The organism is Streptomyces sp. GESEQ-4, assembly GCF_017948455.1.
Lineage (GTDB): Bacteria > Actinomycetota > Actinomycetes > Streptomycetales > Streptomycetaceae > Streptomyces.
Window position 1 is genome coordinate 1 of record NZ_JAFFSU010000036.1, and the last position, 56592, is coordinate 56592.

Annotated in this window: 54 protein-coding genes and 1 pseudogene (1 of these 55 only partly in view); 35 read left to right on the forward strand and 20 right to left on the reverse strand. The window is 70.3% G+C overall.

What is annotated here, in order from left to right; translation table 11 throughout:
* The 4 genes from KCH48_RS38455 to KCH48_RS38470 form a co-directional block, all read right to left on the reverse strand.
* Positions 1-834: 1,4-dihydroxy-6-naphthoate synthase (locus KCH48_RS38455; protein WP_210582127.1), on the reverse strand; the 834-nt coding region annotated here is incomplete at its 3' end.
* Complete coding sequence (locus KCH48_RS38460; protein ID WP_210582129.1) at positions 824-1522, reverse strand: futalosine hydrolase; 699 nt, start codon at positions 1520-1522, stop codon at positions 824-826. The genes KCH48_RS38460 and KCH48_RS38455, both read right to left, overlap by 11 nt.
* Positions 1492-1971, reverse strand: a complete 480-nt coding sequence (locus KCH48_RS38465) for a DUF2771 domain-containing protein (protein ID WP_246886547.1) — start codon at positions 1969-1971, stop codon at positions 1492-1494. The genes KCH48_RS38460 and KCH48_RS38465 overlap by 31 nt, the downstream gene beginning before the upstream one ends.
* Before the next feature lie 116 nt (positions 1972-2087).
* Positions 2088-3491 carry an MFS transporter gene (locus KCH48_RS38470; RefSeq protein ID WP_210582131.1) on the reverse strand — a complete coding sequence of 468 codons (1404 nt, stop codon included), beginning with the start codon at positions 3489-3491 and terminating at the stop codon, positions 2088-2090.
* Positions 3492-3954: 463 nt separating this feature from the next.
* Between KCH48_RS38470 and KCH48_RS38475 the strand changes: the two genes are divergently transcribed.
* Positions 3955-4881, forward strand: coding sequence for a DUF3027 domain-containing protein (locus KCH48_RS38475; protein WP_210582133.1), 927 nt, complete (start codon positions 3955-3957; stop codon positions 4879-4881).
* Positions 4882-4915: 34 nt separating this feature from the next.
* Here the strand turns inward: KCH48_RS38475 and KCH48_RS38480 are convergent, their stop codons facing one another.
* Positions 4916-5185, reverse strand: coding sequence for a hypothetical protein (locus KCH48_RS38480; RefSeq protein WP_210582135.1), 270 nt, complete (start codon positions 5183-5185; stop codon positions 4916-4918).
* Positions 5186-5364: 179 nt separating this feature from the next.
* Between KCH48_RS38480 and KCH48_RS38485 the strand changes: the two genes are divergently transcribed.
* The 3 genes from KCH48_RS38485 (at position 5365) to KCH48_RS38495 (ending at position 7459) form a co-directional block, all read left to right on the forward strand.
* Positions 5365-6102 (forward strand): helix-turn-helix transcriptional regulator, encoded by a 738-nt coding sequence (locus tag KCH48_RS38485; protein WP_210582137.1) that lies wholly within the window; start codon positions 5365-5367, stop codon positions 6100-6102.
* Between the two features lie 62 nt (positions 6103-6164).
* Entirely contained in the window at positions 6165-7007 is an 843-nt protein-coding gene (locus KCH48_RS38490) for a helix-turn-helix domain-containing protein (protein ID WP_210582139.1), read from the forward strand.
* A gap of 56 nt (positions 7008-7063) precedes the next feature.
* Positions 7064-7459, forward strand: coding sequence for a nuclear transport factor 2 family protein (locus KCH48_RS38495; RefSeq protein ID WP_210582141.1), 396 nt, complete (start codon positions 7064-7066; stop codon positions 7457-7459).
* 1 nt (position 7460) lies between these two features.
* Here the strand turns inward: KCH48_RS38495 and KCH48_RS38500 are convergent, their stop codons facing one another.
* Positions 7461-7907: a DUF6086 family protein gene (locus tag KCH48_RS38500; protein ID WP_246886540.1), complete on the reverse strand. Its 447-nt coding sequence runs from the start codon at positions 7905-7907 to the stop codon at positions 7461-7463.
* 166 nt (positions 7908-8073) lie between these two features.
* Here KCH48_RS38500 and KCH48_RS38505 point away from each other — a divergent pair, with 166 nt between their 5' ends.
* The 4 genes from KCH48_RS38505 to KCH48_RS38520 all read left to right on the forward strand — a co-directional run bounded on the left by KCH48_RS38505 (position 8074) and on the right by KCH48_RS38520 (position 14287).
* A complete protein-coding gene (locus KCH48_RS38505; RefSeq protein WP_210582146.1) occupies positions 8074-11196 on the forward strand; it encodes a sacsin N-terminal ATP-binding-like domain-containing protein in 3123 nt (1040 codons plus the stop codon).
* A 213-nt stretch (positions 11197-11409) separates the two neighbouring features.
* A complete protein-coding gene (locus KCH48_RS38510) occupies positions 11410-12261 on the forward strand; it encodes a calcium-binding protein (RefSeq protein ID WP_307841066.1) in 852 nt (283 codons plus the stop codon).
* 191 nt (positions 12262-12452) lie between these two features.
* Positions 12453-13349, forward strand: coding sequence for a hypothetical protein (locus KCH48_RS38515; protein WP_210582149.1), 897 nt, complete (start codon positions 12453-12455; stop codon positions 13347-13349).
* 92 nt (positions 13350-13441) lie between these two features.
* Entirely contained in the window at positions 13442-14287 is an 846-nt protein-coding gene (locus KCH48_RS38520) for a hypothetical protein (protein ID WP_210582151.1), read from the forward strand.
* A gap of 119 nt (positions 14288-14406) precedes the next feature.
* Here the strand turns inward: KCH48_RS38520 and KCH48_RS38525 are convergent, their stop codons facing one another.
* Together KCH48_RS38525 and KCH48_RS38530 are read right to left on the reverse strand one after the other, a co-directional pair.
* Positions 14407-16800 (reverse strand): HAD-IC family P-type ATPase, encoded by a 2394-nt coding sequence (locus KCH48_RS38525; RefSeq protein WP_210582153.1) that lies wholly within the window; start codon positions 16798-16800, stop codon positions 14407-14409.
* A 104-nt stretch (positions 16801-16904) separates the two neighbouring features.
* The gene (locus tag KCH48_RS38530; RefSeq protein ID WP_210582155.1) at positions 16905-17201 is read right to left on the reverse strand and encodes a DUF2530 domain-containing protein; all 297 of its coding nucleotides are present in this window, start codon (positions 17199-17201) and stop codon (positions 16905-16907) included.
* 148 nt (positions 17202-17349) lie between these two features.
* On the opposite strand from KCH48_RS38530, the gene KCH48_RS38535 reads away from it, so the two are divergent.
* On the forward strand, positions 17350-18759 hold the full coding sequence (locus KCH48_RS38535; protein ID WP_210582156.1) for an NCS2 family permease: 1410 nt from the start codon (positions 17350-17352) through the stop codon (positions 18757-18759).
* Between the two features lies 1 nt (position 18760).
* On the opposite strand, the gene KCH48_RS38540 is transcribed toward KCH48_RS38535, so the two are convergent.
* Positions 18761-18943, reverse strand: coding sequence for a ribbon-helix-helix protein, CopG family (locus KCH48_RS38540; RefSeq protein ID WP_210582158.1), 183 nt, complete (start codon positions 18941-18943; stop codon positions 18761-18763).
* Positions 18944-19096: 153 nt separating this feature from the next.
* On the opposite strand from KCH48_RS38540, the gene KCH48_RS38545 reads away from it, so the two are divergent.
* The 4 genes from KCH48_RS38545 to thpR all read left to right on the forward strand — a co-directional run bounded on the left by KCH48_RS38545 (position 19097) and on the right by thpR (position 22377).
* On the forward strand, positions 19097-19534 hold the full coding sequence (locus KCH48_RS38545; RefSeq protein WP_210582160.1) for a MarR family winged helix-turn-helix transcriptional regulator: 438 nt from the start codon (positions 19097-19099) through the stop codon (positions 19532-19534).
* Between the two features lie 27 nt (positions 19535-19561).
* Positions 19562-20923, forward strand: a complete 1362-nt coding sequence (locus tag KCH48_RS38550; protein ID WP_210582162.1) for an MFS transporter — start codon at positions 19562-19564, stop codon at positions 20921-20923.
* A gap of 70 nt (positions 20924-20993) precedes the next feature.
* Complete coding sequence (locus tag KCH48_RS38555) at positions 20994-21746, forward strand: hypothetical protein (protein ID WP_210582164.1); 753 nt, start codon at positions 20994-20996, stop codon at positions 21744-21746.
* A gap of 58 nt (positions 21747-21804) precedes the next feature.
* On the forward strand, positions 21805-22377 hold the full coding sequence (gene thpR, locus KCH48_RS38560; RefSeq protein ID WP_210582166.1) for an RNA 2',3'-cyclic phosphodiesterase: 573 nt from the start codon (positions 21805-21807) through the stop codon (positions 22375-22377).
* 121 nt (positions 22378-22498) lie between these two features.
* Here thpR and KCH48_RS38565 read toward each other — a convergent pair whose 3' ends face one another.
* Entirely contained in the window at positions 22499-23494 is a 996-nt protein-coding gene (locus KCH48_RS38565) for an aldo/keto reductase (RefSeq protein ID WP_210582168.1), read from the reverse strand.
* Positions 23495-23620: 126 nt separating this feature from the next.
* Between KCH48_RS38565 and KCH48_RS38570 the strand changes: the two genes are divergently transcribed.
* Positions 23621-24550: a nuclear transport factor 2 family protein gene (locus KCH48_RS38570; protein WP_210582170.1), complete on the forward strand. Its 930-nt coding sequence runs from the start codon at positions 23621-23623 to the stop codon at positions 24548-24550.
* On the opposite strand, the gene KCH48_RS38575 is transcribed toward KCH48_RS38570, so the two are convergent.
* Both KCH48_RS38575 and KCH48_RS38580 read right to left on the reverse strand, forming a co-directional pair.
* A complete protein-coding gene (locus KCH48_RS38575; RefSeq protein WP_210582172.1) occupies positions 24547-24792 on the reverse strand; it encodes a DUF397 domain-containing protein in 246 nt (81 codons plus the stop codon). The genes KCH48_RS38570 and KCH48_RS38575 overlap by 4 nt on opposite strands.
* Entirely contained in the window at positions 24789-25601 is an 813-nt protein-coding gene (locus tag KCH48_RS38580; RefSeq protein ID WP_307841067.1) for a helix-turn-helix transcriptional regulator, read from the reverse strand. The genes KCH48_RS38575 and KCH48_RS38580 overlap by 4 nt, the downstream gene beginning before the upstream one ends.
* Before the next feature lie 83 nt (positions 25602-25684).
* Here KCH48_RS38580 and KCH48_RS38585 point away from each other — a divergent pair, with 83 nt between their 5' ends.
* The 3 genes from KCH48_RS38585 to KCH48_RS38595 all read left to right on the forward strand — a co-directional run bounded on the left by KCH48_RS38585 (position 25685) and on the right by KCH48_RS38595 (position 28395).
* Complete coding sequence (locus tag KCH48_RS38585; protein WP_210582174.1) at positions 25685-26086, forward strand: hypothetical protein; 402 nt, start codon at positions 25685-25687, stop codon at positions 26084-26086.
* Between the two features lie 286 nt (positions 26087-26372).
* Entirely contained in the window at positions 26373-27911 is a 1539-nt protein-coding gene (locus tag KCH48_RS38590) for an MFS transporter (RefSeq protein ID WP_210582176.1), read from the forward strand.
* Positions 27912-28011: 100 nt separating this feature from the next.
* Complete coding sequence (locus tag KCH48_RS38595) at positions 28012-28395, forward strand: helix-turn-helix domain-containing protein (protein ID WP_210582178.1); 384 nt, start codon at positions 28012-28014, stop codon at positions 28393-28395.
* Positions 28396-28401: 6 nt separating this feature from the next.
* Here the strand turns inward: KCH48_RS38595 and KCH48_RS38600 are convergent, their stop codons facing one another.
* Both KCH48_RS38600 and KCH48_RS38605 read right to left on the reverse strand, forming a co-directional pair.
* Entirely contained in the window at positions 28402-29028 is a 627-nt protein-coding gene (locus tag KCH48_RS38600; RefSeq protein WP_210582180.1) for a 1,4-alpha-glucan branching protein, read from the reverse strand.
* A 12-nt stretch (positions 29029-29040) separates the two neighbouring features.
* Complete coding sequence (locus KCH48_RS38605) at positions 29041-30972, reverse strand: AfsR/SARP family transcriptional regulator (protein ID WP_210582182.1); 1932 nt, start codon at positions 30970-30972, stop codon at positions 29041-29043.
* A gap of 111 nt (positions 30973-31083) precedes the next feature.
* On the opposite strand from KCH48_RS38605, the gene KCH48_RS38610 reads away from it, so the two are divergent.
* From KCH48_RS38610 to KCH48_RS38620, 3 genes and pseudogenes are all read left to right on the forward strand, one after another.
* The gene (locus KCH48_RS38610) at positions 31084-31962 is read left to right on the forward strand and encodes an alpha/beta fold hydrolase (protein WP_210582184.1); all 879 of its coding nucleotides are present in this window, start codon (positions 31084-31086) and stop codon (positions 31960-31962) included.
* Between the two features lie 34 nt (positions 31963-31996).
* Positions 31997-32233: pseudogene (locus KCH48_RS38615) on the forward strand (winged helix-turn-helix transcriptional regulator); the annotation flags it as partial.
* A 26-nt stretch (positions 32234-32259) separates the two neighbouring features.
* Complete coding sequence (locus KCH48_RS38620) at positions 32260-33003, forward strand: aminoglycoside adenylyltransferase family protein (protein WP_210582186.1); 744 nt, start codon at positions 32260-32262, stop codon at positions 33001-33003.
* Here the strand turns inward: KCH48_RS38620 and KCH48_RS38625 are convergent.
* A complete protein-coding gene (locus KCH48_RS38625; RefSeq protein WP_210582187.1) occupies positions 32991-33665 on the reverse strand; it encodes a GDSL-type esterase/lipase family protein in 675 nt (224 codons plus the stop codon). The two genes, KCH48_RS38620 and KCH48_RS38625, sit on opposite strands and share 13 nt — an antisense overlap.
* Positions 33666-33754: 89 nt before the next feature.
* Here KCH48_RS38625 and KCH48_RS38630 point away from each other — a divergent pair, with 89 nt between their 5' ends.
* The gene (locus KCH48_RS38630) at positions 33755-34723 is read left to right on the forward strand and encodes a WD40 repeat domain-containing protein (RefSeq protein WP_210582189.1); all 969 of its coding nucleotides are present in this window, start codon (positions 33755-33757) and stop codon (positions 34721-34723) included.
* An 11-nt stretch (positions 34724-34734) separates the two neighbouring features.
* Here KCH48_RS38630 and KCH48_RS38635 read toward each other — a convergent pair whose 3' ends face one another.
* Positions 34735-35154, reverse strand: a complete 420-nt coding sequence (locus KCH48_RS38635) for a PPOX class F420-dependent oxidoreductase (protein ID WP_210582191.1) — start codon at positions 35152-35154, stop codon at positions 34735-34737.
* A 32-nt stretch (positions 35155-35186) separates the two neighbouring features.
* On the reverse strand, positions 35187-35963 hold the full coding sequence (locus tag KCH48_RS38640) for a TetR/AcrR family transcriptional regulator (protein ID WP_210582193.1): 777 nt from the start codon (positions 35961-35963) through the stop codon (positions 35187-35189).
* Positions 35964-36064: 101 nt separating this feature from the next.
* Between KCH48_RS38640 and KCH48_RS38645 the strand changes: the two genes are divergently transcribed.
* Genes KCH48_RS38645 through KCH48_RS38655 form a run of 3 tightly spaced genes read left to right on the forward strand, consistent with a single transcriptional unit; the run spans position 36065 to position 38282 of the window.
* On the forward strand, positions 36065-37036 hold the full coding sequence (locus tag KCH48_RS38645; protein ID WP_210582195.1) for an ATP-binding cassette domain-containing protein: 972 nt from the start codon (positions 36065-36067) through the stop codon (positions 37034-37036).
* A complete protein-coding gene (locus KCH48_RS38650; protein ID WP_210582197.1) occupies positions 37033-37860 on the forward strand; it encodes an ABC transporter permease in 828 nt (275 codons plus the stop codon). Before KCH48_RS38645 ends, KCH48_RS38650 begins: the two co-directional genes overlap by 4 nt.
* A 56-nt stretch (positions 37861-37916) precedes the next feature.
* Complete coding sequence (locus KCH48_RS38655; RefSeq protein WP_210582199.1) at positions 37917-38282, forward strand: hypothetical protein; 366 nt, start codon at positions 37917-37919, stop codon at positions 38280-38282.
* Positions 38283-38351: 69 nt separating this feature from the next.
* Here the strand turns inward: KCH48_RS38655 and serC are convergent, their stop codons facing one another.
* Positions 38352-39470 (reverse strand): phosphoserine transaminase, encoded by a 1119-nt coding sequence (gene serC / locus KCH48_RS38660; RefSeq protein ID WP_210582201.1) that lies wholly within the window; start codon positions 39468-39470, stop codon positions 38352-38354.
* A gap of 158 nt (positions 39471-39628) precedes the next feature.
* Between serC and KCH48_RS38665 the strand changes: the two genes are divergently transcribed.
* The 10 genes from KCH48_RS38665 to KCH48_RS38710 all read left to right on the forward strand — a co-directional run bounded on the left by KCH48_RS38665 (position 39629) and on the right by KCH48_RS38710 (position 53765).
* Entirely contained in the window at positions 39629-42484 is a 2856-nt protein-coding gene (locus tag KCH48_RS38665) for an FAD-binding and (Fe-S)-binding domain-containing protein (protein WP_210582203.1), read from the forward strand.
* A gap of 191 nt (positions 42485-42675) precedes the next feature.
* The gene (locus tag KCH48_RS38670; RefSeq protein ID WP_307841068.1) at positions 42676-43635 is read left to right on the forward strand and encodes an EamA family transporter; all 960 of its coding nucleotides are present in this window, start codon (positions 42676-42678) and stop codon (positions 43633-43635) included.
* Between the two features lie 122 nt (positions 43636-43757).
* Entirely contained in the window at positions 43758-44552 is a 795-nt protein-coding gene (locus tag KCH48_RS38675) for a TIGR03084 family metal-binding protein (RefSeq protein ID WP_210582207.1), read from the forward strand.
* Positions 44549-46219, forward strand: a complete 1671-nt coding sequence (locus KCH48_RS38680) for an acyclic terpene utilization AtuA family protein (RefSeq protein ID WP_210582208.1) — start codon at positions 44549-44551, stop codon at positions 46217-46219. The genes KCH48_RS38675 and KCH48_RS38680 overlap by 4 nt, the downstream gene beginning before the upstream one ends.
* On the forward strand, positions 46216-47814 hold the full coding sequence (locus KCH48_RS38685; protein ID WP_210582210.1) for an acyl-CoA carboxylase subunit beta: 1599 nt from the start codon (positions 46216-46218) through the stop codon (positions 47812-47814). Before KCH48_RS38680 ends, KCH48_RS38685 begins: the two co-directional genes overlap by 4 nt.
* Positions 47815-47840: 26 nt before the next feature.
* Entirely contained in the window at positions 47841-49685 is a 1845-nt protein-coding gene (locus tag KCH48_RS38690) for a biotin carboxylase N-terminal domain-containing protein (RefSeq protein ID WP_210582240.1), read from the forward strand.
* 42 nt (positions 49686-49727) lie between these two features.
* Complete coding sequence (locus tag KCH48_RS38695) at positions 49728-50858, forward strand: acyl-CoA dehydrogenase family protein (RefSeq protein WP_210582212.1); 1131 nt, start codon at positions 49728-49730, stop codon at positions 50856-50858.
* Between the two features lie 17 nt (positions 50859-50875).
* Positions 50876-52444 carry a 4-coumarate--CoA ligase family protein gene (locus KCH48_RS38700; protein WP_210582214.1) on the forward strand — a complete coding sequence of 523 codons (1569 nt, stop codon included), beginning with the start codon at positions 50876-50878 and terminating at the stop codon, positions 52442-52444.
* Positions 52441-53175 carry an enoyl-CoA hydratase family protein gene (locus tag KCH48_RS38705; protein WP_210582215.1) on the forward strand — a complete coding sequence of 245 codons (735 nt, stop codon included), beginning with the start codon at positions 52441-52443 and terminating at the stop codon, positions 53173-53175. The genes KCH48_RS38700 and KCH48_RS38705 overlap by 4 nt, the downstream gene beginning before the upstream one ends.
* Positions 53163-53765 (forward strand): TetR/AcrR family transcriptional regulator, encoded by a 603-nt coding sequence (locus KCH48_RS38710; RefSeq protein ID WP_210582217.1) that lies wholly within the window; start codon positions 53163-53165, stop codon positions 53763-53765. Before KCH48_RS38705 ends, KCH48_RS38710 begins: the two co-directional genes overlap by 13 nt.
* Before the next feature lie 4 nt (positions 53766-53769).
* On the opposite strand, the gene pdxH is transcribed toward KCH48_RS38710, so the two are convergent.
* On the reverse strand, positions 53770-54447 hold the full coding sequence (pdxH, locus tag KCH48_RS38715; protein ID WP_210582219.1) for a pyridoxamine 5'-phosphate oxidase: 678 nt from the start codon (positions 54445-54447) through the stop codon (positions 53770-53772).
* 322 nt (positions 54448-54769) lie between these two features.
* On the opposite strand from pdxH, the gene KCH48_RS38720 reads away from it, so the two are divergent.
* The gene (locus tag KCH48_RS38720) at positions 54770-55870 is read left to right on the forward strand and encodes a citrate synthase 2 (protein WP_210582221.1); all 1101 of its coding nucleotides are present in this window, start codon (positions 54770-54772) and stop codon (positions 55868-55870) included.
* A gap of 272 nt (positions 55871-56142) precedes the next feature.
* On the opposite strand, the gene iscB is transcribed toward KCH48_RS38720, so the two are convergent.
* Positions 56143-56592, reverse strand: partial view of an RNA-guided endonuclease IscB gene (gene iscB, locus KCH48_RS38725; RefSeq protein ID WP_246886544.1) — the 3' portion only. The gene runs 927 nt beyond the window's last position; 450 of the gene's 1377 nt are visible here — the last part of the coding sequence; its start codon lies beyond the right edge, outside the window — the gene reads right to left on this strand; the stop codon is at positions 56143-56145.

The following is a 56592-nucleotide window of genomic DNA, read 5'->3' on the forward strand; positions in this document are numbered from 1 at the left end:
AGCTGCGGGCCCGAGCGCAGGCAACAGCCCCTCGGCCGCCGCGCGTGTCAGTAGGCCCCGGACCGCCGCGTAGCCGTCCGGGCCGAGGTCGTGGGTGAACTCGTTGACGTACAGGCCGATGTGCTGGTCGGCGACGGACGGGTCCATTTCCTGGGCGTGTTCCATGACGTACGGGCGGGAGGCCTCGGGGTCGTCCCAGGCGGCCTTCACGGAGGCGCGGATGGACTCGGCGAGCAGCCGCAGCGTGTCCGCGCCCAGCGACTTCTTCGCGATGATCGCGCCCAGCGGGATCGGCAGGCCGGTGGTGTTCTCCCAGTGCTCGCCCATGTCGGCGAGCTTGTGCAGACCGTAGTTCTGGTACGTGAAGCGCGCCTCGTGGATGACGAGTCCCGCGTCGACCTTTCCGTCCCGGACGGCCGGCATGATCTCGTGGAACGGCATCACCATGATCTCGCCGACGCCGTCCTCGACCGTGTCCGCCGCCCAGAGACGGAACAGCAGATACGCCGTCGACCGCTCGCTCGGCACGGCGACCGTGCGGCCGGTGAGGTCGACCCCGGGCTCGCGGGTGAGGACGAGGGGCCCGCAACCCCGGCCCAGCGCACCCCCGCACGGCAGCAGCCGGTACTCGTCGAGGACGTACGGCAGGACGGCGTACGACACCTTCAGCACGTCGAACTCGCCGCGCTCGGCCATGCCGTTGGTGATGTCGATGTCCGCGAAGGTCACGTCGAGCGCGGGGGCGCCGGGGACGCGGCCGTGGGCGAGGGCCTCGAAGACGAAGGTGTCGTTCGGGCAGGGGGAGTAGGCGATCTGCAGCGGCTCAGCGGTCATGCCTGTTCCAACTCTCCAGTACGGGCGCGAGCTTCCCGAAGCCTTCGGTGAGGGCGTCGAGGGCGTCGGCAATGCGCCAGGCGGCACGGTCGCGCGGGCCGACGGGATTCGAGACGGCGCGGATCTCCAGCACGGGAACGCCGTGCGCGGCGGCGGCCTCGGCGACGCCGAAGCCTTCCATCGCCTCGGCGAGGGCGGTGGGGTGTCGTTCCAGCAGGGCGGCGGCGCGGGCGGCGGTGCCGGTCACGGTGGAGACGGTGAGTACCGCGCCGGTACGGGCTCCGGTGGCCGCCGCGAGCTCTCGTACGAGTGAATCCGGCGGGCGATGGGTGACGGCGCCGAAGCCCAGCTCCGTGACCGGCAGAAAGCCGTCGGGCGTCTCGGCGCCCAGGTCGGCGGCGGTGATCTCGTCGGCGACGACGAGGGAGCCGACGGGGGCGGACGGCTGGAAACCGCCGCCGATTCCAGCCGAGATCACCAGGTCGTACGAGGCTCTGGCGAGGGCTGTCGCGGTGTGGGCGGCGGCGCGGGCGGGACCGACTCCGACGGCGAGGACGTCACCGGGGAACGGGACCGTGAACGCCCGTGCCACCGCGTCCCGTTCGGCCGGGACGGCGGTGGCTACGAGGACACGGAGGACACGTACGGCAGGCGTGGTCAGTCGTCCTTCTTCAGCTTGAAGGACCACAGACCGGTGACCGTGTTGCTGTTCTTCTTGCCGTCGGCCGCCTTGATGGAGACCAGGGTCGAGTCGCCCTGGGCGCCGTACTGGGCGTTGAAGAACACGCTGCCCGGGATCGTGCGGTACGTCTTGTCGGTGTCCTCGGTGAGCGGCTGACCGTTCATCAGGATCGTCCAGCGCTTCTCGGCGACCTCGGGGTCGACACCGAAGCGGACGGTTTCGTCCGGGTCCACGGTGATCGACTTGACGCCGGTGTCCCTCAGGCACTTCGTCAGGTCCGCGGACTTCAGGGCCTCGCCCTCACCACCGCAGGTGGCCTCCTCGCTGACCGAGGAGGTGCCGACGGTGATCGTGGACATCGGGGTCGGCTTGTCACAGGCCGACAGGACGAGCAGTCCGGCGGATACGGCGCCGGCGGCGGCGACAGCGCGGCGGCGTCGCACAGCGGATTGCATGGTCATGGGCGAAGGCTATCGGGCGCGTTCCCGCTCCGCTGGAGGTGGGGTGACGAATCTGCGGGTCGGTGGGGGCTGAGCGCGCAGTTCCCCGCGCCCCTTACGGGGCGCTCCAGTCACTCCAAGTGCGTCCGTGCCGAGCCGCCCTGCCTGGCCGATCTGAGTAGGCCGCGGACCGTGGTCAGCCAGCCGGCGGCGACGATCGCGGCGGCCACCGAGAGGCCGAAGCCGCCCTTGAGGGGCAGGACGATGCCGACCGCGCCGCCGAACACCCACGACACCTGGAGCAGCGTCTCGGAGCGGGCGAAGGCGGAGGTGCGGACCGTCTCCGGTACGTCCCGCTGGATCAGCGCGTCCAGGGACAGCTTGGCCAGCGCCTGCGCGAACCCGGCGGAGGCCGCCAGGACCGCCACCATCGCGGCCCCGAAGAAGATCGCCGCGGCGATCGCCGCACCGAGCACGAACGCCACCACCGTCACGATGATGATCTCCGGCGCCCGTGACCTGAGCCACGCCCCGACCGCCGTACCGATCGCGTTGCCCGCGCCCGCCGAGACCGCCACGATGCCCAGCGACACCGCCGCGCTCTCCCCGGTCAGCGGATGCTCGCGCAGCAGGAACGCCAGGAAGAAGATCAGGAAGCCGGAGAGACAGCGCAGGGCGGCGTTGGCGCCGAGGGCGTGGGTGACGGCGATACCGACGGTGCGCAGCCCGGGACGCTTGACGGGCTTGCGGTGCGGGCCGTGCAGATGCTCCTCGTCGGCGGCGAGCAGCGCCGTGTCCTCACCCTTCGCCGAGTCGACCTTCGGCGGCAGGGAGAAGGAGAGGAACGTACCGGCAACGAAGATCACGAAGGCACCGTAGAGCGGCCATCGATCCCCGACGGACTGCAGTCCGGCCCCGATCGGCGCGGCCACACCGGTGGCGAGGAGCCCGCCGAGCGTGACCCGCGAGTTGGCTTTCACCAGCGAGAAGCGGGGTGGCAGGAGCCGCGGCACGACGGCACTTCTGACCACGCCGTACGCCTTGGACGCGACCAGCACGCCCAGCGCCGCCGGGTACAGCTCGATGGAGCCGGTGCTGACCGCACCGGCCAGGATCAGCGCGAGCAGCGCCCGGGCCATCATCGCCATCGCCATCGCGGCGCGGCGGCCGTGCGGGATGCGGTCGAGGAGCGGGCCGATCACGGGGGCCAGCAGCGTGAACGGCGCCATGGTGATACCGAGGTACAGCGCGACCCGGCCGCGGGCCTCGTCGGTGGGGACGGAGAAGAAGACGGTGGAGGCCAGGGCGACGGTGATCATCATGTCCCCGGCGCCGTTCACCCCATGGAGCTCGATCAGCTTGCCGAGCCCGGACTCACCGGCACCCTGCGCATGCGTGGCCTTCCGGATACCGCGGGCGGTGCCCGTCACCGGGAAGTGCAGCGCACGGCCCACCGAACGCAGCGACCCACTCACCCGGCTCCCCTTGATCCCACCGACACGGGTGGCACCGTGGGGCGTCCTTGCACCTGCCATTCCGCCATAGTGCCCCGAGATGCCCGCGGGTAGTGCGGTTACGGCACGGAAGCGCCGCACTTTTGCATAGTTTCGGTCTCTGCAGCGCCCCGAAAGGGGCGCGGGGCTGTATCAATTTGCGGCTCCGCCGCGGGGCGCGACCAGCCCCCACGAAGCCGCACCCGCCAGACGGCAGAACGTCCCACATCAGAAGGCGCACACAAACGCCCCCGAGCCTCAAGAACCCACGGAAACCCAAGTCGGTGTAGGCCCAGCGCCAGCGAACAGGTAGCGTGCGTAGCGCGTCGTGGCGAACGTTCTCGGCCGCGCGCCTCTCGGTCATCCCGCAGAATGGATGGAGCAGGTGCGCCCGAGCACGATCGGGCGCGGACGTCGACGCGGCCCCATGGTCCGCTCCGTTCCGCCCGACCGCCTTCAGGCAAAGGCGCACCCGAGAGACTGGCGTAGGAGAGAAGCGATACCAGTGAGCGCAGCGACCACGCGAAGCCGCACCCCCGACCGCCTGTGTGCCGAGGCCGTCGACCTCGCCCGCTCCGCCGCCGAGGAGGCCGCCGCGCCCGGTGTCGTCGGCGAGCACGCGGGGCTGGTGTCGGAAGGCGACCGTGTCGTCACGCACTTCTTCGAGTGCAAGGAACTCGGCTACCGCGGCTGGCGCTGGGCCGTCACCGTGGCCCGCGCCTCCCGCGCGAAGTTCGTCACGCTGGACGAGGTGGTGCTGCTCCCCGGCCCGGACGCGCTGCTGGCCCCCGAGTGGGTGCCGTGGAGCGAGCGGCTGCGCCCCGGTGACATGGGCCCCGGCGATCTGCTGCCCACCGACGCGGAGGATCTGCGTCTGGAGCCCGGCTACACCGGCGAGGACGAGCCGCCGCCCAACTCCGTCCTGTCGCACGAGATGGCCGAGCTGGTCGAGGCGGAGGACGCGGAGGTGACGGCGGGCCCGCCGTCGAACTTCTCCGTGACGCCCTCGCGCGGCTCGATCGCGTCGGTCGCGGAGGAACTCGGCATGCGCCGGGCCCGCGTCCTGTCCCGCTACGGCCTGCATGTCGCCGCCGACCGCTGGGAGGACGCGTACGGCCCCAAGACCGCGATGGCCCAGGCCGCACCGGCGTCCTGCGTGAGCTGCGGCTTCCTCGCGCCGATCGGCGGCGCGATGGGACAGGCCTTCGGGGTGTGCGCGAACGAGTTCTCACCGGCGGACGGCCACGTCGTGTCCCTCGCCTACGGCTGCGGCGGCCACTCCGAGGCAGCGGTCATGCCGAAGCCGCCCCGGCCGGCCCCGCCGGTCATCGACGAGACCCGAGTGGACCCCTTCCCGCTGCGGCCCTCCCCGGATTCCGGGTCGGTGCCGATCGGGACGGACGAGGAGTCCGTGGAGCTCGGGCACTCGTAGCTTTGGGTGCGGTGGGTGAGAGGCGCCTCGCCTCTCACCTGGACCTGTCGTCGACGCGGTAGGCCATGCACCGATCCCAGCCGTCACGAACGGGCACGACGTCAAAGACACCGTCATGGGCGTACAGCCTGCAGGTCCCCGCCCTGGCCCAGAGAAAGTCCGCGTCGGCGCCACCGACCACGGTGTCCGTCTCGGTGGCTGCCGTGGCTGGCGTGGCCACCGTGGCTGCCAGGGCCAGCACTGCCGCGCCGGCCCCCGCGAGGATCTTCGTTCGGGTGATCCTCGGTCTGGTTGGTGCGTTCATGGACTTCTCCCCGTCCGAGAGCCGATCCCCCCGTTCGGGGGGCGGATGTTCTGTGGTCCACGGTGGCCCCGCCCCCTCGTGGCGACCATTCGGCATTCCGCGAATCCTTCGGGCCCCGCTCTCCGGTGAACGGGCGTACCTTCGAAGCAGGCCGGGGGCCGGGGAAGGGGGGTGCGGTCATGAGCCGTCACTCGATCACCGAGGGCCACATGCGGGCGATGCTCGACGTCATCGACGAGGCGCGGCACGACAAGGGGGACGAGGTCCCGCCGCGGTCGCTGCTGGAGGGGCTGGGGCGACTGGTGCCCTGCGACCTGGCGGAGTTCGGCGAGGTGGATCTGCCCACCCGGTGCTTCTTCGGGGACCAGGAGGTGGAGTACGGCGGCCACTACCCCGTGCCGGACAGCGAACTCTGGTGGCGGTTCAAGCACCAGCATCCCCACTGCGTCGCGGTAGAACGAAGCCACGGTGATCTGGAGGTTTCCCAGCTGACGGACTGGATGGCCACGCGGGAGTTCCGGAACCTGGCCTTGTACACCGACTACTTGCGCCCCTTCCCCAACATGCTCGTGGTGCCCCTGCCCACCGCCCCCGGCCGCATGCGCATGTACTCCTTCAGCCGCGAGAGCACGCGCCCCTTCACCGAACGGGACAGGCTCACACTGGAGTTGTTGCGCCCGCATCTGTACGACATCTACCGCGAGGCCTCCCGGCGACGGCAGACGCCCGTACGGTTGACGCTCCGCGAACTCGACGTCATGCGTGCCGTGGCGAAGGGGCTGAGCAACGACGCCATCGCCCGGCAGATAGTGGTCGAGCAGAGCACGGTCCGCAAACACCTGGAGAACGTCTACCGCAAGCTCGGCGTCTCGAGCCGTACGGCGGCCGTCGCGCGGGTGTTCCCCGAGACACCGTGACACCGGACCGCCAGAGTGCGGGTCCCGGCCCGGCCTACCCGGCCGTGAGCCACACTTGATCCATGAGGCAGCACGATCTTTTCGGCGCCGCACTTCGGGAGCGGCGAGAAAGTACCGACCCTGCCGCGGTTGCCCTCACCGCAAAAGGCCGACGTCGCACTCGCGGACTGCGCAGAGAGGAACTTGCCGACCTGGCCGGCGTCTCGTCGGACTACATCAGGCGGCTCGAGCAGGGCTGGAGCCACCCCTCGGCCAGTGTCGTGAACGCCCTCGCCCGGGCGTTACGCGTGGACCGGGCCGAGTACGAGCACTTCTGTGCGCTGGCGGGGCACGCTCCCGCTGACGGACCGGTCCCTCGTGACATGGGTCCGGGTGCGCGACGGCTGCTTGAGCGTCTTGAGGGCACGCCAGTGTGCGTCTGCGACGCGACGTGGACGGTGGTCGCCTGGAACAGCGCCTGGCAGGCGCTGGCGTGCGGGGAGCAGACGTCACACACCTGGGATCGGAACCTCGCGTGGCGGGCCTTCAATCCGAAGTCCGGTCGCGTCCGCAGGTCTGCCGAACAGGCGGCCAGGTTCGAAGCGATGCTGGCAGCGGAGCTTCGGACCGCGTCACTGCGCTACCCCGCGGACGACACCCTCGCCGCCCTGATCGATGAGCTGCGGAGTACGAGTCGATCGTTCTCCACCTTGTGGAGCAGGGCGAGGGCCGTTACCCACCAGGATGACCGTTCCGTACTCAGCCATCCCGAGGTGGGTGACATCGCCCTGGACTGCGACCTGTTGACGGTTCGGGACAGCGACCTGCGGGCCATGGTCTTCACTGCGCAGCCGGATTCCGACGATGCCGGCCGGCTCAGCGAGCTCGTCGGCGGTTCGGGGCGCGGGCCGACTTCGAAGGTGTGACAGTTTGGCCCAGGCTGACCCCGCAGCCCCGTTGCCATCCTTGATCGACCCCATGGATGGAGACGGAGATCTCGGTGAGCGGTACGGAAATCCTGCAGCGCATGGAAAAGGCAATGAACGCGCACGACTTGGACGAATTCGTCGACTGCTTCACCGAGGACTTCGTCTCGGAGCTTCCGCTCCATCCCCAGCGGAATTTCGTGGGTCGCGAGACCGTCCGGAAGAACTGGGGCGGACTCTTCGCGCACGTTCCGGACCTCGTGGGGACTGTCCTGCGGTCCGTCGAGGACGGTGACCGGATCTGGAGCGAGTGGGAGATTCGCGGGAACACGCAGGCCGGGGTGGAGTACCTGGCGCGTGGTGCGGCCATCCATGGCCTCCGCGACGGGCGGCTGGCGTCGGTGCGGTTCTACCTGGACACCGTCGAGGACGTCACTGAGGCAGAGGGATAGCTCAGCGGGCCATCCAGCGGTCCATCTCCCGCGCCCGCGTGTCCAGTGCGTCGATGGCGGCGGTCGACGCGGCCCGGGGATTGCCGGGAATCTGCACGTCGCACCGGCCGCCACCACGGATATGGCCGGTCCCCGGTTCGGGCATCTCCATCTCGATCCCCGCCCGCCGCGCCAGCGCGACCGCCGTCGCCACGAACCCTTCGGAGAGCGCGACGATCACGGAGTGCCCCGTCCCGCAATGCCAGGCGACCAGGCCGTGCACGAATTCCGCGTACACGGCCGGATCGACCTCGAGTGTGTCCGGGTCGCCCCAGTACCTGCCCTGGCCGATTCCCGAGGGCAGCTTCAGCTCCGCCTCGAAGACCTCGACCTGCCGCAGGAAGAGGCGGCCGGCCCCGTTCGACGGGTTCCACAGCGTCTCGTCGCCCATGTCGAAGTACTTGCTCATCCCGATCCCCCTCTGCGGCCGCCCCGCCGCAGGGTAGAAGATCGGGCGGTTGGCAGGCATCCGAATAGGACGGTGCGAGTGCGGGTGAGTGGACGGCGAACCGCAGCGTCCGCATCGCGCGATACCTTCATCCTCACGCTGATGAGGGCCGATGAGGAGAGACAACGTGAGCAAGTTCGTGCGGCCGGCCCCCGAGGGGGCGGACCCCTTCGGGACGGCTCGTCTGCGGCGCGGAGTGCTGGACGCGTGGGCGACCAGCCCGGCCCGGTTCCGTGAGGACGCCAACGCCGAGGAGGATCTGGTCCTCGGCGGGTATCGGGACCGGCTCGTCGTCGAGCTCGCTCAGAATGCCGCCGATGCGGCAGCGCGGGCAGGCGTACCCGGACGGCTCCGGCTCACCCTCCGCGACGGCGTCCTGTTCGCCGCCAACACCGGCGCTCCCCTCGACGCGGCCGGTGTCGAGTCCCTCGCCACGCTCCGCGCCTCCGCCAAGCGCGAGAGCGCGGAAACGGCGATCGGCCGCTTCGGCGTCGGTTTCGCCGCCGTGCTCGCCGTCACCGACGAGCCCGCGGTCGTCGGCCGGCACGGCGGCGTCCGCTGGTCCCTCGCCGAGGCGCGCGAGCTGTCCGCGGAGACCGCACGGCACAGTCCCGGCCTCGGGGACGAGATCCGCCGGCGCGACGGCCACGTCCCGCTCCTCCGTCTCCCGTTCGCCGCCGAGGGCACCGCCCCCGACCCGTACGACACCGTCGTCATCCTGCCCTTGCGCGACACGGCCGCCGCCGACCTCGCCGAGCGCCTGCTGCACGCCGTCGACGACGCCCTCCTCCTCGCCCTGCCCGGCCTCGAAGAGGTCGTGATCGAGACCGAGGACGACGTCCGCACCCTGAGCCGCCGCACCGAGGGCGCCCTGACGGTCGTAGAAGACTCCAGGGAGGGCACGACCCGGTGGCGTACGGTCTCCGCGCACGGGTCGCTCGCGCCGGAGCTCCTTGCCGACCGGCCCACCGAAGAGCGCCTGCGCCCGCACTGGTCCGTCACCTGGGCCGTCCCGGTCGACAGCGACGGCTCCCCGGCCCGCCCGCGCACCAGCGCCGTCGTCCACGCGCCCACACCCAGCGACGAGCCCCTCGGCGTCCCCGCCCTGCTCATCGCCTCCTTCCCCCTCGACACGACCCGGCGGCACGCGGCCCCAGGCCCGCTGACCGACTACCTCGTGGAGCGGGCGGCGGACGCGTACACCGAGCTGCTCGCCGGCTGGCGCCCCGTGAGCACCGGCATCATCGACCTCGTCCCCGGACCGCTCGGCAAGGGCGAACTGGACGGCGCGCTGCGCCAGGCGATCCTCCAGCGCCTGCCCCGTACGTCCTTCCTGCCCCCCGCGGTCTCCGGTACGGAGGACGACGAGCTGCCCGAGTCGCTCCGCCCCCGGGAGGCCGAGATCGTCGAGGGCGCCGGTGCCGACACCGTGCGGGTGCTGGCCGAGGTGCTGCCCACGCTGCTGCCCGCGGGGCTCGAACGGCGGGTGGAGCTGCGGACGTTGGGCGTCGCGCGGGTTCCGCTGACCGACGCGATCGACCGCCTCGCCGGGCTGGAGAAGGAGCCGGACTGGTGGCGGCGGCTCTACGACAGCCTCGCGGGCGTCGACCCGGATCGCCTCTCCGGCCTGCCCGTACCGCTCGCCGACGGCCGTACGACGATCGGCCCCCGGCAGGTCCTGCTCCCCACGCCGGACGCCTCACGTATCGACCCGGAGATGCTCGCCCGGCTCGGCCTCAAGGTCGCCCACCCGGACGGCGCGCATCCGCTCCTGGAGAAGCTGGGCGCGCTGCCTGCGAGTCCGCGCGCCGTGCTCACCACCCCTCAGGTACGGGCCGCCGTCGCCGCCTCCCTGGACGAGGACGGCGGGATCTCCTGGGAGGAGGACGCCACCCTCGACGCCGAGGAGCTGGCCGACATCGTCCTCGCGCTGGTCCGGGACGCGGGACTGGAGCCCGGCGACGAGCCGTGGCTCGGCGCGCTCGCATTGCCGGACGAGGAGGGCGAGTTGGTGCCCGCCGGTGAACTCGTCTTCCCCGGCAGCCCCTTCCACCAGGTCATGCGGGAGGGCGAACTCGCCGCCGTGGACGCCGAGCTGGCCGAGAAGTGGGGCGAGCCGCCGCTGGCGGCCTGCGGGGTACTGGCCGGGTTCGCGCTCGTACGGGCCACGGACGTGGTGCTGGATCCCGACGAACTGGAGCCGCGCGAGGGCGACTTCGCCGAGCCCGACGACGCGGGGCTGCTGGACGCGGTGGACGTCTGGTGCGAGGACATCCTCGACCGCTTCCCGGACACGCCGGTCCCGCCGGTCGCCACGGAGCTGGTGGCCGTACGGGACCTGGACCTGATCGACGACGACCGCTGGCCCCAGGCGCTGGCGCTGCTCTCCCAGCCCCCCTTGCGTGACGCGATCGTCCAGCCGGTCCGGATCCTCCTCCCGGACGGCACCCATGAGGTCGTACGTCCCTACACCGCCTGGTGGCTGCGCGGACACCCGGTCCTGGACGGCCGCCGCCCGGCCGGTCTGCTGGCGGCGGGCGGCGACCCCCTCCTCCGTGGCCTGTACGAGGAGGCCGACGCGACCGGGTTCGAGGACGAGCAGGTCCTGCGGGCCCTGGGCGTACGGACGTCGGTGTCCGCGCTCCTCGACGAGCCGGGCGGCGCCGCGGAGCTGCTGGACCGCCTCGCCGATCCCGACCGCGAGGTCACCGGCGCCCAACTGCACGCCCTCTACGGCGCGTTGGCCGACCTCGACCCCGAGCAGGTGACCCTGCCGGACGACTTGCGGGCCGTGGTCGACGGGGAGGTGACCGTCGTGGACGCGACCGACGCCATGGTCGTCGACTCCCCCGACCTGCTCCCCTTCACCGACGCCGTCCCCCTCCTCCCCGTCCGCCCCTCCCGCGCCGCCGAACTCGCCGAGCTGTTCCAGGTCCGACGCCTGAGCGAGTCCGTGACGGGCTCGGTGGACTCCGAGGGCACGGAGCACGCCGTACCGGATTCGGTACGGGTCCTGCTGGGCTCGCGAACCCCTGAGTCCTACGTCGAGCACGAGGAACTCGTCGTCGACGGCGTGGAGATCGACTGGCGCCTGACGACCGACGGCGTGCTGCATGCCTCGACGCTGGAGGGGGTTGCGGCGGGGCTGGCCTGGGCGGCCCGGCAGTGGCCTCGGCGGTTCGAGGTGGCGGCGCTGCTGGAGGATCCTTCGCGGACGGAGGAGCTGGCTCGGGATCGGTGGTTCGACTGAGGTTGTCTGTCCCGTCAACCTCCGTTCATTTGCGATGAGTTCGCAAACCTAATTCACCGCATCCGTACAACCTTTCACCACCGCCGCGTATCTCCTCACCGGAGTCAACAGACTCCGCCAACACTTGGGTCCCGCGCCGGCGACGAGCCGTGAGGAACGACTGGCGTCGGGGTCCGCACACGACGTGGGGAATGCATGCGTATTCGAGCCACTGTGGCTGCCCTTTCCGGCGCCCTGGCCCTGTCCGCCCTTGCCGTACCGGCCGCGCAGGCCGACGGCCAGGGTGCTGTGAGCATCGACAAGCCGAGCGCCCAGGAGCGCTTCGGGGTCTCCTCGGCCAGGTCCGGTTTCGCCGCCCAGGCCGCGCCCGAGGTGTCCAATGTGACCGTCAACGCCGGTAAGGCGCTCGTCTTCGGCACCACCACCGTCAGGACCTTCGATGTGTCCCTGACCGCCAGCCACCCCAGCGGTATCGCGGACGCGTACATGGATCTCTGGCACGGCGCGGACCTCGACAACATCGACGGCTACCTGCCGCCGAACGAGGACGTGGCCAACTGCACGGCGACCAGCGAGACGACGTCGACCTGCAAGCTCACCATCACGGCGTCGCCCGGTCTGAACGGCGACGGCATCGGTGAGCTGTACGACAACGCGCTGGCCGGTACCTGGCACGTCACCGCGGCCGTGCTGTCCAACGACGGCGAGGTCTACAACAACGACTTCTTCAAGACCCACAAGGTCCAGCGTCTCGCCAAGCTGACCGCCGACGCCGCCCCGGAGCCGGTGAACGCGGGGCAGACCATCACCGTCTCCGGCAAGCTGACCCGCGCCGACTGGGAGACCGGCACGTACGTCGGCCTCAGCGGCCAGGCGCTGCAGCTGCAGTTCCGTGGCACGGACGCCAGCGCGTACACCACCGTGAAGGGCGTCAACTCCACCGCCGGCGGCGCCGTGAAGACGACCACGACGGCGACCGTCGACGGCCACCACCGCTTCAGCTTCGCGGGCATCTCCAGCACCGGGCAGGTCACCGCGACCGGCGACTACGTCGGCGTGCGCTAGACCTGACCCTGTGGCGGAGGGGATCTTGACGGTGCTCGCACAAATTTCGCACCATCCGCACAACCTTTCCCCTCCGCCACAGGTCTGATCACGTGAGTCAACAGACTCCGTGATCATTTGGGCCCCGTGCCGACGACGAGCCGTCGGGAACGACCAGCGCCGGGGCCCCTTTCTCTCCACTTGGGGAACGCATGCGTATTCGTGCCACCGTGGCCGCCGTCACCGGCGCCCTGGCCCTCTCCGCCGTCGCCGCTCCGGTGGCGACGGCCGCCGAGCCGAAGGTCCCCGCGAACGTGGCCGCCGCCCTCGACGCCGCGTCCGACGACACGTCGGCGTTCGCCACGGCCGCGTCGTACGTCCTGGACGCCTCCTTCTCCAACGTGAAGGTGAACGGCGGCAAGGACATCACCGTCGGCACCACCGCCACCGTCAAGGTGCCGGTGTCCTTCACGCTGACCCATGGTGCGGACGTCGACATCCACGCCGCCGACTTCGTCGCGGCCGTCCAGTTGTACCGCGGCGCGTCGTTCGGTGACTCCGTCTCCGACTTCACGAGCACCGACGCCACCTGCACGGACTCGTCCGCGACCGTCGCCTCCTGCAAGGCCACCGTCGCGATCGACCCGTTCTACCTGTTCAACGACGACGCCGCCTCCTGGAAGGCGGCCGCGTTCGCGGTCGCGTACAACGGCGAGGACCCCGACGAGCCGGAGGACCCGGACAACATCGGCGTCGTGGTGAAGGACCCGACGAATTCCTTCAGGTTCCTGCGTCAGTCCCAACTGACGGTCGACGCCGCCCCGGAGCCGGTGAAGAAGGGCAAGACCATCACCGTCAAGGGCAACCTGACCCACGCCAACTGGGACAACAGCAGGTACGTCGGTATCGGCAACCAGTCGGTGGTGCTGCAGTTCCGTAAGAAGGGCACCACCAACTACACGAACGTCAAGGGCATCAAGACCAGGACGCAGGGCAAGCTGGTGACCACCGTCAAGGCATCCCTCGACGGCTACTACCGCTTCCAGTTCAAGGGCACCCCGAGCACCGCGCCGGTCACCGTCGCGGGCGACTTCGTGGACGTGAAGTAAGCGGCCACGGAGAAGCGTTCGTCACCGACCCGGGGCCCGTGCCCCGGGTCGGGCAGTTCCCCACCTTTTGCTCGGCCCACCTGAGGAAGTTCATGCGCATCCGCACCACCGTGGCCGCCGTCACCGGCGCCCTGGCTCTCTCCGCTCTCGTCGTCCCGGCCGCCCAGGCCGCCGACGCGCCCGTCTCCGGCAAGCTCCCCCTGAGCTCCGCCGGCACCGCGGCCGCCGCCGCCGAGCTGGACGTCACCTTCTCCAACATGAAGGTCAACAAGGGCAAGCCGATCACCGTCGGCACCACCGCCAAGGTCGCCGTGCCGGTCACGTACACCCTGACCCACGCCGCCGACCTCGACACCAGCGCCGACAACTTCGCCAACGGTCCGTTGATCTACCGCGGTTCCTCGGTGGAGTCGGCGACCAACGTCATCATCAGCGATGACCCGGGCACCTGCACCGCCGCCTCGTCGACGGTCCTCAACTGCTCGGCAGTGATCAACATCCGCCCGGCCGACGGCGACCTGTTCAGCTCCGACGCAGGCACCTGGAGGGCGGGCGGTGTCGCCGTCACCGCCGACGAGGACTCCAAGTGGCAGGGCGACCTCGGCACCACCAAGGTCCTCCGCGCCGCCAAGCTCACCGTCAACGCCACCCCCGAGCCCGTGAAGAAGGGCAAGACCCTCACGGTCACCGGCAAGCTGTCCCGCGCCAACTGGGACACCAACACCTACGCCGGCTACAGCACCCAGAAGGTCGTGCTCCAGTTCCGCAAGGCGGGCACCACCAACTACACCAACGTCAAGGGCATCACGTCGACCACGACGGGCGCCCTGAAGACCACGGTCACCGCCTCCACGGACGGCTACTACCGCTTCACCTTCGCGGGCACGGCGACCACGGCGCCGACGACGGTCGCGGGCGACTACGTAGACGTGCAGTAGAGCCGCGCCCCTAAGGGGCGCGGGGCTGTATCGATTTGCGGCTCCGCCGCGTGGGCGCGACCAGCCACGACGGCGCCGCAGTCAAAACTCAGCCGGACCCTCTCAGCCAGAGCCCAGCGCTAAGCGGGAACGCGGCGGTCGACCCACCTCCACAGCACCTCCAGGACGGCCGCCGCCACCACCGCGATCCCCACCGCCATCCACGGCATCGTCACCCCGACCAGCTTCAGCGCGAAGAACTCCTGCAGCCAGGGGACGACCAGCACCACCAGGAAGCCGAAGCCCATGGCGGCGACCAGGAGAATCCGCCACCAAGTGTAGGGGCGCGCGATGATCGCCAGGACCCACATGGAGATCAGGAACAGCGTCAGCGTCGCCGCGCTGGTCTCCGCTGCCAACGAGCCTTCACCCGTGTAGTAGTGACGAGCGATCAGGTATGTCGCGAAGGTCGCCAGTCCTGCCAGGACCCCGCCCGGGATCGAGTACCGCATCACCCGCCGCACGAAATGAGGCCTCGCCCGTTCCTTGTTGGGCGCGAGGGCGAGGAAGAACGCCGGGACGCCGATGGTCAGCGTGGACAGCAACGTCAAGTGGCGCGGCAGGAACGGGTATTCCACCTGCGAGCACACCACCAGAATCGCCAGCAGCACCGAATAGACCGTCTTGACCAGGAACAGGGTCGCGACGCGCGTGATGTTGCCGATGACCCGCCGGCCCTCCGCCACCACCGCCGGCAGCGTGGCGAAGCTGTTGTTCAGCAGCACGATCTGGGCGACGGCCTTCGTGGCCTCCGAGCCCGACCCCATGGACACCCCGATGTCGGCGTCCTTCAGGGCGAGTACGTCGTTGACGCCGTCGCCGGTCATCGCGACCGTGTGCCCCTTGGACTGCAGCGCGCCGACCATGTCCCGCTTCTGCTGCGGGGTGACCCGCCCGAACACGGTGCCCTCGTCGAGGGCGTCCGCCATGCCGTCCTTGTCGGAGGGGAGCCGGCGGGCGTCGACCGTCGTGCCGGACAGGCCCAGCTTGCTCGCGACCGCGCCGACGGAGACCGCGTTGTCGCCGGAGATGACCTTGGGCCGGACGTTCTGCTCCTCGAAGTAGCGCAGGGTGTCGGCGGCGTCCGGGCGCAGCCGCTGCTCCAGGACGACCAGGGCGGTGGGGCGGGCGCCCCGGGCGACCTCGGGGTCGTCGAGGTCGCGGGTGACGCGGGCCAGCAGCAGGACTCGTAGACCCTGCTCGTTGAGCCGGTCCGTCTCGGCGAGCGTGGGGTCGTCGTCGGTGAGGAGGACGTCGGGGGCGCCCAGGAGCCACGTGCTGGACTCGCCGTTGCCCTCGCTGAAGGAGGCGCCGCTGTACTTGCGGGCGGAGGAGAAGGGGACGGACTCGGTGCAGCGCCATTCGTCGGCGTCCGGGTAGGCGTCGATGATGGCCTGGAGCGAGGCGTTCGGGCGGGGGTCGGACTCACCGAGGGCGCCCAGCACCTGTCGTACGTACGTGTCGTCGGCGCCCTGGAGGGGCCTCAGCTCGGAGACGTCCATGCCGCCCTCGGTGAGGGTGCCTGTCTTGTCGAGGCAGACCGTGTCGACGCGGGCGAGGCCCTCGATGGCGGGGAGTTCCTGGACGAGGCACTGTTTCCGGCCAAGACGGATCACGCCGATCGCGAAGGCGACCGACGTGAGCAGGACCAGGCCCTCCGGGACCATCGGGACGATGCCGCCGACCGTGCGGGCGACGGAGTCCTTGAAGTCGTTGTCCTTGACGACCAGCTGCGTGATGATCAGGCCGATCGCGGCCGGGGCCATCATCCACGTCACGTACTTGAGGATCGTGGAGATGCCCGTACGCAGCTCGGAGTGGACCAGCGTGAAGCGGGAGGCCTCCTCGGCGAGCTGGGCGGCGTAGGCCTCGCGGCCCACCTTGGTCGCCTTGAACGCGCCGCCGCCCGCGACCACGAAGCTGCCGGACATCACCTGGTCCCCGGGCTGCTTGACGACGGGATCGGCCTCACCGGTGAGCAGCGACTCGTCGATCTCCAGACTGTCGGCCTCGACGCACACCCCGTCGACGACGGCCTTGTCACCCGGCCCGATCTCGATCAGGTCGTCCAGCACGATGTCCGAGGTGCTGACCTCTACGGCCACCCCGTCCCGCCGTACGGTCGGCCGGGCCTCGCCGATCACCGCCAGGGAGTCGAGGGTCTTCTTCGCCCGCCACTCCTGGATGATGCCGATGCCGGTGTTGGCGAGGATCACGAAGCCGAACAGGCTGTCCTGGATCGGCGCGACGAACAGCATGATCACCCAGAGCACGCCGATGATCGCGTTGAACCGGGTGAAGACGTTGGCGCGGACGATGTCGACGGTGGACCGGCTGCTGCGCACCGGGACGTCGTTGACCTCCCCGCGCGCGACCCGTTCGGCCACCTCGGCGGCGGTGAGCCCGGTCACGGCCACGTCGGTGGGTATCGGGTGCGCGGATTCGAGGTCGGCGCCCGCGTCGATATGCGTCATGCATTCGACGGTACGTGCGGATTTACGCCTTCACCCGCCGAGTGCGCGGAAGTTCCGACTTGGGGAGGAGAGGTGTCGTGCCCTGGTTGTAGGGCGCGGACACATCAGGACGACCGGTGTTCGCCGCTCGTTTCCTCAGTGTGGTCCTCGGTCTGATCGAGGGCCGCTCGCTTGAGTGCGGCGTCGCGCCTGCGGACGTACCAGATACCGATCAGTCCGAGCCCGGCGCCGGCCAGACAGGTCCACACCCACCAGGTGTGTCCGCGGTCGTCGAACCAGCCGTAGAAGGGCAGCTGCACCAGGAAGAGGGCGAACCAGAGGATCGTGCCGCCCGTGACGGTGCCGACCACGGGGCCCTCCAGGGGCTCCGGCGCCTCGTGTGTTGGGGTCCACTTCGCCATGAGGGACAGCTTACGAGGCGATCAGGTGTCTTCGGGTGTCTGAGGGGAGGGGTTTGTCTACGCGCGGAGATGGCTGACCCGAGCCTTATACGTTCATACTGAAACGGTTTGTGTCTGTCCATTTCTCTTCGTAGGAACCACCAAATACATGTCTGCCGGCCCCGCCCACGGCGCACTCAACCGCTACTTCAAGATCTCCGAGCGGGGCAGCACGCTGCCGCGCGAGATCCGCGGCGGTATCGCCACCTTCTTCGCGATGGCCTACATCATCGTGCTGAACCCGATCATCCTCGGCAGCGCGAAGGACATGTACGGCAACCAGCTCGACAACGGCCAGCTCGTGACCGCCACGGCCGTGACGGCGGCGTTCACCACGCTGCTCATGGGCGTCATCGGCAACGTACCGATCGCGCTCGCCGCCGGTCTCGGCGTGAACTCGGTCGTCGCGCTCCAGCTCGCCCCGCGGATGTCGTGGCCGGACGCGATGGGCATGGTGGTGCTGGCCGGTTTCATCGTGATGCTGCTGGTGGCCACGGGCCTGCGCGAGCGGGTCATGAACGCCGTGCCCTACAGCCTACGCAAGGCCATCTCCATCGGTATCGGCCTGTTCATCATGCTGATCGGCCTGGTCGACTCCGGTTTCGTCTCCCGCATCCCGGACGCCGCGCAGACCACCGTCCCGCTCCAGCTGGGCGGCGACGGTCATCTCACCGGCTGGCCGGTGCTGATCTTCATCCTCGGCACGCTGCTCACGCTCGCGCTGATCGTGCGCAAGGTGTCCGGCGCGATCCTGATCTCGATCGTCGCCATGACGGTGCTGGCCGTCGTCATCAACGCGGTCGCGGACATCCCCTCCTGGGGCCTGACCACCCCGACCTGGCCGGGCAACCCGGTGGCCACCCCCGACTTCGGCCTGATCGGCGAGGTCAGCCTGTTCGGCGGGTTCTCCAAGGTCGGCGTGCTGACCGGCACCCTCTTCGTCTTCACGGTCCTGCTGTCGACGTTCTTCGACGCGATGGGCACGATCATGGGCGTCAGCGACGAGGCGAAGCTGACCGATGCCCAGGGCCATATGCCCGGCATCAACAAGGTGCTCTTCGTCGACGGCATCGCGGTCGCCGCGGGCGGCGCCAGTTCCTCCTCGGCCACCACCTGCTTCGTGGAGTCCACGGCCGGCGTCGGCGAGGGCGCCCGCACCGGCCTCGCGAACGTCGTCACCGGCGCGCTGTTCGCCGTAGCCCTGTTCCTGACGCCCGTCGCCACGATGGTCCCGTCGCAGGCGGCCACGCCGGCGCTGCTCACGGTCGGCTTCCTGATCCTGGCCGGTTCGGTCAAGGAGATCGACTGGGCGGACTACACGGTCGCGATCCCGGCCTTCGTGACGATGCTGATGATGCCGTTCACCTACTCGATCACCAACGGCATCGGCATGGGCTTCATCACCTTCGTCGTCCTGCGCCTGGCGGCCGGCCGCGGCAAGGAGATCCCGGTCGCGATGTACGTCGTCTCGGCGGTGTTCGCGTTCTACTACCTGATGCCGGCGCTGGGGCTGACGTGATTCACGTGACCCCGTAGAACCGCTCCGTCTCCTCGACGGCGGCCTGGAACCGTTCGTCGAAGTCGTCCCGGACGAGCGTCCGGATCACATAGTCCTGGACGCTCATTCCCCTCTTCGCCGCATGGTCCCGGAGCCGTTCGAGCAGCTCCCCGTCTATCCGCAGGCTGAGCACGCTGGTCCCCATGCGTACGAGGGTTGCCGGACCGGACCGAGTACCGCGTCACTTTTCGGAACCAACTCACCCGGATGGGTGATCTGAGGGTTCAGTGGCCCGGGTCACGGGCATTCGCGCGCGCTGCAGTGGTCTTTAGGGAGAGTAATGAGTTACGCTAAAGAGATGTCGGACCTTAGCCATGGCGACGACGCTGCCGCCGTGAACTCCCTGCGATCTGCCGTGATGCGGCTGTCCCGTCGGCTCAAGCACCAGCGGGTCGACGAATCGCTGAGCCCCACCGAGATGTCGGTGCTCGGCACCCTCGCTCGCTGCGGCACCGCGACCCCGGGTGAACTCGCCCGTAAGGAGCATGTGCAGCCGCCCTCGATGACCCGCATCGTCGCGCTGCTCGAAGCCAAGGGCCTGGTCCGGCTGGAGCCGCACCCCGAGGACCGGCGCCAGAAGGTCGTCACACAGACCGAGGAGGCCGTGACGATGCTCGAGGAGAGCCGCCGCAAGCGCAACGCGTTCCTGGCCTCCCTGGTCGAGGGCCTCGACGAGGACGAGTGGGCGAAACTGCGCGCCGCCGCCCCCGTGCTGGAGAAGCTCGCACACCTGTAACCCCACCGTCCGAGGAGGCGAACGCTGTTGAGTCCGGGACCCGGAGCAGACTCCGCACCCGCACCGGCCACCCACGACACCACCCCCGACGACCCCGTCGAGCGCAAGTCCTCGATGTTCAGCTCGCTGAAGGTCCGGAACTACCGCCTCTTCTTCATGGGCCAGGTCGTCTCCAACACCGGCACCTGGATGCAGCGCATCGCCCAGGACTGGCTGGTGCTCAGCCTCACCGGCTCCTCCACGGCCGTAGGCATAACGACGGCGCTGCAGTTCCTCCCGATGCTGCTGTTCGGGCTGTACGGCGGCGTCCTCGTCGACCGCCTCCCCAAGCGCCCGACCCTGCTGGTCACCCAGACGGCGATGGGCCTGACGGGCCTGGCGCTCGCGTTCCTCACGATCACCGGCCACGTCGAGGTCTGGCATGTTTACGTAGCCGCCTTCGCGGTCGGTCTCGTCACCGTCCTCGACAACCCGGCCCGCCAGTCCTTCGTCTCCGAGATGGTCGGCCCCGACCAGCTGCAGAACGCGGTCAGCCTGAACTCCGCCAACTTCCAGTCCGCCCGCCTCATCGGCCCCGCCGTCGCGGGCGTCCTGATCACCGGCGTCGGCACCGGCTGGGCGTTCCTCTTCAACGGCCTGTCCTTCGTCGCCCCCATCGTCGGCCTACTGCTGATGCGGGCGCGTGAGCTGTACGCCGTCGAACGCGCCCCGCGCGGCAAGGGACAGCTGCGGGAGGGTCTGCGGTATGTCGCCGGGCGGCCGGAGCTGGTCTGGCCGATCGTGCTGGTCGGCTTCGTCGGCACGTTCGCCTTCAACTTCCCGGTCTATCTGTCGGCCTTCGCCGACGACATCTTCCACGCGGGCGCCGGCTCCTACAGCCTCTTCAACACGCTGATGGCCGTCGGCTCGGTGGCGGGCGCCCTGCTCGCGGCACGCCGGGGCACGGCGAAGATGCGGGTGCTGATCGCGGCGGCGGTGGCCTTCGGCGTACTGGAAGTGGTGGCCGCGATGGCCCCCTCCCTCTGGGTGTTCGCCCTGCTGATGGCCCCCATCGGCATCGCCGCGATGACGGTCAACGTCACCGCCAACACCAGCATCCAGATGGCGACCGACCCCGCCATGCGCGGCCGGGTCCTGTCCCTCTACATGATGGTCTTCCTCGGCGGCTCACCCGTCGGCGCACCCATCGTCGGCTGGATCACGGACACCTACGGCGCACGCGTGGGCTTCGCGGCCGGCGGCACCATCGCCGCGACGGCGGCCACGGTGATCGGCCTGATCCTGGCCCGCGCGGGCGGCCTGCGGCTGTCGGTGCGCTGGAACCACGGGCATCCGGTGGTCCGCTTCGTGCCGAGGGAGCGGCGGGAGGAGATGGCGACGGTGGCGTAGGGATCTCCCGTACGGCGCCGCCCTGTTGAGGCCGGGACCCGTCCCGGGATGACGTGTTTACGGTCGGGGCATGACGTGGTGGCGACGGAAGAAGAAGCAGGCCGGGCAGACGCAGGCGGGGCGGAAGCAGCCGCCTATATCGGTCAGCGTGTTCGATCCCGCAGCGGTGACGGGATCGTTCGAGCGTCCGGGACTGATGGTCGGCGGCCGGCGGCTGCCCCAGATCACCGCCCCGAGCATCATGGACCAGACGTCGGCGCAGACCCGGCGGAACTTTCCCGCCGGCACCGGACCGGTGCACGTCGTGACGAGTCACAGCACGCATGCCGAAGCCGGCTCGGTGGTCTACATGGGGCTCGGCGGCCGGGCGGCCATCGTGGTCAAACTGACACGGGACCAGCGCCGGAACCTCTACGACGTGGGCGAGGCGATCGAGGACGACGGAGCGTCCCTCTACCTCGACGCGCACCCGGGCTTCCTGCGCGCCTCGCTCGCGCTGCCGTCGATGGACATCGACCTGGACACCGCCATGCTGGTCGGCATGGGCGACGTCCAGGAGTTCCTCGCCGCCGCCCACGCCACCGAGACCGTCGAGCTGCACATCTCCCACGCGACGCACGACCGCCTGCTGAACTTCACCTGCGCGGCCCCGGGACTCCGTGAGGTCCTGGAAGCCGGACTGGACCTGATCACGCAGCCGGCCCCGGCCGACCTCCGAGGCGCCTTGATGGCCGTCAACGACTCACTGAACCCGGCGGCGCACATTCCGCTGCGCGTCACCGGCCGCGCCGAGCTGACCATCAAGCTCGAGGTCGACGTCTGAAGGCCCGTGGCAGACAGACAGCTCGCCGGATGATCCGTTCCCTGGAACAGTGGCGTCCGTGAGACTCTTCGCCGCCGTACTGCCCCCCGACGACGTCGTCCGTGAACTCGCCGTCGAGATCGACGAGTTGCGGAAGCTGCCCGGCGCGGACGGGTTGCGATGGACCGGGCGGCCCGGGTGGCACTTCACGATGGCGTTCTACGGGGAGGTCGACGACGACCTCGTACCGGAACTGTCGGCGAGGCTGGAGCGGGCCGCGCACCGCACCGGCCTCTTCCCGCTGGCGCTCCGGGGCGGCGGACAGTTCGGGCACGGGCGGGCGCTGTGGGTGGGGGCGGAGGGGGACGTAGAAGCGCTGCGGCTGCTGGCGGACCGGGCGGAGGCCGCCGCGCGGAAGGCGGGGGTGCCGATGGGGGAACACCGCCGGTACAAGGCCCATCTGACGGTGGCGAGAAGCCGGGACGCGGTGGATGTACGGCCGTATGTCGAGGCCCTCGACCGGTTCACCGGCAGGACGTGGACGGTGGACGAACTGGCGCTGGTCCGCAGCAATCTGCCGAAATCGGGTGTACCGGGCGAGCAGCCGCGCTACGAGGTGGTCGCCCGCTGGCCGCTCGGAGGGGCCGGTTAGTCTCGGTACGTGAAGCCGAAAACCCGGAACCGGATCATGGCCGGTGCGCTTGTGTTGATGTTCGTGATGGTCGCGCTGGCGGCGGCGCTCGGAAAGTAGCGCCGCCGCGTGCCTCCGGCGGCTACCAGGCGAAGGCCTCCGGCGACGGACCCGGGCCCGGGAAGATCTCGTCCAGCCCGGACAGCAGCTCCTCGCTCAGCTCCAGCTCGACCGCCCGCAGCGCGGACTCCAGCTGCTCCGCGGTGCGCGGGCCGACGATCGGGCCGGTCACGCCGGGACGGGTGAGCAGCCAGGCGAGGGCGGCCTCACCCGGCTCGACGCCGTGCTTTTCGAGCAGGTCCTCGTACGACTGGATCTGCGCGCGGGTGGCGGGGTTGGCGAGGTAGTCCGCGGCCCGCCCACTGGCCCGGCGTCCGCCCTCGACCTCCTTCTTGATGACCCCGCCCAGCACACCGCCGTGCAGCGGCGACCAGGGGATGACCCCGAGGCCGTACTCCTGCGCGGCCGGGATGACCTCCATCTCGGCGCGGCGCTCGGCCAGGTTGTAGAGGCACTGCTCGCTGACGAGGCCGATGGTGCCGGCGCGGCGGGCGGCGATTTCGTTCGCCTGGGCGATCTTGTAGCCGGGGAAGTTGGAGGACCCGACGTAGAGGATCTTCCCCTGCTGCACCAGTACGTCGATCGCCTGCCAGATCTCCTCGAAGGGAGTCGAGCGGTCGATGTGGTGGAACTGGTAGACGTCGATGTAGTCCGTCTGCAGCCGCTTGAGCGACGCGTCGACGGCCCGCCGGATGTTGAGGGCCGACAGCTTGTCGTGGTTGGGCCAGGGGGTGGCGCCGTCCGCCGCCATGTTCCCGTACACCTTGGTGGCGAGCACGACCTTGTCGCGCCGCTCGCCGCCCTTCGCGAACCAGTTGCCGATGATCGATTCGGTACGGCCCTTGTTCTCGCCCCAGCCGTACACGTTCGCCGTGTCGAAGAAGTTAATGCCCGCGTCCAGCGCCGCGTCCATGATCGCGTGACTGTCCGCTTCGTCGGTCTGCGGACCGAAGTTCATGGTGCCGAGGACGAGTCGGCTGACCTTGAGTCCCGTGCGTCCGAGCTGCGTGTACTTCATAACTTCCTAGCCAACGGCGTGGAGTGCGCTCTAGGCAAGCGATCTTGACACTAACTGGAGGTTAGTGCTTTCCTGTGGGAAGTGTGAGCTTGAACTTTCAATTTGTCCTCCTGGGAAGAGAGCGCGATGCCCCCCACCACGCCTGTCCGTAAGGCTCTTGTCGCCGTACTGGCCTCCGCCGCGCTTCTGGGTGCCGCGGCGGTGCCTGCCGTCGCGTCTCCGCCGGTTGCCTCCGGCGAGCACGCCGGCTACGGCGATTCCGCCCGCCTCGCCTACCAGAAGTACGTCACCGTCCGCGTCCTCAAGGGCGTGTTCGAGCAGGGCGACACGGAGGTTGTGGATCGTTTCGTACGGCCGGACTACATCCAGCACAACCCGCTTGCGCCGGACGGTGCGGAGACGCTGAAGAACCTGGGTGTCGCGATCCACCAGCAGTTCCCGGATGCCGAGTACGACGTCAAGCGGGTCATCTCCGAGGGCGACCTCGTCCTCGTGCACTCGAACGTCGTGATGACTCCCGGTGCGCGGGGGCAGGCTGTCGTGGACATCTTCCGGTTCCAGGGCGGGAAGATCGCGGAGCACTGGGATGTGGGACAGGAGGTGCCGGAGTCGTCCGTCAACGGCAACGACATGTTCTCCACGGAGAGCTGGCCGCGGACCGAGCAGCCGGGGCCGCGGTGGCTGACCGCGTACAACAAGCGGCTCGTCACCAAGGCCGTCGATCAGCTTCTGGTCCAGAAGGACGTGTCCGCCCTCGACCGGTACTGGGGTCCCGAGTACCACCAGCACAACCCGAGCATCGCGGATGGTGTGGCTGGTGCGAAGGCGGGGCTTGGGGGGTTCTTCGAGGCGTTCCCGCAGCTGAAGGTGACGCCGAAGCGGGTGATCGCCGAGGGTGACCTGGTCGCCGTCCACAGCCACTACGTGAACGCGCCGGGGGAGCGGGGTCAGGCGATCGTGGATCTGTTCCGGGTGCGGAACGGGAAGATCGTGGAGCACTGGGATGTGATCCAGGATGTGCCGGCGACTTCCGCGAACGACAACACCATGTTCTAGGACAGGGAGTTGAGGAAGGTCGTCCAGGTGGTGGGGGTTACTTGGACGGCCGGGGTGGCGGGGGTGGTGGGGGTTTTGGAGTCGCGGATGTGGATGGTGGTGGGGGTGAGGGCTATCTCTACGCACTCGCCGCCCTGGCTGCTGCTGTAGCTCGACTTCGTCCACACCAGTGCGACCTCTACGCACTCGCCGCCCTGGCCGCCGCTGTAGCTGCTCTTGAACCAGTTCAGGTCCGCGCTCATAGCCTGCCCGTCACCTCGCTGATCAACTGCGCCGACTCCTCGGGGTTGAGGGCCTGCGCTCGCAGGATGCCATATTGCGCGAACATGTTGCCCAGGTGCGGCTGTTCGCTGACAAAGTAGCCGCCCCCTGGTGCTTCGGCGTACGCGATCTGCGTGCGCTCATCTGTCTCCAGCAGAGTCATCGAGCCGTTCAGCCCGGCGTGGACTTCCCGGTCGGTCGGCATCACCTGGATCGTGACGTTGCGCCGCTGGCCCACCTCAAGTAGCTGGGTCAGCTGCTCCTTGAGGATGTGCTTGCCGCCGATCGGGCGCTTCAGGGTGTGCTCGTCCAGCACGAAACCGACGACAGGCACGGGCTTGCGCTGCAATACGCGCTGTCGGTCCAGGCGAGCGGCGGTCCTCGCCTCAAGCTCATCGTCCTCGTAGGGCGGGTTCTCCTGGCTGAAGACCGCCCGCGCGTACGCCTCGGTCTGAAGCAACCCCGGGATCACATGGTTCGCGTACATGTAGATCGCGGTCGCCTTCGCCTCCAGGTCCGCGTAGTCCTCGAACCACGACGGAAACCGGCTCGCCCTCAGCTTCCTGCCTGCGGCCAGAAGTGCACCTTGTGCACCCAGCACCTCGTCCGCGATCTCGACGAGCTTGCCCTTGGGTGGCCGCTCGCCTCGCTCCACCATGGCCACCTGGGACTTGGAGTACCCGACGTACTTGCCCAGCCCCTCCTGTGTCATCCCGGCGCGCTCGCGGAAGTACCGCAGCAACGAGCCGAACATCTCCAGGTTCCCCGAGCCCTGTTCACTCGCGTGCACACGAACCTCCCCAACTGCACAGCCCCGCACCACCCTTGCCAACCCCTGGTCACAGTATGTGACCGCGCGGAACCATTTGCGGCATGAACGAGAGAATCGCCGCCCCCTGGATCCCGACCTGGATCCCCGCCTCCGGCCTCGCCCTCCGTCACGCCGGCATCCACTTCGATGCCGTACGCATCCGAGGAGCTGCGGGGGAACGCGTCGCCAACGAGCTGATGTCGGCCACGGACTTTGACGCAGGCCCAGTCGTCCAGGAGTTCAGCGGGGAACGGAACATGTACTTCCTGTTGCCCCCGCAAACCGCGTCCGCGCACCCCTGGCCGCCCGGCGTGCGCGCTCTCACGCGCGGTGACGGCATCCTGGCGTACGTCGGCGTACCGGCGTTGACAGGGGTCACCTGGCCGCTGGGCTGGCGATCGGTACCTACGGCGGACGTTCCTTTTGTGGCAGGGGAGTTGCTGTGGGAACTGGCGGTGAGGTGATTTTTCACGGCGCCGTGCCCACAGCCTCAAGCGTTTCGTCAAGGGCGAGAATTGCCACATCGGAAGTCCGGATTTCCGTGCCGCTACCGGGGATCGGGGGGTATTAAGGTCGGACTCGTTCCGAGGTGCTGAGCCCTGTCGGCCCCCGCCTCGGAAATGCGTGGGCGTCCCGCTTCATTAGATTCCGTTCGCCCGATTTCCTCTCTCGTTGTGGAAGTCGGCTTGAACGCGGAGTCGCTTTCATGAACCGGGGGAGAAGCTTCCAGCCCACTCTTGGAGTTTCTTCATGTCTGCTGCTGACAGCACGGCTGTCACTGCCCCCACGGGGTCGGATACCACCGGGTCCGGCCCCGCGTCCGGAGGCCGACATCTCGGTCTCGCCCTCTTCGTGATCGCCGCCGCGCAGTTGATGGTGATTCTCGACGCCACGATCACGAATATCGCTCTGCCCGCCATCCAGACCGACCTTGGCGTGTCGGACTCGAATCTGGCGTGGGTGGTGAATTCGTATGCGCTCGCCTTCGGTGGTCTGTTGCTGTTCGGCGGCAAGGCCGGGGATCTTTACGGGCGTCGACGAATGTTCCAGGTCGGCATCGCCGTCTTCACCGTCGCGTCCCTGCTGGGCGGGCTCGCGCCCAATGAAGGGCTGCTCATAGGGGCCCGCATTCTGCAGGGCGTCGGTGCCGCGCTGGCCGCGCCCAGTGCGCTCGCGCTGATCACCACGACCTTCCCCGTCGGGAAATCGCGTAACACGGCCATGGGTGTCTACGCGGCCATGGGCGGCGTCGGCGCCACCGTCGGGCTGCTGCTCGGCGGCATGCTCACCGATGTGCTCGACTGGCGTTGGGTGTTCTACGTCAACATTCCCATTGGACTGGTGGTGCTGGCCGGGACGCGGAATCTCGTCGAGGCCGAACGGCACCCCGGGCGCCTGGACGTGCCCGGTGCGATCACCGGTACCGGTGGGCTGATCGCCCTCGTCTACGGCATCACGCGCGGCGGTGAGCACGGGTGGGGCAACGGCCTCACCCTCGTCTCCTTCGCTGTCGCGGCCGTGCTGTTGGTTGTGTTCCTGGTGCTCCAGGCGCGGACCGGCGATCCGATGATGCCCCTGCGGTTGTTCAAGGACCGTAATCGGTGGGGGAGTTACGCCACGATGCTGTTCATCGGGGCGGGCATGTTCGCCACGTTCTACTTCCTGACGCTGTATATGCAGCTGATTCTCGGCTACAGCCCGGTCAGGACCGGGTTCGCCTATCTGCCGTTCAGCTTCGGGATGGCGGCGGCCGCCGGGATCAGCGCGAAGCTGGTCACGCATGTCGCGCCTCGGCTGATTGCCGGGCCAGGGCTGCTGGTGGCGGCCGTCGGTATGTTCTGGTTCGCCACGCTGGAGGCGGACTCGTCGTATGCCGCGCATCTGATGCCGGCGATGTTCGTCACGGCGCTGGGGCTCGGCATGAGCTTCGTGCCGATGACCCTCGGTGCGGTGAGCGGTGTCTCCCACGCGGACACCGGCGTCGCCTCGGCGCTGCTGAACACCGCCCAGCAGATCGGTGGCGCGCTCGGTCTCGCCGTCCTGTCCACCCTCTCGACATCGGCCGCGAACGACAAGCTGCCCGAGGCCGCCGGAGCCCTCTACCGGGGCTTGGCCACCGAGGACTTCGCCCTGGTCGCCAGGGCGGGCGACGCGCTGACCCACGGCTACACCGTGGCCTTCGCGGCGGCCGCCGGGATGTTCCTGGCCGGGCTCGTCGTCACCGCCCTCGCCGTCAACGCCGGAAAGCAGCACGTCGAGGGATCGGCACCACCCGTCCACATGGGCTGACATCCATCCCACGCCGACGATTCGGCGCGAAGACCGGGTGTCCGCTGCCCGCCGCCCGCAGGCACCGGACACCCGGCCTTCACCCCACCGGAGGACTCCCATGACCGACCGACCTCACCACCCCGAACCCCCACCGCCGACCATCACCGCCCTCACCCGCGCCTTCGCCCTCCTCGGCAAGCGCTGGAACGGCCTGGTCCTTGCCGCGCTCGCGAAGGGACCAGTCGGTTTCGGCGAGGCGCGCGAGCGCGTGCCCGGCATCAGCGACCGCATGCTCGCCGACCGGCTCCACGAACTGACCAGCGCGGGACTCGTCACCCGCACGGTGCTCCCCGGCCCACCCGTCCGCTCCCAGTACGCCCTCACCGCACACGGCAGGGCCTTCCTCATCCCGCTCGCCGCGCTCGCGTTTTGGGCGGAGGAACATCTGATGGCTCCTGCGGAGCCGCGCGGGCCCGGTCCCGGGGGAAGCCGTCGGTCGTGACCGGCCTCAGAGCACGGCGAACGGCGCACGCACCCGCGTGCCGTCCGGCAACTCCCAGGCGCCGGTGATGTGGCCGAGGGAACCCTCGGGCGCCTCCGTGCCGGGCCGCAGGCGTCGGTGCAGGCGGAGGAGCGTTCCGTCGGCGAGGCGGAGCTCCGTGCCGTCCTGGTCGTCGGTGGCTGTGGCCGTGGAGGGGAGGGCGGGGCCGGCGTAGGAGCGGGCGACCTCGTGGTCCGGGGTGTCGGTGATGCTCTGCGCCTGGGCCTGGACGCGGCCCTCGAACAGGGCCAGCAACTGGGCTACCAGGACCGGGTCGTGGCAGCCGTCGTAGGCCCAGCGCTCGCCCAGCACGCCGTGTTCCATCGTGCCGACGAGGGCGTGGTCGGCGCCGTCGAGGGGGGCACCTCGGTAGGTGAGGGGCACCAGGTAGGTGACCGGATGCGGGCCGGACGTGTCCATGGCCGCCATGAACTCGATGCCGACCTCGCCCTCCGGGTCGTCCAGCCGGAAGCCGCCCGCCTTGGTCAACTCCGGTGCGTTCGGGCCGCCTTCGTACCAGGGGCGGGTGGGCAGCCAGGTGGTGAGCAGTTCCAGCTTGGTCGGCTTGAGGGTGGTGCGGTGGATGAGGGCCATGCTCTCAGCCTCTCATCCGGCGCATGCCTCCGCCTCGGTCAGGTAGCGCGCCACCGGGCCCAGGGTCAGCATTCCGCTGGCGGCGCCGGCGTGTTCGGCACGGGCATCACGCAGGGCAGCCTCGGCGCGTGCGGCGGTTCCGCGCTCGCCGAGGATTACGGCGGCGCGGGCGGTCAGGCACCACAGTGCCTCCTGCATGTGGTCACGCGGTGGTTCGGGCACCGCGTCGAGGGCGGCACGGGCCTCCTCGACTCGGTCCTGGGCGAGCAGCACGAGGGGGCGCGCCCAGGGTCGGTACGGGCCCCAGTCGAGGTGCGGGTCGGTGGGCGCGGGCCGGTCGTGCAGCAGGCGCAGCCCCAGGAGGGCGAGCGGGAACAGGCCCCGGTGCAGCCCCGGCATTCCTGCCGTCCGGAGGGCGTCCTCGGCAGCGCGGTAGTGCGCTGCGGCCGTGGCGGCGGTGGGACCGCCGGGTTCTGCGCTGCGGGCGGCCGTGGCCCGTGCCCGGAACCACCCGGTGAGGACGGAGACGAGGGGCGCCTCCGTGGTGGCGGCGAGCTGTTCGGCTGCCTCGGCGTGCGAGGCTGCGGCGTCGAGGTCGCCGAGGGCCGAGGCGGACTGCAGGCGGACGAGTCGGCCGAGTACGGCGAAGTTCGGCAGCTCGTGCCGGGTGGCCAGGTCGAGGATCTCGGCGCCGATCCGGTCCCGTACCGCCGCGAGCCCGGGGCGGGTGAAGGACTGCAGGAACACCCCGTTGAGGGCGAACGCCAGCAGGGCGGGATCGGCCAGGTCCCGTGCCAGCGCCTCGGCCTGCCGTGCCGCCTGCTGCGCGCGCCGCAGCTCGGTCCTGGACAGATCGGCGGTGCGGCTCTCGACGGCGACCGTGGCCAGGAGGCGGGCGGGCAGGTCGGCGGGGCCGTCGGGGCCGAGTGCGGTGAGCGTGCGCTCGGCAGCCGCGACGACGGCGCGGGACTGTTCAGGGTCGTCGGCCCGGCTCCAGATGGCGGGCACGTCGTAGGCGCCGATGATCCGGGCGGTCAGGGAGGGGTCTTGCGTGCGTTCCGCCGCCTGGACGGCGGCGAGGCGGTCGCGCCGCGAGTGGACGAGGGCGTCGCCACCCGCCAGGGCGAGGGTGCGGGCCAGATCCACGGTGGTGCGCGGGCCGAGACGGACCCCATGGCCGGTCCACGCGGTACGTGCGCCTTCGGGGGGCACGGACCCGTTGAGGATGTCCGTCTCCAGGCGTTGGAGGCCGGCGCCAGGGTCGAGTCCGAGTTGATCAACGAGCATGGCGCGGGCGCGGCGGAGGGTGGCCAGCGCGTCGGCCTGGCGGCCCGCGCGGTGGAGCGCGCGGGCAAGCAGTCCCCAGGCCGGCTCGCGCCACGGATGTTCGGCGATGTGGGCACGGAGTTCGGCGACGAGATCGGCGCCTTCTCCGGAGTCGAGGAGGATGCGTGCGCGCAGTTCCGCCCCGTCCAGTCTCAGCTCCTCCAGTCGGGTCCGCTCGCGCTGCGCCCATGCGGAGCCGGTCACATCGGCGTAGGCGGGTCCACGCCAGTCCGCGAGTACCGTGCCGAGGTCGGTCACCGCGTCGGGGCTGCGCCGGGCTCGGGCCAGGGTGTCCTCGAACCGATGGACGTCCACGTCCTCGCGCGGCAGGCGCAGTGCGTAGCCGGGGCCTTCGGTGACGAGTACGCGCGGCGGATCGCGGGGCGGACGCTCGGGTTCGAGGGCGCGGCGCAGCGCGGCGACGAACGTACGCAAAGCGCCCACGGCACGGGCCGGCGGATCGGTCCACAGGTCGTCGACGAGACCGGCGGTGGTGACCATCCGTCCCTCGGCGGCGACGAGCCGGGCGAGTACCTCGCGATGGCGGGGTCCGCCCAGGTCGACCGGACTGCCGTCGTCGCGGAAGGCCCGCACGGCACCGAGCACGTCGATTCGCATGCCCCCATCCTCCGTGCCAGGGGTCGGCTGGGCCCAACCGTACTGATCGGCTGCTGATCGCCGTCGCCCAGGCTGATCCGGTCAGTCCCCCACCCGAAAAGACGGCCTTTCATGACGCTCACCATTCCCGGCTTCGATCACATCCGCCTGCCTGGTGCGGACGGTGTGGAGCTGGCTGCCGCTGTCGGCGGCAGCGGCAGCCCGGTTGTGCTGTTGCACGGTTTCCCCCAGACCCACCTGATGTGGCGACACGTCGCCGAGCGGCTCGCCGACAGGCACACGGTGATCTGTCCTGACCTGCGGGGCTACGGCGCCAGCGACAAGCCGACGGTCACCGACCCCGACGTGTACGCCAAGCGCACCATGGCCGCCGACGTCGTGACCCTGGCGGCGGCCCTCGGCCACGAGCGCTTCGCCCTCGTCGGCCACGACCGGGGCGCCCTGGTCGCCTTCCGGGCGGGCCTTGACCACCCCGAGACCATCACGCACCTGGGCATCCTCGACATCGTGCCGACGCTCGACATGTGGAACGTCCTGCACGGCGCCTCGGCGGCGGTCGGCTACCACCTCTTCCTCATGGCGCAGCCGCCAGGCCTGCCGGAGGCGATGATCGCAGGCAGCGCGGACGCGTTCTTCGGCTCGTTCCTCGATGGCTGGGCCAACGACCCGGCCGCCATGCCGGAGGATGTCCGTGCCGAGTACCTGCGGGCGAGCGCCGCGGCGGTCACGTCGATCGTCGCGGACTACCGGGCCTCGGCGGGCATCGACGTCACGCACGACCAAGCGGACCTGGACGCCGGGTCGCAGCTGGCCATGCCCGTGACGGTCGTCCAGCAGGACTGGGGCGCGCAGTTGGGCTACGACGCTGCCGCGGTATGGAAGGCGTGGGCGCCGGACCTGGACCACCGGCTGACCCGAGCGGGGCACTTCATGGCCGAGGAGGCACCCGACGAGATCACGGCGGCGATCCAGGACCTGCTGGCCCGCTGAGCCTCCTTGACGGCGGATCAGTCACAGATTGTGCCTCCGGTTCTACGAGCTGCGCGAGAGCATCCAGGGCATCAGCGAGAAGATGCTCGCCCAGACTCTGCGCGCGCTGGTCGAGGACGGCCTCGTCCGGCGCGAGGTCGAGCCGACGAGGCCGCCCCAGGTCACCTACGGGCTGACCGAGTTCGGCCGGGATGTCGGCGAGCCGCTGAAGGAGCTGTTCGACCGCATCACACGGCGACTGCCGCCTCGCAACGCGGGAAACGCGGAATAGGCCCCGTTCCCTCGTATCGTGTCGGCGTGACGACGACAGTGGTGAAACTCGTCCGGCGCATCCTCGGCGACACCGTCCTCGGCATCTACCTCCACGGCTCCGCCACCCTCGGCGGCCTCCGCCCACACAGTGACGTCGATGTCCTGGTGGTCGTACGGGAGCCCATGTCCCATGCTCAACGCCGCGCCCTGCTGGATGAGTTGATGGACTTGTCCGGCGGGGACGCCCGCCCCGTCGAGCTCATCGTCGTCGTACAGGACGCCGTACGGCCCTGGCGGTACCCGCCCACCTGCGAGTTCCTGTACGGGGAGTGGCTGCGGGGCGACTACGAGCGCGGCCTCGTCCCCGCTCCCGAGCCCAGCCCCGACCTCGCCCCGCTCCTCACCATGGTGCTGCTCGGCGACGCCCCGCTCTACGGCCCGCCACCCGCCGAACTCCTCGACCCCGTCCCGCACGACGACCTGAGGCGGGCGATCGTCTCCGGAGTGCCGGGGCTGATGGGCGAGTTGGAGTCCGACACCCGGAACGTGCTGCTCACCCTCGCCCGTGTGTGGACCACCCTCGCCACCGGCCGGATCCGCTCCAAGGACGCTGCCGCCGACTGGGCGATCGAGCGGCTCCCGGCCGTCCACCGGCCCGCGCTCGCGCACGCACGTGCCGTCTACCTGGGGGAAGAAGGGGAAGTGGACGAGCGGTGGGGGGATCTGCTTCCGGGGGTGCGGTCGTGCGCCGAGTTCCTGGTACGCGCCATCTACGCTCACGCCTCGTAGAGCTCCCCCACATCCCACGCCTGATACATCGCGTCCGCGAACGCCGCCGCGATCCTGTGCTCGCCGCTCGCGTTCGGGTGGGTGCCGTCGTGGGTGTCGAAGTTGATGTCGTACGACGGTGGCGGCGACGCCAGGAGGAGGGGGGAGCGGGGCTCGTCCAGGTCGGCCACCGCTTTGGCCAGCAGTTCGTTGAAGCGGGTGACCTGTGCGGCGAAGGCGGCGTCCGTGTCGGCGCGGACGTTCGGGATCACCGGGAGGACGACCATCCGCACCTTCGGGTTCGCCGCCCGCGCCGCCGCCACGAAGGCCCGCGCGTTGTCCGCCGTCTGGTCGGCGTTCGTGTAGAAGCCCAGGTCGATCAGGCCCAGGGAGACCAAGAGCACATCCGCCCGGCACGACCGCACCGCCTCGCCGATCAGCGGGGCCATGTGCAGCCAGCCCTCGCCCCAGCCGGCGAGATGGGCGCGGGGGAAGTCGGGGTCGGCGTACTCGTACGACGTGGGGGTGCCCGTGGCCTGGTCGTACAGCGTCTCGCGCGGGCCGACCAGCTTGAACGGGCCGCCGTACGTCTCGCGCAGGTGCTGCCACAGCCGGTAACGCCATGTGTGTTCGCCCGCGCTTCCGATCGTCTGGGAGTCGCCGACGGGCATGAACCTGAGCATCCGCTCATGATGGACGATCAGCGGGGGCGGTGGGATGTGAAGCCCGACACGCTCCGTGAACGCGGGCGCGGGATGGCAGGCTTGGGGGCATGCGCCGACTGCTCGCGTTCCTTGCCGGGGTCCTCCTCGTGGGTGTGTTCGCCCTGCCCGCCTCCGCCGCCGACGGCGACGAGACCTTCTCCATCAGCGACCCCCGCATCACCGAGTCCAGCGGCCTCGCCGCCTCACGCCAGCACCCGGGTATTTATTGGACGCACAACGACCAGGACGAGGGCGCCTACCTGTACGCCGTCGACAGCGCCACCGGCAAGACGGTCGCGCGGATCACCATGACCGGCGTGGGCACGCCGCGCGATGTCGAGGCGATCGCCATCGGGCCGGACAACCAGATCTGGGTCGGCGACATCGGCGACAACGACGGCGTCTCCTGGCCCTATGTGTGGATCTACCAGCTGCCCGAGCCCAAGAACCTCACCGACCAGTCCGTCCGGGCCACGCAGTACGTCGTGAAGTACTCGAACGGCTCGCGGGACGCCGAGTCGATGGTCGTCCACCCCAAGACCGGGCGCGTCTACATCATCGACAAGCAGGAGGACGGCGGGCATCTGTACGAGGGCCCGGCCAAGCTCTCCACCTCCGGGAGCAACGTCTTCAAGCCCGCCGCCGCCGTCGACCTGTGGGCCACCGACGCCGCTTTCTCACCCGACGGCAAGCAGCTCGCCGTACGCGGCTACTTCGGCGGGATCTCCTACGACTGGAACGACGGGAAGATCAAGCGGCAGGGGCGGATCAGCGTGCCGATCGGCCAGGGGGAGTCCGTCAGCTACAGCGTCGACGGCACGAAGCTGATGCTCGGGAGCGAGGGCGAGAACAGCGAGGTGGAGGCCAGGGACGCGCCCGACCGTGCCGGAGAGTCCGAGTCGCCCTCCGGGAACGGGAGTTCGGCGGCCGGCGGGGACGGTGACGGCGACAGCGAAAACTTGAAGATCGGCGCCATCGCCGTCGTCGCGACACTCGGCGTCGGCCTCTGGTTCAGGCGGCTGCTGCGGCGGTCGTAGGCCCGCCTGCTTCAGTCCTCCTTCGGCTTCTCCGCCACCGGCCGCACCTCGTAGTGCAGCGTCCGCGTCCGCATCACCTTGTGGGTGAGCGGGACGAACACCCCTTGCAGGAAGGGGTACTTCTTCCGCAGCAGCCGGGCCGCGTGCTTGTCCTCGTCGCTGCCGTGGTCCAGGAGCCGGGCCCGCGCGCGGATCGCCGGACCGGTCGGGGCGCCGCGGACGGTGGAGGGGGCGATCTCCACCTCCGGGTTGTTGCGCAGGCGCTTCACCTTCGCGGCGGCGCCCGGGGTGCGGAAGTACGCGTGGTCACCCTCGACGGCGATGCTCACGGGGGTGCCGACTCCGGTGCCGTCCTTCTTGTGGCTGGTGAGGAGGACGGCCCACTGCTTGATGAAGCGGGTGAGTTCGGGGCTCGTACTCTGCGTATTCATGCCTTCCATACAGGCACCGATCGCCTGCTCTGTCACCCTTCGCCGCGCCGGGCGACGAAAACCTCCAGGCCGTCCAGGATGCGCTGCAGACCGAACTCGAAGTGGTCGAAGTCGGTGCCGAAGGCGTCCTCGGAGAGGGAGGCCATCACCGGGTAGCGGCCCGAGGCGAGGACCTTCTCCAGGGTCGGCACCTGGGCCTGCCAGAACTCCGCGTCCGTGAGGCCGGTGCGGCGCTCCGCCTCCTGCTGGTACAGCTGCGTGCGGGCGGCGCCGACGACGTACCCGTCGATCATGATGATCGCCGAGACCAGTTCGGGGTCGCTCAGCCCCATCGGCCGGATGAGGGTGAGCACCTTCTCCATGCCGTCGAGCGCGCTCGGGCCGAGGATCGGGCGGGTCTGGTTGACCTGGAGCAGCCAGGGGTGGCGCCGGTAGAGGTCGAGGGTGGCGCGGCCCAGGGCCTCCAGCGCCGAGCGCCAGTCGCCGTCGCCGATGTCGGCCGGGTTCTCGGACGGCTTCTGGACGCGGTCCAGCATCAGGTCGAGCAGCTCGCCCTTGCCGGGGACATAGCGGTAGAGGGACATCGTGCCGGTGCCGAGTTCGGCGGCGACCCGGCGCATGGAGAGCGCCTCCAGGCCGTCCGCGTCCGCGATCCGGACGGCCGCTTCCACGATCTGGTCCACGCTCAGCCCCGGCTTCGGGCCGCGGCTGGGCCGTCGGCCGGTGTCCCACAGCAGTTCGAGCGTGCGCCCGATGTCCCCGCTGCCGCTGGTCTCCGTGGAGCCGGTACCGCCCTTGCCGCTCGTCATGTGGTTCAGCTTAGGTCCTCGCGGGAAAATTGGGTACGCTGTACGCGCAATAGGGTACGGTGTACTCAGTTGAGGAGAAGGCCGATGAGGAGGGGGACTCCATGAGTGACGGTTACGCGGTCCGGGCGGAGGGCCTGGAGAAGCGATACGGCGAGAAACGCGCCCTGGACGGCTTCGATCTCACCGTGCGCGAGGGCGCCGTGCACGGCCTGCTCGGGCCGAACGGCGCCGGCAAGACCACCGCCGTCCGCATCCTGTCCACGCTCGTCCGGCTGGACGGCGGGAGCGCGACGGTGGCCGGTCTGGACGTCGTACGGCATCCCCGCGACGTGCGCGCGAGGATCGGGCTGACCGGGCAGTACGCCGCCGTGGACGAGGTGCTCACCGGGCGGCAGAACCTGGAGATGTTCGGCCGGCTGTTCCACCTCGGCGCAAAGCGGTCGCGGCTGCGGGCCACCGAGCTGCTGGACCAGTTCGACCTGGCCGACGCCGCCGACAAGGGCGTAGGCGCCTACAGCGGCGGCATGCGGCGCCGCCTCGACCTCGCCGCGTCGATGATCCTCGCCCCGGCGGTTCTCTTCCTGGACGAGCCGACGACCGGCCTCGACCCCCGCAGTCGCGGTGAAGTCTGGGACTCCGTTCGGGCGTTGGTGGCGAGCGGCACCACCGTGCTGCTGACCACGCAGTATCTGGAGGAGGCCGACAAGCTGGCCTCCCGCATCACCGTCATCGACCAGGGCAAGGCCATCGCCGACGACACCCCGGACGGGCTGAAGAACCTCGTCGGCGGCGACCGCATCGAGGTCGTGGTCGCCGAGCGGTCCGACATCCCGCGCGTGGTGAAGGTGGTCGCCCGCGTCTCGGACGGCGAACCCGAGGCCGACGAGACCGAACTGCGCGTGCACGCGCCGGTGACCGACCGGGTGTCCGCGCTCACCGAAGTGGCCCGCACTCTCCAGGACGAGGGCGTGCCGGTCGAGGACATAGGGCTGCGCAGGCCCAGCCTGGACGACGTGTTCCTGCGGCTGACCGGACACCGTACGGAGAAGACCGAGAAGGAGGCCGCGAAGTGAGCGCTCTCGACCTGACCGGGCACCCCACCCGCAGCCACACGTACTGGGCCCTCGCCGACTGCTGGAACATCGTCCGCCGCGGCCTCACCCACTACCAGCGCCAGCCCGTCAACATCGCCTGGCAGTTGGGCTTCCCGATCCTGTCCGTACTCCTCTACGGCTATGTCTTCGGCAGCGCCATGAAGGTGCCCGGCGGCGGGAACTACCAGGACTTCCTGATGCCGGGCATGTTCGTGATGACCATGGCCTTCGGCTTCATCAACACGGCGACCGTCGTGGTGTACGACTCCACCAAGGGCGTCATCGACCGGTTCCGCTCCATGCCGATGGCCTCCTCCGCGGTCGTCGCCGGACGCGGCGTGACCGACCTCGTCGTGGCCTGCGCGGAACTCGGCATCATGATGCTGACGGCGTTCGCGATGGGCTGGCGGCCGGACGGCGGCCTCGTTTTCCTCGGCGCGTTCGGTCTGCTGCTGTGGCTGCGGTTCGCGCTGATCTGGATCGGGGTGTGGCTGGGACTGATGGTGCCCAACCCGGAGGCCGCAGGCGGCCTGTTCGCCGTCGCCTTCCCGCTCACGATGATCTCCAGCATCTTCGTCGCGCCCCAGCTGATGCCCGACTGGCTGGGCTGGGTGGCGGCCTGGAACCCGATCTCCTCCACGGCGGCGGCCACCCGTGAGCTGTTCGGGGTGCCGGGCACGGCTGTGGCCGGCGACTCCTGGATCGAGCAGCACGCGCTGCTGATGGCGGGAGCGTGGCCGGTGATCCTCACGCTGATCTTCCTGCCGCTCGCGGTGCGGCGGTTCCAGAAGCTCAGCCGCTGAGGTGGGCATCCCTCGTCCTCCGGCGGGAGACTGAAGGTGACGAACCTGGAGGAATCATGACAGCGGTGACGAAGGAAGGTACCGCGGTCGCCCTGGAGGGCGAGGGCGTGGAACTGCGCAAGACCACGATCGGCGGAGAGATGAGCGTCGCGTTCGTCCGGCTGCCGAAGGGCACGGACATGGCGCCCGCTCTGAAGGGTCTGCCCGATGACATGTGCCAGTGCCCCCACTGGGGCTACCTGTTCTCGGGACGTCTGCAGATGCGGACCCCGGAGGGCGAGGAGACCTATGAACCGGGGCAGGCGTTCTACTGGGCACCCGGTCACGTTCCGCTGGCGCTGGAGGACTGCGAGTACATCGACTTCTCGCCGACGGCCGAGTTCGACCAGGTCATCGACCATGTGAAGTCCCAGATGGGCTGACGGCCGCTTATACGACGATGAGGGGCGCCCGGCGAGTGCCGGGCGCCCCTCATCCTCGTACTGCTGCGATCAGAGCTTCTCGATCACGTAGTCGATGCACTTGGTCAGCGCCTCGATGTCGGCCGGGTCGATCGCCGGGAACATCGCGACGCGCAGCTGGTTGCGGCCGAGCTTGCGGTAGGGCTCGGTGTCGACGATGCCGTTGGCGCGCAGCACCTTGGCGACGGCGGCGGCGTCGATCTCGTCCGTGAAGTCGATCGTGCCGATGACCTGCGAGCGCTTGGCCGGGTCGGTGACGAACGGGTTGGCGTACTTGATGTCCTCGGCCCAGCCGTACAGCGTGCGGGCGGAGGTGGCGGTGCGGCGGACCGACCAGTCCAGGCCGCCCTGGCCGTTGATCCACTCCAGCTGGTCGTTGAGGAGGAAGAGGGTGGCGAGGGCGGGGGTGTTGTACGTCTGGTTCTTGCGGGAGTTGTCGATCGCCGTGGGGAGGCTGAAGAACTCCGGGATGTGGCGGCCGGACGCGTGGATGCGCTCAGCGCGCTCGATCGCGGCGGGGGAGAAGACGCCGATCCACAGGCCGCCGTCGGAGGCGAAGGACTTCTGCGGGGCGAAGTAGTAGACGTCGCTCTCGGACACGTCGACGGGCAGGCCGCCGGCACCCGACGTGGCGTCCACGAGAACGAGCGCGCCCTCGTCGGCACCGGCCACGCGCTTGATCGGCATGGCGACACCGGTGGACGTCTCGTTGTGGGTGAAGGCGTAGACATCGACGCCTTCTGCCGCGACCGGCTCGGGGTGCGTGCCGGGGTCGGTGGAGATGACGTCCGGCTCGGCGAGCCAGGGGGCGAGCTTGGCGGCCTTGGCGAACTTCGAGGAGAACTCGCCGAACGTGAGGTGCTGGGACTTGTTCTCGATCAGGCCGTGGGTCGCGATGTCCCAGAACGCGGTCGAGCCGCCGTTGCCGAGGACGACCTCATAGCCCTCGGGCAGCTGGAACAGTTCGCGCACGCCCTCGCGAACCTTGCCGACCAGGTTTTTCACCGGGGCCTGGCGGTGGGAGGTGCCCATGAGAGAGGCGCCGGTGGCGGCCAGCGCGTCCAGCGCTTCCGTCCGCACCTTGGAGGGGCCCGCGCCGAAACGTCCGTCGGCGGGCTTGATGTCAGCGGGAATCTGGATCTCAGCCACGGAGTGAGGTTAGCCGGTGGGGGAAACCTGGGTGAAACCTCGTCCGTCGGGTGAGACGGCGTTTGGGTGACCGTCCCTGGGGGCTGCCGCCCCCAGACCCCCGCTTCGGCCTGAACGGCCTCGTCCTCAAACGCCGGACGGGCTGAGAGTGTGGACGCATGAGTGATCTCGAGGCCGGTTTGCGCAAGGTCGTCCGAGGTGAGGTCGCCTTCGACGTCACCTCGCGGGCGCTGACCACCATGGACGCCTCCAACTACCGCCGCGTCCCCCTGGGTGTGGTCGCACCACATGGCGCCGAGGACGTCGCCGCCGTGCTGGAGGTGTGCCGGGACCACATGGTGCCGGTGGTGGCCCGGGGTGGAGGGACCTCCATCGCCGGACAGGCCACCGGCACCGGCATCGTGCTGGACTTCACCCGCCACATGAACCGGCTCGTGTCCCTGGACCCCGAGGCCCGCACCGCCGTCGTCCAGCCCGGCCTCGTCCTCGACCGCCTCCAGGACGCCGCCGCCCCGCACGGCCTGCGCTTCGGGCCCGACCCCTCCACCCACAGCCGGTGCACGCTCGGCGGAATGATCGGCAACAACTCCTGCGGCTCGCACTCGGTGGCCTGGGGGACGACCGCGGACAGTGTGCGGGAGCTGGACGTGATCAGCGGGCGCGGGGAGCGGCTGCGGCTCGGACAGGGCTGGTCCGGGGCGCCGGAGGGACTACGGGCCCTGGTGGACGGCGAGTTGGCGCGGCTGCGCACCGGATTCCCGGACCTGCCCCGCCGTATCTCCGGATACGCGCTGGACGCGCTGCTGCCCGAGAAGGGCGCCGATGTCGCCCGTTCCTTCTGCGGCAGCGAGGGCACGTTGGGCGTCGTCACCGAGGCGGTCGTACGACTGGTGGAGGCGCCACGCGCGCGTGCGCTGGCCGTGCTGGCGTACGCCGACGAGAGCGCGGCGGCGGAGGCGGCGGCCGGGTTGCTGCCGTACGCGCCGCTCACGGTGGAGGGGATGGCGGCCGATCTGGTGCCGTCGGCGGCCGCGCTGCCCCGGGGCGGGGCCTGGCTGTTCGTGGAGACGGGCGGTGACACACAGGCCGAGGCACGCGCGCGTGCGGAGGCGATCGTGCGGGCCGCCGACGTCGTGGACGCGGTGGTCGTGACCGACCCGGCCGATCAGCGCGCCCTGTGGCGCATCCGCGAGGACGCCAGCGGTACGGCCACCCGGATGCCGGACGGCAGCGAGGCGTGGCCCGGCTGGGAGGACTGCGCGGTGCCGCCGGCCCGGCTGGGCGCGTATCTGCGGGACTTCAGGGGGCTGCTGGGCGCGCACGGGCTGCGCGGGACGCCGTACGGGCACTTCGGGGACGGCTGCATCCACGTCCGTATCGACTTCGATCTCCTCTCCGACGCGGGGATCGGCCGCTTCCGGCGTTTCTCGGAGGAGCTGGCCGAGATCGTCGTGGCGCACGGCGGCTCGCTGTCGGGGGAGCACGGGGACGGGCAGGCGCGGGCGGAGCTGCTGCCGAAGATGTACGGCGATGAGATGGTGGGTCTCTTCGGGCGGGCGAAGGGGGTCTGGGACTCGGACGACCTGCTCAACCCCGGGATGCTGGTGCGCCCGGCGCCGCTGGACGCCAACCTCCGCTTCTCCGTCCTGCCGCGGAAGCCGGTGGACGTCGTGTTCGGCTACCCGTCCGACGGCGGCGACTTCTCCGCGGCCGTGCGCCGCTGCGTGGGGGTCGCGAAATGCCGTACGACGTCGGCGTCCGGGCCCTCCGTCATGTGCCCGTCCTTCCGCGTGACCGGCGAGGAACAGCACTCCACGCGCGGGCGTGCCCGGCTGCTGCACGAGATGCTGGCGGGTGAGGTGGTGACGGACGGCTGGCGCTCCGAGGAGGTCCGGGACGCGCTGGATCTGTGCCTGTCCTGCAAAGGGTGCCGGTCGGACTGTCCGGTCGAGGTGGACATGGCGACGTACAAGGCGGAGTTCCTGCACCACCACTACGCGGGGCGGCGTCGCCCGGCCGCGCACTACAGCATGGGGTGGCTGCCGGTGTGGTTGCGGGCGGTGGCGCGTACGCGCACGGCGTGGCTGGTCAATGCCCTTGCTTCCCTACGGCCGTTGGCCCGGGTGGCGAAACGGCTGGGCGGGATCGCGCCCGAACGGGAGATTCCGCGGCTGGCGACGGAGACGTTCAGCCGGTGGTGGGGGCGGCGGGTCGAGGAGCGGGGCGGACGGATCCTGAGGCCCGTACGGGAAGGGGACGCCTCCTTCGGCGACGGCCTCCACACGGTCGCCCTGCTCTGGCCGGACACCTTCACCGAGCATCTGTCGCCGGCGGTGGGACAGGCGGCCGTACGGGTCCTGGAGGCGGCGGGGATCTCGGCGGTGCTGCCGCGGACGAGGACGATGGCGGGGCGCCGGGGCCGGGTCTGCTGCGGACTGACGTATGTGTCGACGGGCCAACTGGACCGGGCACGGCGGGTGTTGGCCCGTACCCTCGACCTTCTGGAGCCGTTGCTGGACCGGCCGGTACCGGTCATCGTCCTGGAACCCAGCTGCGCGGCAGCCCTGCGCTCCGACGTCCCGGAACTCCTCCCCGACGACCCCCGCGCCCGCCGCCTCGCCGACCGCGTCCTGACCTTCGCGGAGGCGCTGGAGCAGCTGGCGCCCGACTGGACGCCGCCCCGCGTGGACCGTCCGGCGGTCGGGCAGACCCACTGCCACCAGCACGCGGTGCTGGGTGACGCGGCAGATCGGCGGCTGCGTCAATCGGCTGGCTTGGAGGGTGAGTTGAGCGGAGGCTGTTGCGGCCTCGCGGGCAACTTCGGCTTCGAGAAGGGGCACTTCGGGGTGTCGGTGGCGTGCGCGGAGGAGCAGTTGGTGCCGGCGGTGCGGGACGCGGGCGAGGGGACGGTGGTACTGGCGGACGGCTTCTCCTGCCGGACGCAGTTGGGGGAGGTGGCGGGGGTGCGGGGGAGGCATGTGGCGGAGGTGCTGGCGGAAGGGCTGGACGCCTGATCCGGACCACGCCGACGCTCCGCAGGCCCTGACACGCGCCGCTCAGCCTCGCACGGGTCGCGCGTCTCGCGATGAAAGACAGTGGCATAACGAGTTCACACGCCTGACGAAGTCCACTACCCTGGACCGAGCAGTGCATCATGCTGAACGAAATGACGAACGAACCCCGAGCTGATCCTCTGGAAGGCCCCGTGAGCACCCCCAGCGCCGCCGCCCCGTCCGACCCGACCTCGGTTGCTGCTCCCGTGACGGATCATGGGCCCGCGCCGGCGGGTGCCCCGCGCCGCTGGGACTCCCTGGGCTCCATCGGCCTGGTGCTGTCCGCGGGCATCTCCGTGCAGTTCGGCGGCGCCCTCGCGGCGAGCCTGATGCCGCGGGCCGGGGCGTCCGGGGTGGTGACCCTGCGGCTGGTGGCCGCCGCGCTGGTCCTGCTCGTCGTCTGCCGGCCGCGGCTGCGCGGGTACACGCGTGCGGACTGGGGCACGGTCGTCGTCTTCGGCATCACGATGGCCGGGATGAACGGCCTCTTCTACCAGTCCATCGACCGCATCCCCCTGGGCCCGGCGGTCGCCCTGGAAGTCCTGGGCCCCCTGGCGCTCTCGGTCGCCGCCTCCCGCCGGGCGGTCAACCTCGTCTGGGCGGCTCTCGCCCTCGCCGGTGTCTTCCTCCTCAGCGGTGGAGGCTTCGGCGGCCTCGACCCCGTCGGCGTCCTGTTCGCCCTGGGCGCCGGCGCCATGTGGGCGGCGTACATCGTCTTCAGCGCCCGTACGGGGCGCCGCTTCCCGCAGGCCGACGGGCTCGCCCTCGCCATGGTGGTCGCGGCGCTGGTGTTCCTCCCGCTGGGCGTCGCCGAATCCGGCGCGAAGCTCCTCGACCCCACGACGATCGCCCTCGGCTCGGCGGTGGCGGTCCTCTCCTCCGTCCTCCCCTACACCCTCGAACTCGTCGCCCTGCGCCGTCTCCCCGCCTCCACCTTCGCGATCATGATGAGCCTGGAACCGGCCATCGCCGCGACCGCGGGCTTCCTCATCCTCCACCAGGCCCTCTCCGCCACCGAGGCCGCCGCGATCGCCCTGGTCATCGCGGCCAGCATGGGGGCGGTACGGACGCAGGTGGGGCGGGGGAAGGCGAAGGGGCTGGATCCGCACTGACCTGGGGCTCTTCTGAGGCCGACCCGAAGCGGGGCGGAATCCAGCCGCTAATAATGCAAGATCCAGCCGCTAATAATGCAAGCACGCTTGCTTGTTTCTGGTCGCGCTGCCATCCTCGCCCCATGGCCGACCCCACGCCCGTCATCGACGATCTGTGCGCCGAGAGCGACGAACTCGACTCGCTCGTGGCCGAGTTGAGCCCGGAGCAGTGGAAGCTCGCGACCCCCGCCCCCGGCTGGACCGTCGCTCACCAGATCGCCCACCTCGCCTGGACCGACCACGCCGCCCTGCTGGCTGTGACCGATCAGGGCGCCTTCTCCCGCGAGGTCGAGAAGGCGCTGGCCGCGCCCGGCGACTTCGTGGACAACGGGGCGGAGGAGGGTGCCGGGAAGCCCCCGGCGCGGCTGCTCGCGTACTGGCGCGCGGGACGCGAGGACCTGGCCGACGCCCTGCGGACCGCCCCCGAAGGCGCCCGCTTCCCCTGGTACGGCCCGCCCATGTCCACCGCCTCCATGGCCACCGCCCGCCTCATGGAGACCTGGGCCCACGGCCTGGACGTGGCGGACGCACTCGGCGTGACCCGCACCCCCACCGACCGGCTGAGCCACATCGCCCGTCTCGGCGTCCGGACCCGCGACTACTCCTTCGGTGTGCACGGACTGACCCCGCCCTTCGAGGAGTTCCGCATCGAACTCACCGCCCCTTCGGGCGAGTTGTGGGTCTACGGCCCCGAGAACGCCACCGACCGCGTCACCGGCCCCGCCCTCGACTTCTGCCTCCTCGTCACCCACCGAGCCCACCGCAGCGACCTGGCCCTGCGCACCGAAGGCGCCGACGCCGACCGCTGGCTCGACATCGCCCAGGCATTCGCGGGCCCACCGGGCGGCGGACGCCCGCCGAAGGGGGAGGCGGGGTGAGCACGCTGCGGATCGGCAACGCCTCCGGCTTCTACGGCGACCGGTTCGACGCCCTGCGCGAGATGCTCACCGGCGGCGAACTCGACGTCCTCACCGGCGACTACCTCGCCGAACTCACCATGCTCATCCTGGGAAGGGACCGGCTGAAGGACCCGAGCGCCGGTTACGCCCGCACCTTCCTGCGCCAGCTCGAGGAATCCCTCGGTCTCGCCCACGAGCGCGGCGTCAAGCTCGTCACCAACGCGGGCGGCCTCAACTCCGCCGGGCTCGCCGACCGCGTGAGGGACTTGGCCGACCGGCTCGGCATCCCCGTCCGCGTCGCCCACGTCGAGGGCGACGACCTCACCGACCGGCACCCCGGCAGCCTCGCCGCCCACGCCTACCTCGGCGGCTTCGGCATCGCCGCCTGTCTGCGGGAGGGCGCCGACATCGTGGTCACCGGGCGCGTGACGGACGCGGCGCTGGTCACCGGGCCCGCCGCCGCGCACTTCGGGTGGGGGCCCGGGGAGTACGACCGGCTGGCGGGGGCCGTCGTCGCCGGGCATGTGCTGGAGTGCGGGACGCAGGCGACCGGCGGGAACTACTCGTTCTTCCAGGAGGGGGACGTCCGACGCCCCGGCTTCCCCCTCGCCGAGCTCCACGAGGACGGCACGGCGGTCATCACCAAGCACCCCGGCACCGGCGGCTTCGTCGACGTCGGCACGGTGACCGCGCAGCTCCTGTACGAGACGGGCGGCGCCCGGTACGCCGGGCCCGACGTCACCGCCCGCCTCGACACCGTCCGCCTCACCCAGGACGGCCCCGACCGCGTCCGCGTCGACGGCGTCCACGGCGAACCCCCGCCCCCCACCCTCAAGGTCGGCCTCAACCGGCTCGGCGGCTTCCGCAACGAGGTCGCCTTCGTGCTGACCGGGCTCGACATCGAGGCCAAGGCGGCCCTGGTGCGGCAGCAGATGGACCCCGTACTCGCCAAGGCCGCCGACGTCCGCTGGGACCTGGCCCGCACCGACCACCCCGACGCCGACACCGAGGAGACCGCGAGCGCGCTGCTGCGGCTCGTCGTACGGGACCCGGACCAGGAGGCCGTGGGGCGGGCGCTCAGCGGGGCCGCCATCGAGCTCGCGCTCGCGAGCTACCCCGGCTTCCATGTGCTCGCCCCACCTGGGAAAGGCGCCCCTTATGGGGTCTTCGAGGATGTGTACGTCCCCCATGGCGCCGTCCCCCATGTGGCGGTCCTCCATGACGGACGGCGGGTTCCTGTGGCACCGGCCCAGGACACCGTCGTACTCGACAAAGTGCCGGAGCCACCGCTGCCCGAGTCCCTCCCTCCGGGGACCGTGCGCCGTGCTCCTCTCGGCCTCGTCGCCGGCGCCCGCAGCGGCGACAAGGGCGGGAACGCGAACGTCGGGGTGTGGGTGCGTACGGACGACGCCTGGCGGTGGCTGGCGCACGAGCTGACCGTGGACCGATTTCAGCAGCTGATCCCGGAAAGCCGGCAGCTGACCGTCACCCGGCACCTCCTCCCCACCCTCCGCGCCCTCAACTTCGTCGTCGAGGGCATCCTCGGCGCCGGCGTCGCCGCCCAGCACCGCTTCGACCCGCAGGCCAAGGCCCTCGGCGAATGGCTGCGCTCCCGCCACCTGGACATCCCGGAGGCCCTCCTGTGACGGTTCTCAGCACGGCCCTCGACCCCGACGGCGCGGACTACCGGGCGAACCGCGAGGCCATGCTCGCCAAGCTCGCCGACCTGGACGCCGAGCACGCGAAGGCGCTCGCCGGGGGCGGCCCGAAGTACGTCGAGCGGCACCGCAAACGCGGCAAACTCCTCGCCCGCGAACGCATCGAGCTGCTCCTCGACCCCGACACCCCCTTCCTGGAGCTGTCGCCGCTGGCCGCCTGGGGCAGCGACTACACGGTCGGCGCCTCCCTCGTCACCGGCATCGGGGTCGTCGAGGGCGTGGAGTGCCTGATCACCGCCAACGACCCGACCGTGCGCGGGGGCGCCAGCAACCCCTGGAGCCTGAAGAAGGCCCTGCGGGCGAACGACATCGCGCTCGCCAACCGCCTGCCGTGCATCAACCTCGTCGAGTCCGGCGGCGCGGACCTGCCCTCCCAGAAGGAGATCTTCATCCCCGGGGGCGCCATCTTCCGCGACCTGACCAGGCTGTCGGCGGCGGGCATTCCCACGGTCGCGGTCGTCTTCGGGAACTCCACGGCCGGAGGGGCGTACATCCCCGGCATGTCCGACCACGTGATCATGGTCAAGGAGCGCGCGAAGGTGTTCCTCGGCGGCCCGCCCCTGGTGAAGATGGCCACCGGCGAGGAGAGCGACGACGAGTCGCTGGGCGGCGCCGAGATGCACGCGCGCGTGTCGGGTCTCGCGGACTACTTCGCCGTGGACGAGCAGGACGCGCTCCGGCAGGCGCGACGCGTCGTCGCCCGGCTCAACCACCGCAAGGCGTACGGCGATCGGGGCCCCGCCGAGCCGCCCAAGTACGACGCGGACGAGCTGCTGGGCATCGTCCCCGGCGACCTGCGCACCCCCTTCGACCCGCGCGAGGTGATCGCCCGGATCGTCGACGCCTCCGACTTCGACGAGTTCAAGCCGCTGTACGGGACCAGCCTGGTCACCGGCTGGGCGACGCTCCACGGCTATCCCATCGGGGTGCTGGCCAACGCCCAAGGGGTCCTCTTCAGCGAGGAGTCCCAGAAGGCCGCCCAGTTCATCCAGCTCGCCAACCAGCGCGACATCCCGCTGCTGTTCCTGCACAACACCACCGGCTACATGGTCGGCAAGGAGTACGAGCAGGGCGGCATCATCAAACACGGCGCGATGATGATCAACGCGGTCAGCAACTCGACGGTGCCGCATCTGTCCGTGCTCATGGGAGCCTCGTACGGCGCCGGGCACTACGGCATGTGCGGCCGCGCCTACGATCCCCGCTTCCTCTTCGCCTGGCCCAGCGCCAAGTCCGCCGTCATGGGCCCGCAGCAGCTCGCCGGCGTGCTGTCGATCGTCGCCCGCCAGTCGGCCGCCGCGAAGGGACAGCCGTACGACGAAGAGGGCGACGCGGCGCTGCGGGCGATGGTGGAGCAGCAGATCGAGTCCGAGTCCCTGCCCATGTTCCTGTCCGGGCGGCTGTACGACGACGGCGTCATCGACCCGCGCGACACCCGCACCGTCCTCGGCCTGTGCCTGTCGGCCGTCCACACCGCCCCCTACGAGGGCGCGCGCGGTGGCTTCGGCGTCTTCCGGATGTGACGGATATGAGGGATCACATGGATCACATGATCGGGACCGTGCTCGTCGCCAACCGGGGCGAGATCGCCTGCCGGGTCTTCCGCACCTGCCGTGAGTTGGGAATCCGGACCGTCGCCGTGCACTCTGACGCCGACGAAAACGCCCTCCACGCGCGCGTGGCCGACACGGCGGTACGGCTGCCGGGGGCGGCGCCCTCCGACACGTATCTGCGCGGCGACCTGATCGTGAAGGCGGCACTCGCGGCCGGCGCGGACGCCGTGCACCCCGGCTACGGCTTCCTCTCCGAGAACCCCGGCTTCGCCCGCGCGGTCATCGACGCGGGCCTCACCTGGATCGGCCCGCCCCCCGAAGCGATCGAGGCCATGGCGTCCAAGACGCGCGCCAAGGAACTGATGGGCATCGAGCCCCTGCACGAGGTCACCGAGGCGGACCTGCCGGTGCTGGTGAAGGCGGCGGCGGGCGGCGGGGGCCGCGGGATGCGCGTGGTCCGCCGCCTCGACGACCTGCCCGCGCAGCTGGAGGGCGCCCGCGCCGAGGCCCACAGCGCCTTCGGTGACGGCGAAGTCTTCATCGAGCCCTACGTGGAGGACGGCCGGCACGTCGAGGTGCAGATCCTCGCCGACACACACGGCACCGTGTGGGCGCTCGGCACCCGTGACTGCTCCCTCCAGCGACGCCACCAGAAGGTGATCGAGGAGGCCCCGGCACCGGGTTTGAAACCCGAACTGACCAACTCCTTGTACGAGATGGCCGTACGCGCCGCCCGAGCCGTCGACTACGTGGGCGCCGGCACCGTCGAGTTCCTCGTCGCCGCCGACACACCGCACTTCCTGGAGATGAACACCCGCCTCCAGGTCGAACACCCCGTCACGGAAGCCGTGTACGGCATCGACCTCGTCGCCCTCCAACTCCGCGTCGCCGAAGGCCACGCCCTCGACACCGACCCCCCACGCGCGCGGGGCCACGCCGTCGAAGCCCGCCTGTACGCCGAGGACCCCGCCCGCGACTGGGCCCCGCAGACCGGCACCCTGCACTGCCTCGCCGTCCCCGACGGGATCCGCCTGGACACCGGCTACACCGACGGCGACACCATCGGCGTCCACTACGACCCCATGCTCGCCAAAGCCGTCGCCCACGCCCCCACGCGCGCGGAGGCCATCCGCACACTCGCCGGCGCCCTCGAACGCGCCGCCGTCCACGGCCCACCCACCAACCGCGACCTCCTCGTCCGCTCCCTGCGGCACAAGGAGTTCACCACCGCCCGCATGGACACCGGCTTCTACGACCGCCACCTCCCCGAACTCACCGCCCCCACCCCCGACCCCCACGCCCCCCTCGCCGCAGCCCTCGCCGACGCCCACGGCGCCTCCCGCTTCGGCGGCTTCCGCAACGTGCCCTCCCAGCCCCACACCAAGCGCTACGAAATGGCGGGCGAGGAACACGAGGTCCACTACCGGCACGCGCGCGCTGGCCTGGAGGCAGACGGAGTGCGGGTCGTCCACGCCGACGCGCGTCTGGTCGTACTGGAAAGGGACGGCGTACAGCGCAAGTTCGAGGTGACGCGCTACGGCGACGAGATCTTCGTCAACACCACCGCGCTCAAGGCCCTGCCGCGCTTCCCCGACCCGACGACCCAGCACGCCCCCGGGTCGCTTCTGGCCCCCATGCCGGGAACGGTGGTTCGCGTGGCGGACGGGTTGTCCGTAGGAGCGGCTGTACGGGCCGGAGAGCCGCTTCTGTGGCTGGAGGCGATGAAGATGGAACACCGCGTGTCTGCGCCGACGACAGGAACGCTGAGCGCCTTGGACGTAGTACCTGGACAACAGGTAACGGTCGGCCAATTGCTGGCGGTGGTGGATAGCGCCCTGTAGGGGCGCGGGGAACTGCGCGACCAGCCACGACGAAGGAGTCACATGACCACCATCGAGACTGATGAACACAAGGCCCTACGAGAAGCCGTATCCGCCCTCGGTAAACGCCATGGCCGCAACTACGTCCGAGAAGACCTCTGGTCCGAGGCGGCCAAACTCGGCTACCTCGGCGTCAACCTCCCGGAGGAATACGGAGGTGGAGGTGGTGGCATCGCCGAACTCTCCATCGTCCTCGAAGAACTCGGCGCCGCAGGCTGCCCGTTGCTGATGATGGTCGTGTCACCTGCCATCTGCGGCACGGTGATCGCCCGCTTCGGCACCGACGAACAGAAACGTGAGTGGCTCCCGGGCCTCGCCGACGGCACCCGGACCATGGCCTTCGGCATCACCGAACCAGACGCCGGCTCCAACAGCCACCGCATCACGACGACGGCTCACCGCGACGGAGTCGACTGGCTGCTCACCGGCCGCAAGGTCTTCATCTCCGGCGTGGACATCGCCGAAGCGACCCTCATCGTCGGCCGCACCGAAGACGCCCGCACCGGCAACCTCAAACCCTGCCTGTTCATCGTCCCGAGAGACGCCGAAGGCTTCACGCGGCGCCAGATCGACATGGAACTCGACGCCGCCGAGAAGCAGTTCGAGCTGACCCTCGACGACGTACGACTCCCCGCCGACGCCCTGGTCGGCGACGAGGACGCGGGCCTCCTCCAGCTCTTCGCCGGCCTCAACCCGGAACGCATCATGACCGCCGCCTTCGCGATCGGCATGGGCCGCTACGCCCTCGCCCAAGCCGTCACCTACGCGCGCGAACGCACCGTCTGGAAGGCCCCCATCGGCGCCCACCAGGCGATCGCGCACCCCCTCGCCCAGTCGCACATCGAACTCGAACTCGCCCGCCTGATGATGCAGAAGGCGGCCCACCTGTACGACGCCGGAGACGACACCGGCGCGGGAGAAGCCGCCAACATGGCCAAATACGCGGCCGGAGAGGCCTGCGTGAAAGCCGTCGACCAGGCCGTGCACACCCTCGGCGGAAACGGCCTCACCCGGGAATTCGGCCTCGCCTCGCTGATAACGGCCGCCCGCGTGTCTCGTATTGCCCCGGTGAGCCGGGAGATGATTCTCAACTACGTCTCCCACCAGACCCTGGGCCTGCCCAAGTCGTACTAGGCCGTCTTGGAGGAACGATGTTCCGCAGCGAGTACGCAGACGTCCCGCCCGTCGAACTCCCCATCCACGAAGCAGTGCTGGGCCGGGCCGCCGAGTTCGGCGACATACCCGCGCTGATCGACGGCACCAACGGCATGACCCTCACGTACGCGCAGGTGGACCAGTTCCACCGGCGTGTCGCCGCCGCGCTGGCCGAGGCGGGCGTCCGCAAGGGCGACGTGCTCGCCCTGCACAGCCCGAACACCGTCGCCTTCCCGACCGCGTTCTACGCCGCCACGCGCGCGGGGGCGTCCGTCACGACCGTGCACCCGCTGTCCACCGCCGAGGAGTTCGCCAAGCAGCTGCGCGACTCGGCCGCCCGCTGGATCATCACCGTCTCCCCGCTGCTGGAGACCGCCCGCAGAGCCGCCGAACTCGCGGGCGGCGTCGAGGAGATCTTCGTCTGCGACAGCGCGCCAGGACACCGCTCCCTCATCGACATGCTCGGCTCGACCGCCCCAGAACCGCGGATCGACATCGACCCCGTGGAGGACGTCGCGGCCCTCCCGTACTCCTCGGGCACCACCGGCACCCCCAAAGGCGTGATGCTCACGCACCGCCAGATCGCCACCAACCTCGCCCAGCTCGAACCCCTCATGAGCGCGGGCCCCGGCGACCGCATCCTCGCCGTCCTGCCCTTCTTCCACATCTACGGGCTCACCGCGCTGATGAACGCGCCCCTGCGGCTGGGCGCCACCGTCGTCGTCCTGCCCCGCTTCGACCTGGAGACCTTCCTCGCCGCCATCCAGAACCACCGCATCACCGGCCTGTACGTCGCCCCACCGATCGTCCTCGCCCTCGCCAAACACCCACTCGTCGCCGAGTACGACCTGTCGTCCCTGAAGTACGTCGTCAGCGCCGCCGCCCCGCTCGACGCCCAGCTCGCCGCGGCCTGCTCCCGGCGCCTGAACCTGCCGCCGGTCGGCCAGGCGTACGGCATGACGGAACTGTCGCCCGGCACCCACGTCGTCCCCCTGAACGCCATGCACGACGCGCCCCCCGGCACCGTCGGCAAACTCATCGCCGGCACCGAGATGCGCATCGTCTCCCTCGACGACCCGGACAACGACGTCGGCGTCGGCGAACCCGGCGAGATCCTCATCCGAGGCCCCCAGATCATGAAGGGCTACCTGGGCCGCCCCGACGACACCGCCGCGATGATCGACACCGACGGCTGGCTGCACACCGGAGACGTCGGCCACGTCGACGCCGACGGCTGGCTGTTCGTCGTCGACCGCGTCAAGGAACTCATCAAGTACAAGGGCTTCCAAGTGGCCCCCGCCGAACTCGAAGCCCTCCTCCTCACCCACCCCGGCATCGCCGACGCCGCCGTCATCGGCGCCTACAACGACGAGGGCAACGAAGTCCCGCACGCCTACGTGGTCCGCCAGCCCACCGCCACCGACCTCTCCGAAGGAGAGGTCATGATGTACGTCGCCGAACGCGTCTCCCCCTACAAGCGCGTCCGCCACGTCACCTTCATCGACGGCGTACCCCGCGCCGCCTCCGGGAAGATCCTGCGCCGGGAACTCAGGGAGCGCACGTGACGTTGATCAGCCGCACGCGCGCGCGTGGCATCGAAACGATCGGCCTCGACTCCCCGCACAACCGCAACGCCCTGTCGGCGGCCCTCGTCGGCGAACTCGCGGACACGCTCACCGACTGCGGCAAGGACGGCGACACCCGCGCGATCGTCCTCACCCACACCGGAAACACCTTCAGCGCGGGCGCCGACCTGCGCGACCCACCACCCCCCGACGCACTCGTCGGCCTGCTCCGGCAGATCGTCGAACTGCCCAAACCCGTCGTCGCCCGCGTCACCGGCCACGTCCGCGCGGGCGGCCTCGGACTGCTCGGCGCCTGCGACATCGCCGCCGCGTCGAACGAGGCGAGCTTCGCCTTCACCGAGGTACGGATCGGCGTGGCCCCCGCGGTCATCACCCTCCCGCTCCTGCCCCGCACCGACCCCCGCGCCCTCGCCCGCTACTACCTCACCGGCGAACGCTTCGACGCCGCCGAGGCGGCCCGCATCGGCCTGCTGACCGCTTCCGGGGACGACGCCGACGCCGTACTGGAACCCGTCCTCGACGGACTGCGCCGCGCCTCCCCACAGGCCCTGGCCGAGACGAAACAGCTGCTCACAGCTAGGGTGCTGGAAGCCTTCGACCGGGACGCGGCCGACCTCACCGCGCTCTCGGCCCGGCTGTTCGCCTCCGCCGACGCCCGCGAGGGCATGACGGCCTTCCTAGAACGACGGGAACCGCCATGGGTGCTGTGAGCACGGTCGACCGTGCCCCCAAACAGGACCGCAGCCGGGCCACCCGGCAACGGCTCCTCGAAGCCGCCGTGGCCTGCCTCGCCGAACACGGCTGGGCGGGCTCCACCGTCTCCGTCGTAGCCGAACGCGCCGGCGTCTCCCGGGGCGCCGCCCAGCACCACTTCCCGACCCGCGAGGACCTCTTCACCGCGGCCGTCGAATACGTCGCCGAGGAACGCTCGACGGCGCTGCGGGCGCTGTTCCCGCAGGGCGCGGCGGGCGACCGGCGCGCGGTCGTCACAGCCCTGGTCGACCTCTACACGGGCCCACTGTTCCGCGCCGCCCTCCACCTGTGGGTCGCCGCCTCCAACGAAGCGCAGCTACGCCCCCGCGTCACCGAACTCGAAGCCCGCGTCGGCCGCGAGACCCACCACATCGCCGTCGACCTCCTCGGCGCCGACGAATCCCACCCCGGCGTCCGCGAAACCGTCCAAGGCCTCCTCGACATGGCCCGCGGCCTCGGCCTCGCCAACCTCCTCACCGACGACGAACCCCGCCGCGAACGCGTGGTGACCCAGTGGGCGGCACTGCTGGACGAGACGCTGGGCTGAGACCTCACGGACTCAGCCGCTCCACCCGCCAGCTCCCGTCCGGCTCCGCCACATACCGCAGCCGGTCGTGCAGCCGGTTCTCGCGCCCCTGCCAGAACTCCACCGACTGCGGAGCCACCCGGAAACCACCCCAGTGCGGCGGCACCGGCACCTGCTCGCCCTCCGGGTAGCGGGCCGCCAACTCGGCGTACGAGGCGTCGAGATCGGCACGTGTGGCGATCACCGAGGACTGGGCGCTCGCCCACGCACCGAGCTGCGATCCATGCGGCCGGGTACGGAAATAGGCGGCCGTCTCATCACGGCCGGTACGCCGCGCCACCCCGGACACGATCACCTGCCGGGCCATCGGATGCCACGGGAACAGCAGCGACACATACGGGTTCTCGGACAGATCCCGGCCCTTGCGGGAGTCGTAATTGGTGTAGAAGACAAAACCCTGCTCGTCGAACTGCTTCAACAGCACCGTACGAGAACTGGGCCGCCCCTCACCGTCCGCCGTCGAGACGACCATCGCGTTCGGCTCGAACAGATGTGCCTGCGTCGCGGCCTGCCTGAACCAGCGCGCGAACTGCTCCGCCGGCGTGCCGGCCAGATCGGACTCGGCCAGACCCTCGGCCCGGTACTGCTTGCGCATCAACGCGGGATCAAGGGGGACGGCGGACACGGCGTCACGATCGTTCACGCGGTCATCTTGCCGTATCCGCACGCGCCGTTCGCCACGGTGTCCTTCATCACTGAGTGGCACTGAGTGCCGCGAACCCTCCCCAAGGGTGACACTCGGAGATATCGTTCAGATGCCGTTCCGGTTGGGGTGACCGCCGACCGCACGGGGCATCACAGGGATGACGCCCAGGACCGCGAGTCTCCGCAGCGCACCGACCGCGGATCCACCGGGCACACAGCAGCAACCCCACACCCTCACCCACCAAAGAACTCTCGCAACACCACCCCCACAAGCCACACCACAGACACCACCCGTCGTACACATCACGAGGAGCCGCCTGATGTCCGACTTCGTACCCGGACTCGAGGGAGTCGTCGCGTTCGAGACGGAGATCGCCGAACCGGATAAGGAGGGCGGCGCACTCCGGTACCGGGGCGTCGACATCGAGGACCTGGTCGGCCACGTCTCGTTCGGCAACGTCTGGGGCCTGCTCGTCGACGGCGCCTTCAACCCCGGCCTGCCGCCCGCCGAACCCTTCCCGATCCCCGTGCACTCCGGCGACATCCGCGTCGACGTCCAGTCCGCACTCGCCATGCTCGCCCCCGTCTGGGGCCTGAAACCACTGCTCGACATCGACTCCGCCCAGGCCCGCGAGGACCTCGCCCGCGCCGCCGTCATGGCCCTGTCCTACGTCGCCCAGTCCGCCCGCGGCCAGGGCCGGCCCATGGTCCCGCAGCGCGAGATCGACAAGGCCAACTCCATCACCGAACGCTTCATGATCCGCTGGCGCGGCGAGCCCGACCCCAAGCACGTGGCCGCCGTCGACGCGTACTGGACCAGCGCGGCCGAACACGGCATGAACGCCTCCACCTTCACCGCCCGCGTCATCGCCTCCACCGGAGCCGACGTCGCCGCCGCCCTCTCCGGCGCCGTAGGAGCCATGTCCGGCCCCCTGCACGGCGGCGCCCCCTCCCGCGTCCTCGGCATGATCGAGGAGATCGAGCGCACCGGCGACGCCGAGGACTACGTCAAACAAGCCCTCGACAAGGGCGAACGCCTCATGGGCTTCGGCCACCGCGTCTACCGCGCCGAAGACCCCCGCGCCCGAGTCCTCCGCCGCACCGCCCGCGAACTGGGCGCCCCCCGCTTCGAGGTCGCCGAAGCCCTGGAGAAGGCGGCTCTGGCGGAGCTGCACAGCCGCCGCCCGGACCGAGTCCTGGCCACGAACGTCGAATTCTGGGCCGCCATCGTCCTCGACTTCGCCGAGGTCCCGGCCCACATGTTCACCTCCATGTTCACCTGCGCCCGCACGGCCGGCTGGTCCGCCCACATCCTGGAGCAGAAACGCACGGGCCGCCTGGTCCGCCCCTCGGCCCGGTACATCGGGCCGGGTTCCCGCGACCCGCGCGAGATCGAGGGCTACGAGGACATCGCGCACTGACGCGCCCCTCGCCGAAACGCAGACGACCCGCGAGCTCTGGTCCCTCCGCCTCTCGGCGGAGAAGCCGGCCGGACGTACCGGCGAGCTCGCGGGTCGGGTGACTGCTGGGATTGGGCCGGCTGCGTGCTACTCACGCACGCTGGTCCGGCACCGCACTGCGTGTGGTGGCGGGCCGCTAGCCCGCAATCACCTCGTGCGTCCGGGTTTCAATCATTTACCCGATCACCTCCTCTCTCACGTAGGCCAAACCCTAGATAGGGGAGGGCTGCCGCTCAACCGGTTTTTCCAGATGTTGACGGCACTGATTCAGGCCGGAAGGCGTAGCCGTATCCGTCGCCCCGCTGAAGTAGCCGCAGGTTCCAGTGGGAGACGTTGATACGTCCTCCTGGCGTTGTGAGACTGTGCTGGCCTCTGGCGCGGACGGAGATGCGTCCGGTCCAAGAGCCCGCCCACTTGCCGGTCGGTACGTTGGCCCGTACGAGATCCCCGGTGACGTATCCGAAGTGCTGCTTGGATCGGGCTCGCCGCAGGCGGGGGAATCCGTAGCGGTCTGGGGTGGTACGGGCGTAGGAGCCCCGTCCGGTGGCCTTGGCGACGAGGACCTGCTGTGGGAACCGGACGATCGCATCGCCGGCCTCGTGCTCCAGGCGGCCGACACACAGCGCGTCGAGGGTGTGCGTTTTCTCCAGGCCCATGGCGCTTCGGTTCCACTTGGTGCGCCC

Excerpts from the sequence above, each read along its gene's own strand:
- KCH48_RS38465 (WP_246886547.1), bottom strand. The coding sequence starts at position 1,971 with ATGCAATCCGCTGTGCGACGCCGCCGCGCTGTCGCCGCCGCCGGCGCC.
- KCH48_RS38470 (WP_210582131.1), bottom strand. The coding sequence starts at position 3,491 with ATGGCAGGTGCAAGGACGCCCCACGGTGCCACCCGTGTCGGTGGGATC.
- KCH48_RS38480 (WP_210582135.1), bottom strand. The coding sequence starts at position 5,185 with ATGAACGCACCAACCAGACCGAGGATCACCCGAACGAAGATCCTCGCG.
- KCH48_RS38485 (WP_210582137.1), top strand. The coding sequence starts at position 5,365 with ATGAGCCGTCACTCGATCACCGAGGGCCACATGCGGGCGATGCTCGAC.
- KCH48_RS38490 (WP_210582139.1), top strand. The coding sequence starts at position 6,165 with ATGAGGCAGCACGATCTTTTCGGCGCCGCACTTCGGGAGCGGCGAGAA.
- KCH48_RS38495 (WP_210582141.1), top strand. The coding sequence starts at position 7,064 with ATGGAGACGGAGATCTCGGTGAGCGGTACGGAAATCCTGCAGCGCATG.
- KCH48_RS38500 (WP_246886540.1), bottom strand. The coding sequence starts at position 7,907 with ATGAGCAAGTACTTCGACATGGGCGACGAGACGCTGTGGAACCCGTCG.
- KCH48_RS38515 (WP_210582149.1), top strand. The coding sequence starts at position 12,453 with ATGCGTATTCGTGCCACCGTGGCCGCCGTCACCGGCGCCCTGGCCCTC.
- KCH48_RS38520 (WP_210582151.1), top strand. The coding sequence starts at position 13,442 with ATGCGCATCCGCACCACCGTGGCCGCCGTCACCGGCGCCCTGGCTCTC.
- KCH48_RS38525 (WP_210582153.1), bottom strand. The coding sequence starts at position 16,800 with ATGACGCATATCGACGCGGGCGCCGACCTCGAATCCGCGCACCCGATA.
- KCH48_RS38530 (WP_210582155.1), bottom strand. The coding sequence starts at position 17,201 with ATGGCGAAGTGGACCCCAACACACGAGGCGCCGGAGCCCCTGGAGGGC.
- KCH48_RS38535 (WP_210582156.1), top strand. The coding sequence starts at position 17,350 with ATGTCTGCCGGCCCCGCCCACGGCGCACTCAACCGCTACTTCAAGATC.
- KCH48_RS38540 (WP_210582158.1), bottom strand. The coding sequence starts at position 18,943 with ATGGGGACCAGCGTGCTCAGCCTGCGGATAGACGGGGAGCTGCTCGAA.
- KCH48_RS38545 (WP_210582160.1), top strand. The coding sequence starts at position 19,097 with ATGTCGGACCTTAGCCATGGCGACGACGCTGCCGCCGTGAACTCCCTG.
- KCH48_RS38555 (WP_210582164.1), top strand. The coding sequence starts at position 20,994 with ATGACGTGGTGGCGACGGAAGAAGAAGCAGGCCGGGCAGACGCAGGCG.
- KCH48_RS38565 (WP_210582168.1), bottom strand. The coding sequence starts at position 23,494 with ATGAAGTACACGCAGCTCGGACGCACGGGACTCAAGGTCAGCCGACTC.
- KCH48_RS38570 (WP_210582170.1), top strand. The coding sequence starts at position 23,621 with ATGCCCCCCACCACGCCTGTCCGTAAGGCTCTTGTCGCCGTACTGGCC.
- KCH48_RS38575 (WP_210582172.1), bottom strand. The coding sequence starts at position 24,792 with ATGAGCGCGGACCTGAACTGGTTCAAGAGCAGCTACAGCGGCGGCCAG.
- KCH48_RS38585 (WP_210582174.1), top strand. The coding sequence starts at position 25,685 with ATGAACGAGAGAATCGCCGCCCCCTGGATCCCGACCTGGATCCCCGCC.
- KCH48_RS38590 (WP_210582176.1), top strand. The coding sequence starts at position 26,373 with ATGTCTGCTGCTGACAGCACGGCTGTCACTGCCCCCACGGGGTCGGAT.
- KCH48_RS38595 (WP_210582178.1), top strand. The coding sequence starts at position 28,012 with ATGACCGACCGACCTCACCACCCCGAACCCCCACCGCCGACCATCACC.
- KCH48_RS38600 (WP_210582180.1), bottom strand. The coding sequence starts at position 29,028 with ATGGCCCTCATCCACCGCACCACCCTCAAGCCGACCAAGCTGGAACTG.
- KCH48_RS38605 (WP_210582182.1), bottom strand. The coding sequence starts at position 30,972 with ATGCGAATCGACGTGCTCGGTGCCGTGCGGGCCTTCCGCGACGACGGC.
- KCH48_RS38610 (WP_210582184.1), top strand. The coding sequence starts at position 31,084 with ATGACGCTCACCATTCCCGGCTTCGATCACATCCGCCTGCCTGGTGCG.
- KCH48_RS38625 (WP_210582187.1), bottom strand. The coding sequence starts at position 33,665 with ATGCTCAGGTTCATGCCCGTCGGCGACTCCCAGACGATCGGAAGCGCG.
- KCH48_RS38630 (WP_210582189.1), top strand. The coding sequence starts at position 33,755 with ATGCGCCGACTGCTCGCGTTCCTTGCCGGGGTCCTCCTCGTGGGTGTG.
- KCH48_RS38635 (WP_210582191.1), bottom strand. The coding sequence starts at position 35,154 with ATGAATACGCAGAGTACGAGCCCCGAACTCACCCGCTTCATCAAGCAG.
- KCH48_RS38640 (WP_210582193.1), bottom strand. The coding sequence starts at position 35,963 with ATGACGAGCGGCAAGGGCGGTACCGGCTCCACGGAGACCAGCGGCAGC.
- KCH48_RS38645 (WP_210582195.1), top strand. The coding sequence starts at position 36,065 with ATGAGTGACGGTTACGCGGTCCGGGCGGAGGGCCTGGAGAAGCGATAC.
- KCH48_RS38655 (WP_210582199.1), top strand. The coding sequence starts at position 37,917 with ATGACAGCGGTGACGAAGGAAGGTACCGCGGTCGCCCTGGAGGGCGAG.
- KCH48_RS38665 (WP_210582203.1), top strand. The coding sequence starts at position 39,629 with ATGAGTGATCTCGAGGCCGGTTTGCGCAAGGTCGTCCGAGGTGAGGTC.
- KCH48_RS38675 (WP_210582207.1), top strand. The coding sequence starts at position 43,758 with ATGGCCGACCCCACGCCCGTCATCGACGATCTGTGCGCCGAGAGCGAC.
- KCH48_RS38690 (WP_210582240.1), top strand. The coding sequence starts at position 47,841 with ATGATCGGGACCGTGCTCGTCGCCAACCGGGGCGAGATCGCCTGCCGG.
- KCH48_RS38695 (WP_210582212.1), top strand. The coding sequence starts at position 49,728 with ATGACCACCATCGAGACTGATGAACACAAGGCCCTACGAGAAGCCGTA.
- KCH48_RS38700 (WP_210582214.1), top strand. The coding sequence starts at position 50,876 with ATGTTCCGCAGCGAGTACGCAGACGTCCCGCCCGTCGAACTCCCCATC.
- KCH48_RS38710 (WP_210582217.1), top strand. The coding sequence starts at position 53,163 with ATGGGTGCTGTGAGCACGGTCGACCGTGCCCCCAAACAGGACCGCAGC.
- KCH48_RS38720 (WP_210582221.1), top strand. The coding sequence starts at position 54,770 with ATGTCCGACTTCGTACCCGGACTCGAGGGAGTCGTCGCGTTCGAGACG.